Source organism: Phreatobacter sp. (genome assembly GCF_052440005.1).
GTDB lineage: Bacteria > Pseudomonadota > Alphaproteobacteria > Rhizobiales > Phreatobacteraceae > Phreatobacter.
This window is the reverse complement of the sequence record NZ_JBQVQL010000005.1, coordinates 1-57671: the sequence shown is the minus strand read 5'-3', so window position 1 is coordinate 57671 and position 57671 is coordinate 1. Positions and strand designations below refer to the sequence as shown.

The 57671-nt window shown below is 68.0% G+C and carries 29 protein-coding genes and 1 pseudogene (1 of these 30 running past the window's edge); 15 read left to right on the top strand and 15 right to left on the bottom strand.

Annotated features, from left to right (window positions below; translation table 11 throughout):
* Nucleotides 1-1105: the 5' portion of an NAD(P)/FAD-dependent oxidoreductase gene (locus ACT6XY_RS02365; protein WP_444746722.1), read on the bottom strand. Its footprint begins 29 nt before the window's first position; 1105 of the gene's 1134 nt are visible here — the first part of the coding sequence; the start codon lies at nt 1103-1105; its stop codon lies beyond the left edge, outside the window.
* A gap of 739 nt (nt 1106-1844) precedes the next feature.
* Here ACT6XY_RS02365 and ACT6XY_RS02360 point away from each other — a divergent pair.
* Complete coding sequence (locus tag ACT6XY_RS02360; RefSeq protein WP_444746721.1) at nt 1845-2615, top strand: outer membrane protein; 771 nt, start codon at nt 1845-1847, stop codon at nt 2613-2615.
* A gap of 556 nt (nt 2616-3171) precedes the next feature.
* On the opposite strand, the gene ACT6XY_RS02355 is transcribed toward ACT6XY_RS02360, so the two are convergent.
* Complete coding sequence (locus tag ACT6XY_RS02355) at nt 3172-3594, bottom strand: hypothetical protein (protein ID WP_444746720.1); 423 nt, start codon at nt 3592-3594, stop codon at nt 3172-3174.
* Between the two features lie 121 nt (nt 3595-3715).
* Complete coding sequence (locus ACT6XY_RS02350; RefSeq protein WP_444746719.1) at nt 3716-4135, bottom strand: hypothetical protein; 420 nt, start codon at nt 4133-4135, stop codon at nt 3716-3718.
* A 157-nt stretch (nt 4136-4292) separates the two neighbouring features.
* On the opposite strand from ACT6XY_RS02350, the gene ACT6XY_RS02345 reads away from it, so the two are divergent.
* Nucleotides 4293-4739, top strand: coding sequence for a MarR family winged helix-turn-helix transcriptional regulator (locus tag ACT6XY_RS02345; protein WP_444746718.1), 447 nt, complete (start codon nt 4293-4295; stop codon nt 4737-4739).
* Here ACT6XY_RS02345 and ACT6XY_RS02340 read toward each other — a convergent pair.
* From ACT6XY_RS02340 to ACT6XY_RS02325, 4 genes are all read right to left on the bottom strand, one after another.
* Entirely contained in the window at nt 4736-5134 is a 399-nt protein-coding gene (locus ACT6XY_RS02340; RefSeq protein ID WP_444746717.1) for a response regulator, read from the bottom strand. The two genes, ACT6XY_RS02345 and ACT6XY_RS02340, sit on opposite strands and share 4 nt — an antisense overlap.
* Nucleotides 5118-7325 (bottom strand): sensor histidine kinase, encoded by a 2208-nt coding sequence (locus ACT6XY_RS02335; RefSeq protein WP_444746716.1) that lies wholly within the window; start codon nt 7323-7325, stop codon nt 5118-5120. The genes ACT6XY_RS02340 and ACT6XY_RS02335 overlap by 17 nt, the downstream gene beginning before the upstream one ends.
* 269 nt (nt 7326-7594) lie before the next feature.
* Nucleotides 7595-8509 (bottom strand): lipid A biosynthesis lauroyl acyltransferase, encoded by a 915-nt coding sequence (locus ACT6XY_RS02330; protein ID WP_444746715.1) that lies wholly within the window; start codon nt 8507-8509, stop codon nt 7595-7597.
* Nucleotides 8510-8522: 13 nt separating this feature from the next.
* Nucleotides 8523-9545 (bottom strand): zinc-binding dehydrogenase, encoded by a 1023-nt coding sequence (locus ACT6XY_RS02325; RefSeq protein WP_444746714.1) that lies wholly within the window; start codon nt 9543-9545, stop codon nt 8523-8525.
* A 311-nt stretch (nt 9546-9856) separates the two neighbouring features.
* Between ACT6XY_RS02325 and ACT6XY_RS02320 the strand changes: the two genes are divergently transcribed.
* From ACT6XY_RS02320 to ACT6XY_RS02290, 7 genes are all read left to right on the top strand, one after another.
* A complete protein-coding gene (locus tag ACT6XY_RS02320; protein ID WP_106748888.1) occupies nt 9857-10138 on the top strand; it encodes an acyl carrier protein in 282 nt (93 codons plus the stop codon).
* A gap of 115 nt (nt 10139-10253) precedes the next feature.
* Nucleotides 10254-10727 (top strand): 3-hydroxyacyl-ACP dehydratase FabZ family protein, encoded by a 474-nt coding sequence (locus tag ACT6XY_RS02315; protein WP_444746713.1) that lies wholly within the window; start codon nt 10254-10256, stop codon nt 10725-10727.
* A gap of 9 nt (nt 10728-10736) precedes the next feature.
* The gene (locus tag ACT6XY_RS02310; RefSeq protein ID WP_444746712.1) at nt 10737-11942 is read left to right on the top strand and encodes a beta-ketoacyl-ACP synthase; all 1206 of its coding nucleotides are present in this window, start codon (nt 10737-10739) and stop codon (nt 11940-11942) included.
* Nucleotides 11943-11952: 10 nt separating this feature from the next.
* On the top strand, nt 11953-13227 hold the full coding sequence (locus tag ACT6XY_RS02305) for a beta-ketoacyl-ACP synthase (RefSeq protein ID WP_444746711.1): 1275 nt from the start codon (nt 11953-11955) through the stop codon (nt 13225-13227).
* The gene (locus ACT6XY_RS02300; protein ID WP_444746710.1) at nt 13227-13976 is read left to right on the top strand and encodes an SDR family NAD(P)-dependent oxidoreductase; all 750 of its coding nucleotides are present in this window, start codon (nt 13227-13229) and stop codon (nt 13974-13976) included. Before ACT6XY_RS02305 ends, ACT6XY_RS02300 begins: the two co-directional genes overlap by 1 nt.
* Before the next feature lie 61 nt (nt 13977-14037).
* Nucleotides 14038-15348 (top strand): O-antigen ligase family protein, encoded by a 1311-nt coding sequence (locus tag ACT6XY_RS02295; protein WP_444746709.1) that lies wholly within the window; start codon nt 14038-14040, stop codon nt 15346-15348.
* Between the two features lie 88 nt (nt 15349-15436).
* Nucleotides 15437-16876 carry a mannose-1-phosphate guanylyltransferase/mannose-6-phosphate isomerase gene (locus ACT6XY_RS02290; RefSeq protein ID WP_444746708.1) on the top strand — a complete coding sequence of 480 codons (1440 nt, stop codon included), beginning with the start codon at nt 15437-15439 and terminating at the stop codon, nt 16874-16876.
* Here the strand turns inward: ACT6XY_RS02290 and ACT6XY_RS02285 are convergent.
* The 3 genes from ACT6XY_RS02285 to ACT6XY_RS02275 all read right to left on the bottom strand — a co-directional run bounded on the left by ACT6XY_RS02285 (nt 16861) and on the right by ACT6XY_RS02275 (nt 20335).
* Nucleotides 16861-17802 carry an NAD-dependent epimerase/dehydratase family protein gene (locus tag ACT6XY_RS02285; protein WP_444746707.1) on the bottom strand — a complete coding sequence of 314 codons (942 nt, stop codon included), beginning with the start codon at nt 17800-17802 and terminating at the stop codon, nt 16861-16863. The two genes, ACT6XY_RS02290 and ACT6XY_RS02285, sit on opposite strands and share 16 nt — an antisense overlap.
* Entirely contained in the window at nt 17799-18809 is a 1011-nt protein-coding gene (locus ACT6XY_RS02280; protein WP_444746706.1) for a glycosyl transferase, read from the bottom strand. Before ACT6XY_RS02280 ends, ACT6XY_RS02285 begins: the two co-directional genes overlap by 4 nt.
* Before the next feature lie 374 nt (nt 18810-19183).
* On the bottom strand, nt 19184-20335 hold the full coding sequence (locus ACT6XY_RS02275) for a DegT/DnrJ/EryC1/StrS family aminotransferase (protein WP_444746705.1): 1152 nt from the start codon (nt 20333-20335) through the stop codon (nt 19184-19186).
* 370 nt (nt 20336-20705) lie between these two features.
* Here ACT6XY_RS02275 and ACT6XY_RS02270 point away from each other — a divergent pair, with 370 nt between their 5' ends.
* Nucleotides 20706-21950, top strand: a complete 1245-nt coding sequence (locus ACT6XY_RS02270; protein WP_444746704.1) for a glycosyltransferase family 4 protein — start codon at nt 20706-20708, stop codon at nt 21948-21950.
* A 48-nt stretch (nt 21951-21998) separates the two neighbouring features.
* Here the strand turns inward: ACT6XY_RS02270 and ACT6XY_RS02265 are convergent, their stop codons facing one another.
* Together ACT6XY_RS02265 and ACT6XY_RS02260 are read right to left on the bottom strand one after the other, a co-directional pair.
* On the bottom strand, nt 21999-22733 hold the full coding sequence (locus ACT6XY_RS02265) for an ABC transporter ATP-binding protein (RefSeq protein ID WP_444746703.1): 735 nt from the start codon (nt 22731-22733) through the stop codon (nt 21999-22001).
* Nucleotides 22734-22764: 31 nt separating this feature from the next.
* Entirely contained in the window at nt 22765-23565 is an 801-nt protein-coding gene (locus ACT6XY_RS02260; protein ID WP_444746702.1) for an ABC transporter permease, read from the bottom strand.
* A gap of 435 nt (nt 23566-24000) precedes the next feature.
* Here ACT6XY_RS02260 and ACT6XY_RS02255 point away from each other — a divergent pair, with 435 nt between their 5' ends.
* On the top strand, nt 24001-27018 hold the full coding sequence (locus ACT6XY_RS02255; protein ID WP_444746701.1) for a S8 family serine peptidase: 3018 nt from the start codon (nt 24001-24003) through the stop codon (nt 27016-27018).
* Between the two features lie 28 nt (nt 27019-27046).
* Here the strand turns inward: ACT6XY_RS02255 and ACT6XY_RS02250 are convergent, their stop codons facing one another.
* Nucleotides 27047-28579, bottom strand: a complete 1533-nt coding sequence (locus ACT6XY_RS02250) for a methyltransferase domain-containing protein (RefSeq protein WP_444746700.1) — start codon at nt 28577-28579, stop codon at nt 27047-27049.
* A gap of 147 nt (nt 28580-28726) precedes the next feature.
* Here ACT6XY_RS02250 and ACT6XY_RS02245 point away from each other — a divergent pair, with 147 nt between their 5' ends.
* The gene (locus ACT6XY_RS02245) at nt 28727-30835 is read left to right on the top strand and encodes a calcium-binding protein (protein WP_444746699.1); all 2109 of its coding nucleotides are present in this window, start codon (nt 28727-28729) and stop codon (nt 30833-30835) included.
* 842 nt (nt 30836-31677) lie between these two features.
* Nucleotides 31678-52329: a tandem-95 repeat protein gene (locus tag ACT6XY_RS02240; RefSeq protein ID WP_444746698.1), complete on the top strand. Its 20652-nt coding sequence runs from the start codon at nt 31678-31680 to the stop codon at nt 52327-52329.
* Between the two features lie 135 nt (nt 52330-52464).
* Here ACT6XY_RS02240 and ACT6XY_RS02235 read toward each other — a convergent pair whose 3' ends face one another.
* Complete coding sequence (locus ACT6XY_RS02235) at nt 52465-53805, bottom strand: HlyD family type I secretion periplasmic adaptor subunit (RefSeq protein ID WP_444746697.1); 1341 nt, start codon at nt 53803-53805, stop codon at nt 52465-52467.
* Nucleotides 53802-55532, bottom strand: coding sequence for a type I secretion system permease/ATPase (locus tag ACT6XY_RS02230; RefSeq protein WP_444746696.1), 1731 nt, complete (start codon nt 55530-55532; stop codon nt 53802-53804). Before ACT6XY_RS02230 ends, ACT6XY_RS02235 begins: the two co-directional genes overlap by 4 nt.
* A 244-nt stretch (nt 55533-55776) precedes the next feature.
* Between ACT6XY_RS02230 and ACT6XY_RS02225 the strand changes: the two genes are divergently transcribed.
* On the top strand, nt 55777-57171 hold the full coding sequence (locus tag ACT6XY_RS02225) for a glycosyltransferase family 4 protein (RefSeq protein WP_444746695.1): 1395 nt from the start codon (nt 55777-55779) through the stop codon (nt 57169-57171).
* Between the two features lie 169 nt (nt 57172-57340).
* Nucleotides 57341-57671 (top strand): annotated as a pseudogene (locus ACT6XY_RS02220) (phosphomannomutase/phosphoglucomutase); the annotation flags it as partial.

Here is a 57671-nt window from a genome sequence, read left to right as displayed (position 1 = left end):
CGAGGCGGGCCGCCACGATGTCGGCGAGGGCGAGGGAAGCGGTCAGGCCCGGGCTTTCGATGCCCAGCAGGTTGACGAGGCCGGCCACGCCGTGGACCTCCGGACCGTCGATGCGGAAATCGGGCATCGGCATGCCCGGCCCGTGCAGCTTCGGCCGGATGCCGGAATAGTCGGGTTGCAGCGCGCCGTCGGGAAGACCCGGCCAATAGGCGCGGATGGCGGCGTAGAAGCCGTCGGCCCGGCGGGGATCGACGACGAGGTCGGTCTCGCTCTCGACCCATTCCACGTCCGGCCCGAAGCGGCAGCGGCCCTGGAGGTCGACGGTCGCGTGAACGCCGAGGCCGGCCGCGTCAGGCATGGGATAGACGAGGCGGGAGAAGGGCTGGCGTCCGACGAGCGAGAAGTAGTTGCCCTTGGCGTACCACTGCCGCGGTGCGTGCTCCGCAGGGAAACCCGCCAGGCCCGTGAGGAATTTCGGCGCGAAGTGGCCGGCCGCGTTGACGACGATGCGCGCGGCGATCTCGGCGGCCTCTGCGCCGCCCGTGCGCAGCACGATGCCCTCGTCCGTCACGGTCGCCCCGAGGATCGGCGTTTCGAAGGCGACCATGCCGCCGGCGTTCTCGAGGTCGCCCTGGAGCGCCAGCATGAAGCCGTGGCTGTCGACGATGCCGGTGGAGGCCGAGAAGAAGGCGCGGATGCAGGAGACTTCCGGCTCCATGGCGCGCACCTCGTCGGGGGTCTTCCAGGTGAGCCCCTCGACGCCGTTGGCGTGGGCCTGGTCCCAGATCGCCTGAAGCTTCGGCAACTGGTCGTCGGAGGTCGCCACCATCAGCTTGCCGCAGGCCTTGGCCTTCACGCCCCGGTCGGCGCAGTAGCGGTAGAGGAGGTGCTTTCCGCGCAGGCAGGCGGCCGCCTTGATCGAACCGGTGGGATAATACAGCGCGGCGTGGATGACCTCGCTGTTGCGCGAGGACGTACCCGTGCCGATGGCGTCGGCGGCCTCGATGACGAGGGTGTCGAGCCCGGCGAGCGCCAGGCGGCGGGCCGTGGCGAGGCCGACGACGCCGGCGCCGATCACCACGGCATCGATGGACCAGTCTGTCATGGGACGCGGGCAGGGCAGGTGATGCGGGCGGTCATGCCCACCTTCTTAGGGCGCGCCTGCCCGCGGGGAAAGCGCTCCGCCCGCGCGGCTGGTCTTCGACCGTGGCCGGGCGAGCCGCAAGGTCCGGAAGGGGAGGGCGTCAGGGCGACGCAAAAAAGGGCCTGCGGTACGGAATTGGGAGGATGAGAAGACCGTCCAGAGACCTCATGGGAAACGACAGAGGCACAGACAAGAGAATATTTTCGGCAAGCGCAACGACTGGTGCAGCATTGCAACCCGCTACGACCGATGCGCCCACGCCTTCCTCTCCGCCATCTGCATTGCAGGCCGCGGTCGCGTTCTGGCTGTGATCAATGAGTCCTGATCCTGGTGCACCCGAGGTGCCAACATTCCGCGCCAGCGCAGGGTTGAAACGATCTCGACGTCCTTGTGAAGCCCCTTGATGAGAGCCTGAACGGCCAGCCGAAAGCGCATGCGCCGTTGGCGTTCTGCCTGTTCAATCACGTTCCGTTTGGCCATGCCGATGACGGGCCGCCGTCGATTGTCATGAGACCAGTATTCATGGGGGTGCCGGGTTCCGTTCGATTGTATGGGCTCCGCACTGTCTGAAAGATCCGGCGCTTTCCGTGCATGTGGTCGGAATATCACACTTGTTCACTGAGCTATCAGGCGGCGCGGAATTCGATTGCATAACGTAGCGTCAGCCGATCAAGGTCGCGGGAAGATTGGGAGCGGCCGAATGAAAAAAATACTTCTCGCTTGCGTCGCCGCAATTTCTTTTGCGTCGGGCGCCCAGTCGGCCGACCTCGGTGTACCGCGCGGCGGCTTGGACACCGTGGTCGTCGCGCCTTCGTTCAACTGGACCGGCTTTTATGCAGGAGCCCATATCGGTCTGAACTCTCTGTCCGGCCGCTATACCTATCTCACGACGCCTTTGCCGGCTCCCATCGACGCCTTGGCGGGACAGCAATTCAGCCGTTCGGCTGGCGGTGTTCTTGGCGGTGTGCAGATCGGGTACAACTGGCAGGCAGCGCCGAATTTGGTCGTCGGTCTCGAAGGCGCGGTGTCGTTGAGCTCAGCGCGGTCCAATTTCCAAAGGCCACTGACCGTCACGCAGTTTGGCGCGCCTGACAACTTCCGGATAGCCAACACGTTCCTCGGTAACGTGGCCGTGCGGGTCGGTTATGCGGCGGGTCGGGCTCTCATCTTTGGCAAGTTTGGTTTAGCCGTGGGAACATTCTCCTTCCGCGAGGCCGACCCAGCTCTAGCGCCAGAAGCCAACTACAACGTCACCAGGGCCGGTCTCCTGCTCGGTGTCGGCGCGGAGTATGCGATCATGCAGAATGTGACCATCAGCGCCGAATACAACTACAATTACTTCGGCTCTTTCGCGACCCGCACCACCGGCCTGGCCTTCGATATCCGCACCCGGGCGGATGTCCACGTCGGCAAGATTTCGATCAACTATCTGTTCTCCACCGGGCCGGCTGCTGTGGTCGCCCGTTACTGAGCGCTCGTCCCGCTACGCGGGATAATGGAGGCGCTCTCGGGCAGTCCTCCTCGTCTGAGGCCAGAAAGCTCATCTGTGACCGGTGGAGCCAGCGCCGCCGCCGACGCATTTTGCAGACCACCGCGGCGGCCGCTGGCCGACTTCGCGCAGATAAAGCCCGACCGTGGCCGGCGAGCCGCAAGTTCCGGACAAGAGCGCGTCAGGGCCGCGCGAAAAGGGCCTGCGATACGACTCCCGCAGGACCAGGCGTTCCGTAGCAACTGCATCCGCACCTAAACGCCGATCAACCAGGTCCAGACCCGTTGCGTCGGAACGGCATTCCGCTGCCAGCAGGACGCTGCGCCGCGGTGGTTCGTCTGCCAAGGACAGCACCGGGCGCTTTCGGCAGCAGGGCCGACGAAAGAAACGGCCAAGATGGGGCGGTCAATGCCTGCGCGGCGGCCAGCGGCGGCGCGCCGCCTCGGCACCTGCCTCAGAGCCGTCACCTGCCGGGCGTCGAACAACTGACGCTGTTTCGGGCTGACGAGGCGGGTCGCGAAGCCCGCCTGACCCGGCGTCAGCGCCGGAAGCCGCCGCCCTGGTCGGAGAGGATGTTGCCGCCCGGGCGCAAGCTCGTGCCGTCGTTGGCGAGGAGCCCGGGGTTGCGGTTGCCGGATCTGATCAGCCCGGCACCGTTGTCGGTGATCAGGCGGTTCTGGCCGGTGGGGGTGACGACCGGGCGCTGCTGGATGGGGGGCTGCTGGACGCGGCCGACGAGTGCCGGCTGTGTCGTGGGACGCGGCGCCTGATAGCCGGGGGCGCCCGGCATGCGGCGGGGATTGTTGTCCCAGGGCGCGCAGCCCGAGACGAAGACGTTCACATAGCCGCCGCAACCGGCCGCCGTAGCGGGCTGGGTCGACGACACGGACGCGACGGCGATGACGGTCAGCGTCCCGGCGAGAGACGCCAGTGACGACCTCGGGGCGTTGAAGCAAAGCATGGCACTATCCTTCGTGATGATCGGGGGAACAGCGGGGTGCCGCGCAGCGGCAGACACCCGCGCTGTCATTGCTGGCGAGGTCGCCCCGGTGCGATGGCCGGGACTGGTCAGGCCGCCGCCGTCAACGCCGGAAGCTGCTGCCGGTGCGGTTGCCGGGGCTGATCAGGCCAGCGCTGTCATTGCCGATGAGGCTGCTGCCGGTGCGGTTGCCCGGGCTGATGAGGCTGCTGCCGGTGCGGTTGCCCGGGCTGATCAGGCCGGCGCCGCCCGTGCCGGCGACGATTCCAGGGCGGGCGTTCGGGTTCCCGACGATGCCGGCGCGGGCGCCGGCGCTGATGCCGGGCTGCGGGGTCGGCCGCGGGGCCTGGTAGCCGGGAGCGCCCGGCATGCGGCGCGGGTTGTTGTCCCAAGGGGCGCAGCCGGAGACGAAGACGTTGACATAGCCGCCGCAGCCGGCGGCCTGCGAGGGCGTGGACGTGCTGGCGGCGCCTGCGACGAGGATCGCGGCGGCGAGCGAGATGTGGCGGGCAGAAATACGCATGACGGTGTCTCCGAAGTGACGTTGGGGCATGTCTTTCTTATAATAGCTCAGTGAGCTTTTCAAGATACCTGCAGATGACATGCCGTTTGCGGCAAGGCATGTTTTGCGCGGGGGCGGTGGATGAGTCGCGAAGGCGGCAGACAGGAACTCTTCGCCGATGGCGCGAAATTCGATCCGAGCCGATGCGCTGGCGCGGCTGTTCGAACAGTCGACCCGGATGGTTCATTCGGCCGGCCATAGCCAGGGGCTGTTTCCGGCCCAGTGGACGGCGCTTCGCTATTTCGCCGCGGCCGACCAGGGCCAGCGCACCGCGATCAGCCTGGCGCGGTTCCAGGGCATGGCCTTCGGGCCGGTGTCGCGGACGGTTCGCACGCTGATCGCCAAGGGATTGCTGCGCAAGGCGGGATCGGCCGGCAAGGGCAGGGCGGAGCTTCTGGAACTGACCGACCAGGGCCACGCCATCCTCGCGAGTGACCCGCTTCTCGCCGTGGTGACGGCGCTGGAGGGGCTCGACGATCCGCAGCGGCTGGCGCTCGCCCTGGCCCTGGAGCAGATCCTGGTGTCGATGCAGCCGCTGGAGACGGCGGACGCCGTCGAGGACTAGGCCGAACGCGCCTCAGGACGTGCGACGATCGCATCGATGGCCCTGACGAGAAGGTCTTCATCGAAGGGTTTGACGAAGACCCGCTCGGCGCCCCAGACCTCGGCGAGGGCACCGGCCGTTTCGATTGTCAGGCGCGGGCCGCCGCCGGTCATGGCGAGGATCGGCAGATCGCGGTTGCTCTCGCGAATGAGCTTGATGAGTTTCAGCCCGTCGATGCCCGCCATCCAGATGTCCGTGACCGCCACCGCGAAGGGGCGGCTCGACAGTTCGGCCAGCGCCTCCTGGGCGGAGGCGACGCAGACCGGGTTGTAGCCGGCCTCGCAGAGGGCCTCGGCCAGCGAGACGCGTACCGCCTCCACGTCGTCGACGACCAGGACGTCAGGTGATGGCGGCATGGGTCGGCTCCGTCCTGGAGGCTGTCGTCGCGGGAACGGCGATGGTGATGCGCGTTCCCACACCGGGTTGGGATTCGATGTCGATCGTGGCCTTCCAAGCGTGAATGATGCCATAGACGATGGGAAGGCCAAGCCCCGTTCCATGGCCGGGCTGCTTCGTGGTGAAGAAGGGCTCCATTGCGCGCTGGCGCGTCTCGTTGTCCATCCCTTCCCCGTTGTCCTCCACCGACAGGACATAGCCGGCCGCGTCCGACCCCTTGAAGCGGACGTCGACATGACCTTCTCCCCGCGTCGCATAAACCGCGTTGGCCACCAGGTTGGTCAGCACCTGGAACGCCTCGTTGGCATCGACCGACGGGCCTGGATCGCCATAGTTCTCGAAGCTGAGGGCGATCTTGTCGGGCAGCATGCTGCGCAGGCTGCGGACCGCGTCGCCCAGAGCCTGTCCCAGCGGCGCGTGACTGTCGGCGCGCGGCGTCGGACGGACGCTGGTCAGGAGGCCCGCGACGATGGTGGCGGCGCGGGTGCCGGATTCGGCCACGATCTCGAGGAGGCGACGGCGATCATCGCCCGCCTCGATGCCGCGGGCGACGCGCCGCGACAGGTTCACGATCGGGTGCAGCAGGTTGTTGATCTCGTGGGCGACGCCGCCGGTCAACTGGCCGATGGCCGCCATCTTGCGCTGCTGGGCGAGGCGCTCCTCGGCCGCGGCTTCGGCCGTATTGTCGGAGACGATGCCACGCAGGCCGCCCGCCGGTCCGGCCGGGCGCGCCCGGAAGACGATCAGCCGATGCTCGAGCCCGCCTGCCGTCACGGGCAGGCTGACGGTGGCGCGGAACTCGGAGCCGGTCGCCAGACTGCCGGCGAGATCGGCCCGCGGGTCGGTCTCGCCACCCTGCTGGATCCTGCCCAGAAACTCGTCGAGCTTCTGTCCCGGCGCGAGGCCGATGGCCTGCGAGCTGGGGCCCGAGGCGAAGGTGATCGTGCCTTGCCTGTCGCACTCCCAGAAGCTGTCGGAGGCGCTCTCGGCGAAGGCGCGCAGGCGCAGGGCGTTGTCCTCGGCTAAGCGGCGGGCCTCGCGCTCGCGGCTCTGGAGATCGATCGCGTTGGCGAAACCGGAGAGCAGGAGTGACAGGGAGGTGGTCAGGTAGTTGACGTTGACGGCGACGGGGTTGGCGCCGATGGCCGGGACGGCGTCGTGCAGCATGCGCAGGATGCCCCCGGCGAACATCGGCCCCCAGCAGGCGATGAAGACGAGCGCCCGGCGTCGTTCCGATCGCCAGGAGAGCGCGACGAGCATCACGCAGAACAGGATCGTGCCGATCCCGATCGGTGCGACGAACCGTCTGAGCGTCAGGTCGTTCATCAGCACCGATGCGACCGCCACGAGCGTCAGACCCAGCATGGCGAATGCCAGCCCGCGCGCCGCCATCGACACGCGCGGGGAATGGGACGCGATCCGCAGGAAGTGCCGGCTGTAGAACAGCGTCATCGCAAAGATGAGGAAGGTGCCGCCGAAGGACATCACGCGCGAGGCAATGATCATTTGGGGCCCGATGATGCTTTCAATGAACCCCTGGTCACCGAGGACGTAGCCGAGATAGGCCAGAACGAGGCCCGACAGCATGGCCGAGGTGGCGTCGCGCGCGACGAGCGCGGCGGCGGCCAGATACATGAACAGCGCGGCGAGAATGCCGAAGACGATGCCGAAGACCAGGTTCTCCGCGCTGCTCGCGCCGAGGAAGTCGAGGTCGGTGTGCAGCCACAGGGAGGCGCGCATCGAGGACGGCGTCTCGATGCGCAGATAGACCGTGCGGCCGGTGACCTCCGCCGCCGGCACCGTCAGCACAGGATAGCGGGTCGCAAAACCCGCACCCACCTGGGGCCTGCCGATGCGCCAGCGCAACTCCTTCCAGCCGTCCTGGTCGGCCATGAAGAGCGACACGTTGCGGATGCGCGGTTCGCGCAGCGCCAGAACCCTCTCGTCGCCGGCTTGCGCGGTGATGGCGGGGACGACGACCCGCAGCCAAAGCGCCGCCGCGGGGGAGGGGCTAGGGCCGTAGTTGGCGGCCCTTCGACCGTCATGGGGCTGGAAGACCACGGTGGAGCTTGGCGCCGTGATGTCGGCGATCGTCAGGCGGCCCGACCGGTCCAGCAGATGATCGGCGAGCGGCCCGATGAACCGGGCCAAGGTCTCCGCCGTGGCATGGGTTGGTCCCGACAGCGCGAGGACCATGAGGCACAGGAGCAGGCGCGCGCCCGATGACAGGGGTATCCGCCAGGCCTCACAGGCACGGCCTGGCCGGCGGCGACGCGGGAAGCGGGGGGATGCGTTGGTCAAGAACAGTGCCGTACAGCGCCGCAACCCGTCCCATACGAGCGGCTCGTTCCCTAAAGGAACATCAAAGCGTCGGATTGCCAATAGGCTTGGGGCTCACTGAGCCTTTCGGTCCCTCCCGCTCACCGCCAGCGGCGGTGCAGCCAGAGCCATTGCTCGGGATGCTCGCGCACCCAGCCCTCGACGATGGAGGTGAGCAGCTGCATCGTCGCCTTGACGTCGACCCGGCCGTCGGCCTCGCGCGGCAGCACGATCTCCTCCGTCGCCTCCAGGCGGAAGCGGTTGCCGGGGAGGCGGATGACGCGGACGCCGTGGACGGGGCAGTCGAACTCGCGGGCGAGGCGTGCGGCGGTCGGGTTGGCCTTGGCGGGCCGGCCGAAGAAGGTCACGTCGACGCCGCGGTGAAGGTGCTGGTCGATCAGCATGCCGACGTGGTTGTTGGCCTCGAGCTCACGGGCGAGCTGGAGGACCCCGCCGCCACCCGAGGCCACCAGCTTGCCCATGGTCTTGCCGCGGATGCGCTGGATGGCGCGGGCGACGAAGCGGTTGTTGGGCATGCGGTACAGGGCGGTGGTGTCGAGCCCGTGGGCGGCGGCGGCCACCGCCGGCATCTCCCAGTTGGCGAGATGGGCGGCGAAGAAGACGGCCGGCTTGCCGTCGTCGCGCAGGCGCTCGTAGAGGGGCACGTCGTCGGTGACGATCCGGCCCTGGTTCGGGCGGGCGGGATCATAGTCCCAGAGGTCGTCCATGCAGGCATACTCGAACGCGGTGCGTCCGAGGTTCTCCCAGACACCGGTGAGGATCGCCTGGATCTCGTCGTCCGACTTTTCGGGGAAGGCCGCCTTCAGGTTGGCGAGGCCCGTGCGGTTCACCGGCAGGAGGCGCCCGATGCGCGGCAGGATGGCGGCGCCGAGGTTGCTCGCCCGGTCGGGACCGAGCGAGCGGATGGCGGCCATGGCGCCGAGCACCAGCATGCCGACGACCCAGTCGAACGGCACCATGGCGGCGGGGTAGTTGTGGCGGATCCAGCGGACCAAGGACCTGCGGCCTTCAGAGGTTCACGAGGATCTTGCCGAAGACCTTCCGGCCCTCCAGCCGGTCCAGCGCCTGGGCGAAGTCGGCCAGCGGCAGTTCGGTGTCGATCACCGGCGTGACCCCCGCCTCGATGCGCTTCAGGCCGTCGGCGATGGCCCGGATGGGGGCGCCGAAGGAGCCGAAGATCTTGTACTGCTGCTGGAACAGCTGCATCAGGTTGAAGGTGATGGTGGCGCCAGAGGTGGCGCCGCAGGTGGCGAGCCGCCCCCCGCGCCTGAGGCAGAAGAGCGACTGGTTGAAGGTGTCGGCGCCGGTATGCTCGAAGGCGACGTCGACGCCCTTCTTCTTCGTGATCTTGCGCACCACGCCCTCGAACCGCTCGGTGCGGTAGTTGATGGCGTGGTCGGCGCCGATGGCGAGGGCCTTCGCGGCCTTCTCGTCGTCGCCCACCGTGGTGATGACGGTGCAGCCCAGGGCCTTGGCGACCTTGATGGCGATGGTGCCGATGCCCGAGCCGCCGGCCTGGACGAGAACCGTCTCGCCGGGCTGGAGCTTGCAGTTGTCGAAGAGCATGTGCTCGACGGTGGAGAAGGTGATCGGGGCGGTGGCGGCATCGCGCAGCGAGACGGAAGCCGGCACCGGCACGACGTGGCGCGCCTCCATGGTCACGAATTCGCGAGCGAAGCCGTCGATGTGGAAGCCCATGATGCCCTGCACGTCGGTGCACAGGTTGTCCTGGCCGGCGCGGCAGAACTGGCAGGTGCCGCAGGTCTTGGCGCCGAACATGGCGACCTTGTCGCCGGCCCTGAAGGACGTCACGCCGTCGCCGACGCTCTCGATGGTGCCGGAAGCCTCGGCGCCCACCACCAGCGGCATCTGGCGCTTGGCGAAGGCCATGCCGCGAAAGCCCCAGACGTCGATGTGATTGAGGGCGACGGCGGCGACCTTGATGCGGACCTCGCCGGGACCAGGGGCGGGGGCCTCTGCGATCTCCTCGATGCGGAGGTCGCGATCACCGTGAAGGCGCAGGGCGCGCATGGGACAGATCCTCTTGCGGGCGGAATGGCCCGAAACGCGGCGGAACACACGGCCGCACCAGCAAAGACTGCAAGGCGCCGGTGCCTAAAGGCCCGGGGCGGGATCGTCAACCGAGGCGGCGCGGGGCGCGGACCCGGCAAGGCCTGGACGGCCTGGAGCCCGTGCGGGCGGCGCCGGAGACGAAGGGTTGATGCGGCAAGCCGCCTCATCTATAGCAGCACCACCCTGTTCGAGGCGCCCCGTGCGGGTGAATGCCTTGTTTCGTGCCGCTTTGATCACCATCTGACGGCCGCCACGGAGATTGCGCTACCATGTCGTCCACCTTCGAAACCGTCTCGAAGATCATCTCGGAAACCTGTGACATTCCGCTGGAAAAGATCACGCCCGAGAGCCACGCGATCGACGATCTCGGTATCGATTCGCTCGACTTCCTCGACATCGCCTTCGCCATCGACAAGGCTTTCGGCATCAAGCTGCCGCTCGAGAAGTGGACGCAGGAGGTGAACGAGGGCAAGGCGAAGACGGAGGACTACTTCGTCCTCGGCGCGCTCTGCGGCAAGATCGACGAGCTGGTCGCCGCCAAGGGCGCCTGATCTCGCGGCCGTTCCGGCGGCGACAGTCCGTTCTGCATGACCGGCCGGGTCCTCCGGCCGGTTTCGTCATCCAACCCCTGTCGAAAGCCTCCCGGCGCGGGAGAACGATCCTCCCATGCGGCTCGAATATTTCCAGATGATCACGCGCGTCGTCGAGTTCGACGCGCAGGCCAGGACCCTGACGGCAGCGGCGGACGTTCCCGCCGAGAGCCCGGTCTTCGAAGGCCATTTTCCCGGCTATCCGCTGCTGCCCGGAGTCCTGATGATCGAGGCCATGGCACAGACCTCCGGCTGGCTGATTCTCGGCCTCAACGGCCTCACCGCCATGCCCTTCCTGGTTGGCACCAACAGCACCAAGATGCGCGACTTCGTGCAGCCCTCGACGCCGCTGGTGGTTCACGCGGAAATGGTCGGCGACGGGTCGGGCTATGCGGTGACGAAGGCCTTCATCACGCGCGCGGGCAAGAAGGTCGCGGAGGCCGAGATCAAGTTCGCGGTCAAGACCTTCCCCGATCCGAAATTCGCCGAAATGATCCGCGAGTGGGGGGAACGTCTCCAGTTCCCGTTCGAGAAGCTGGAAACGGCCTGAAGGGAGTGCATGATGGCGATTGCTCCGGAACGTGAGGCCTGGATCACCGGGATCGGCCTCGTCTCCGCGCTCGGCGAAGGGCTGGACGCCCATTGGGAGGCGCTCCACGGCGACCGCGAGGCCTGGCTGAAGCTCGATTCGACCACCCACGCGCCCTACCAGGTGCATCCTGCCGTCGCGCTCGACCTCGCCAAGCAGATTCCCGACCGCGGCGATCGCCGGCAGATGGAGGGCTGGCAGCGGCTCGGCACCTATGCCGCCGGCCTCGCTCTGGAGAATGCCGGGGTCAAGGGCCAGGATGATCTCCTCGAGACCATGCACATGATCGTCGCCGCGGGCGGCGGCGAGCGCGACTACGCGGTCGACGGGCAGATCCTGTCCGGGCTCGAGGCTTCCAACGAACCCGGCAAGTTCCTCAACGAGCGGCTGATGAACGACCTGAGGCCGACACTCTTCCTGGCCCAGCTCTCCAACCTCCTCGCCGGCAACATCTCCATCGTCCACGGCGTGGTCGGCTCCTCGCGGACCTTCATGGGCGAGGAGATGGCGGGCGTCGACGCGGTGCGCGTCGCACTCGGCCGCTGCCATGCTGCACAGGGCGACATCTTCCTCGTGGGCGGCGCCTATTCGGCGGAACGCCCGGACACGATCCTGCATTTCGAACTCGGTCACATGAACTGGACCAAGCCCTGGGTCCCGGTCTGGGAGCGGCCGAAGCACGGTGGCGGCACCATTCTCGGCTCGGTCGGCGCCTTCCTGGTGATCGAGGCGCGCGAACACGCGGAGAAGCGCGGCGTCAGGCCCATCGCGAAGCTCTCCAAGGTCTCCTCCGACCGCACCCGCCGCAAGGACGGGGATGCCGAGCACTCCATGGCGGTGCAGTGGAACGAGATCTCGCCGGGCCTCATTCCCGGCGCCACGGTGGTCGTCTCGGGCGCCACCGGCGTCAGCGAGGCGGTCGCCATCGAGCGCGACATTCTTGACCAGCGCCGGGTGCCGACGCGGGCAACCGGTTCGGTCCTCGGCCACAGCGTGGAGGCGACCTTCCCGGCGAACGTCGCGCTCGCCGCCATGATGGTGGCGCGCGGCGAGGCGGTGCCGCCCATCGGCGGCTCCAAGGACGAGGCGCGCATGACCCGCAAGGTCAAACAGGCGGTCGTCACCTCCGTCGGGCACTGGCGCGGCGAGGGCATGGCCCTTGTCGAAGCGATCTGAGGAGGGCGCGATGGCTCTGATGAAGGACAAGCACGGCCGCCCGGTCGTCGTCGTCACCGGCATGGGCGTCGTCACCTCGCTCGGCCAGGGCAAGGACGAGAACTGGGCTAAACTGACCGCGGGCCAGTCGGGCATTCACACGATCACCCGCTTCCCCATCGAGGGCCTGCGCACCACCATCGCCGGCACGGTCGACTTCGTGCCCTTCGACAATGCACCGGACCTGACCACCAAGATGGCGGCGCTGGCCGGCGACGAGGCGGTTTCCGAAGCGAAGATCGGCGGCGAGGGCACCTTCCCCGGACCGCTCTTCCTCGGCATGCCGCCGGTGGAGCTCGAATGGCCGCAGCGGCAGGACCTCGCCCGCGCGTCGGCCAAGAGCGCCGACATCACCTATACGGACATCCTCAAGGGCGCGGCGGCGAAGGACTTCTCCGCGATGCAGACGCGCTTCCTCTTCGGCTCGGTGGGCGATGCGCTCGCCGACCGCTTCGGCACGAAGGGTGCGCCGATCTCCATCTCCACCGCCTGCGCCACCGGCGCCACCGCCATCCAGCTCGCGGTGGAAGCGATCCGCCGCGGCGAGACCGAGGCTGCCCTCGTGATCGGCGCCGACGGGTCGGCCAACCAGGAATCCCTGGTGCGCTTCTCGCTGCTCTCTGCGCTCTCCACCCGGAACGGCGACCCGACCGCCGCCGCCCGGCCCTTCTCCAAGGACCGCGACGGCTTCGTCATGGCCGAGGGGGCAGGGGCCCTGGTGCTCGAATCCTACGAGCATGCCAAGGCGCGCGGCGCCACCATCCTCGGCGTGGTCGAGGGCTGCGGCGAGATGGCCGACAGCTTCCACCGCACCCGTTCGAGCCCGGACGGCGCGCCGATCATCGGCTGCATCAGGAACGCGCTCGACGATGCGGGTGTCACGCCGGCCGACGTGCAGTACGTCAACGCCCACGGCACTTCGACACCCGAGAACGACAAGATGGAATATGTCGGCCTCGCGGCCGTCTTCGGCGACCACCTCGCCAAGGTGGCCGTCTCGTCCAACAAGTCGATGATCGGCCATACCCTGTCGGCGGCCGGTGCCATCGAGGCGGTGTTCACGCTGATGACCATCCGCAACGGGGTCATTCCGCCGACCATCAACCACACGGAAGCCGACCCGGCGATCAAGATGGATCTCGTGCCCAATGTCGCCCGCAAGGCGAGCGTTACCCGCGCCATCTCCAATTCCTTCGGCTTCGGCGGGCAGAACGTCTGCCTCGTCCTCGCGGCGGAGCCGGTTTGATGGGGCGCGTCCTCGTCACCGGCGGCGCCAAGGGCATGGGCGCCGCCATCGTCCGGGCGCTGGTTGCGAGCGGCCACGACGTCACCTTCACCGTGCGCTCCTCGGGTGATGCCGCCGAAGCGCTGGTGGCCGAGCTGAAGGCCTCCCATCCCGACCGCGACGTCGCGATCGCCACCCTCGATCTCGCCGACAAGGCGGCGGTGGAAGCGTTCTGCGCGACCCTCGAGAAGGGCGAGGCGCTCTACGGCCTCGTCCACAATGCCGGCCAGCCCTACGACCAGCTCGCCGCGGTCATGGACCAGGCGAAGGCCGAGGCTGTCATGCAGATCAATTTCTTCGCCTTCACGCGTCTGGTGAACGCCGTGGTGCGCCCGATGATGCGGGCGCGGACCGGCCGCATCGTCGCCATCGGGTCGGTAACGGCGGAGCGCTCCAACCAGGGCAATGCCGCCTACGGCGCCTCGAAGGCGGCGCTCGCCGCCTATTGCCGGACGCTTGCCATCGAGAGCGCCAAGCGCGGCGTCTCGGTCAACGTCGTCGCCCCCGGCTTCGTCGATACCGACATGATGGCCAAGTATGCGGACTATCGCGAGAAGATGGAGAGCCAGATCCCGGCCGGCCGTTTCGCCCGGCCCGAGGAGATCGGTGGGCTCGTCGCCTATCTCCTGTCGCCGCTTGCAAGTTACCTGACAGGCGCTACGATTTCGATCGATGGTGGACTGACAGCTTCCATGGGGCTGCAGAGATAAGACAGCTCCAGCCTTCATGATTTCAGATCATCGCGGACTTGACCAAGGCCAGCCGGGACCCATGCAGCCGCGTGGGATTTTCTCTGCCGCGTGGGCTTGGCTCTGGGCGACCATCGACGATCCCAACCGGATCGCCTGGCTTTACATTCCGGTGCTGGCCTTCCTGCCGCTGACGTTCGGCAGCGTCGCCACCTTCTTCTATTTCGGCGCCTGCATCTATGTCGGGCTCATCTTCCTCGGCCGGCGCATCGGATGGGTCTGGCCGTCGACCATCTCCTTAGGCTGCTTCGTCACGCTCGGCTATTTCGCCGTCACGATGATTTCGCCGCTGGCCTTTCCCAACAAGGTGGCCGGCTGGCTCGACGTCGGGACGGCCATACACTACCTGGCGCTGACGGCGCTGGTGGGCGCACTCGTGCAGACGCCGAAGGTCGACGTCTTCGACCTGTTCCTCAACGGCGTCAGGGCGGCCGCCATCGTCTCCTTCGGCCACGCGCTGGTGCAGGTCTTCCTCTTCGGGCACCACCGGGCCACCGCGGGCATGGCCAACGCCATTCCCTTCGGCGACACCGCCATGCTGGCGGCGGGGTTCGCCATGGTCGGTTTCGTGCGCCTCAGCCGTCCGATGCGCGTCTTCGCCGTTCTCGCACTGATCTGCGGCATCGGCGGCAGCTTCCTGTCGCAGACACGCGGGGCTCTCCTCGCCCTCCCTCTGGTCATGGTGGTCGTGGCGGTTCAGGTCTGGCCGGCCGTCCGGATGCGGCGCTGGCAGGCGGCGCTGATGGCCGCCGGGCTAGTCGCCGCCCTCGCGGTCTTCGCCGTGGCGCTGAAGGTGCCGGAGCGGGTGGACGAGGTGCGACAAGCGCTGCAGAGCGAGACCTTGGACGTGGAGCGCGACCCCTCCACCGCCCACCGGGTGGTGCTGTGGACCTACGGGTTCGAGGCCTTCGTCGACCGCCCGTTCTTCGGCTACGGCAGCCAGAACGCCGTGTCCGAGGTGAGGGCGCGGGCCGCGCGCGCGGGCTTCGAGATTCCGCCGTACCGCCACCTGCACAACGAGTTCATGTCCGTGGCCGTGGGCCGCGGCGTCGTCGGCCTCCTCGCCCTCATCCTGCTGCTGGTCGCACCGCTGCTGATGGTGGCGCGGGCCCCGCGGGACGCTCGCCAGCGCGACCGCTGGGCCTTCGCCGTTCTTTTGTCCGGAAGCTACGCCGTCTTCGGCCTGACCAACCTCCTGTTCAGCCACGACCAGACCAACACGGTCTACGCGGCGGCCTATCTCGTCCTGCTGGTGGCGGCCCACCAGGCGCGGGTCGGAATCCAGGCGTTCACGCGCCCGTTTCTCGGTGTGCCGGACCCCGCGCCGCGTTGACCATGACGCAAGATGCGTGTGGCGGACGCTCCGGCGACTGGTTAGTAAGTCGCAAACGCGCCGGTGAGTATCGAAGGAATACCCTTCCATGTCGAAGCTGAAACGTATCGTTCCCGTGATCCTGTCAGGGGGCGCCGGCACCCGCCTCTGGCCGGCGTCACGCGAAGCCTATCCCAAGCAGTTTCTGCCTCTCCTGGGAGAGCGCTCGACATTCGAACAGACGCTCACCCGCGTGGGTGACGAGACGATCTTCGGTGATCCGATGATCGTCACCGGCGAGGATTTCCGGTTCCTGGTGGCCGACCAGTTGACCCGCGCCGGCAAGGCCGGTCGCATCATCCTCGAGCCCATGCGGCGCGATTCCGGCCCGGCGATCGCGGTGGCGGCCGAGCTCCTCAAACGGTCGGACCCCGATGCGGTCATGCTGGTCCTTGCCGCCGACCATCTCGTGACCGACGCGAGAGCCTTCGCGGCGACCGCCCAGGCCGGTCTCGCCGCGGCCGAGGCCGGCGCGCTGGTCACCTTCGGTGTCAGGCCGACCCACGCTGCCACGGGCTACGGCTACATCAGGCCGGGCGACGTGATGGACGGCTCCGTGCGCATGGTCGCCGCCTTCATCGAGAAGCCTGATCAGGAGAAGGCCGAGACGCTCGTCAAGCAGGGCTATCTCTGGAATTCGGGAAATTTCCTGTTCAAGGCCGACGTCTTCCTCGATGAACTCGCCCGCTTCGAACCCGAGATCGCGAAGGCTGCGAAGCTGGTCGCCGACGGCATGGCCGTCGATCAGACCGGCAACATGACCTTCGAGCGGATGGACCGGGCCGCCTTCGCGGCCTCTCCCGCCAAGTCGGTCGACTACGCGGTCATGGAGCGCACCGATCGCGCGGCCGTCCTGCAAGCCGACTATGCCTGGTCGGACCTGGGGTCCTGGGACGCGCTGTGGGACGCCTCGGCCAAGGACGGAGACGGCAACGCGGTGCGGGGCTCCGTTTCGCTCGTCGACACCCGCAACTGCTACGTGGCGAGCGACGACGTGCACACCGCCGTGGTCGGCCTCGACGACGTCGTCGTCGTCACGACCAAGGACGCCGTCCTCGTGGCGCCGCGATCCGTCGCGGGAGAGCTGAAGAGCCTCGTCGGTGCGCTGCGCGCCGGAGATACCGAAAGGCGGCGCCTCGCCGAAGAGCATCGCCGTGTCCTGCGTCCGTGGGGCTCATACGAGAGCGTCGACCGGGGCGATCGCTTCCAGGTGAAGCGCATCGTGGTCAATCCCGGCGCCCGGCTGTCGCTGCAGAAGCATTTCCACCGCGCCGAGCACTGGATCGTCGTGAAGGGTACGGCGACCGTCGAGGTCGACGAGACGACCAGGATCGTGCGCGAGAACGAGAACGTCTACATCCCGCTGGGGGCCTGGCACCGCCTCGCCAACGAGGGCAAGATTCCGCTGGAGCTCATCGAGGTGCAGTCGGGCAGCTATCTCGGCGAGGACGACATCGTGCGCAGCCAGGACGACTACAAGCGCGTCTGAGGGCTTGCGCCGCGCATCAACCGGCCGAGGCCTTCCGCCGAGCTCTCGGCGGGACGCCATCCGAGGGCGCGGATCGCCGCATCGTCCAGCACGAGGTCGCGGCAGAGCTGGTCGGCCAGGCCCGGAACCAGGCGTGCCACCAGCCACTCCGTCAAAGGCACCGGCAGACCGGCGATCCCTGGTGCGCGGCCGACAGACTGCCGCATGGCGGCGATCAGTTGCGGAAGGCTGAGAGGCGCACCGTCGGAGAGATGGAAGGTGCCTCCGGCCGCGTTGGGCCTCGCCAGAACGAAGGCGACGGCCTCCGCCAGGTTGACGTCGGAGAGAATGGATCGCCGTCCCACCATACCTGCGATCGGCAGGGGAACCGGCAGGCGTGCGAGACGCGCGAGGCGCGCCATATTGCCCTTGGCACCTGCCCCGTGCAGCACCGGCGGCCTGAGGATGATTGCGTCCGGGAGCACGGCGCGCACCGCCGTTTCCGCGGCGAGCTTGGAGCGGCCATAGGCGTCGGTGGGCGCGGGTTGTGCGGTCTCCGTGAGCGGATGGGGCGCAGAAGGGCCGCTGACGGCGCGGGACGACGAGATCAGCACGAACCGGGCGACGCCCCCAGCCATCGCGGCGCGGGCGAGGCTTTCCGAAGCCGCCGTGTTGGTCCTCCGCATCACGGCTTCGTCGATGCCGGCCGGCTGGTGGGCGAGCCCCGCCGCATGGACAACGGCCTCGACGCCGTCGAGGAGACCGGCGAAGGCCCCGGCGAGATCGTCACCGGCGAGATCGGGCATGGCCGCGGGGATCACCCGCCCCGCCAGCCGGTCGGGCAGGGGACCGCGCGAGGCCGCCCGCACCTCGTGGCCGCGTGCCGCCAGGGCCTCGGCGAGGGCTGTGCCGACGAAGCCGCTGGCACCGGTGACGAGGACCCTCATGCGGTCCGTCCCGACCGCCGGAGCCAGGCCGCGATCAGTCCGAAGACGGCGCCGAGGGCAAGGGCGCCGAGACCGGCCGCGATCCACGGGTTGCCCGCGGAAATGGACGCCAGTCCCAGTGCCGCGGCGGCGGCGGAGACGAGGGCGACGGTCCGAGCGACGCGCGGCGCCCTCACGCCGCCGTCGACGGCGCGCTGATAGGCGTGGTCCCGGTGGGGCTCCGTGAGCCTGCGGCCGGCGAGGAACCGCCGAACGAGCGTGATCCCCCCATCGGCGAGCGGGTAGAGCAGCATGAGGAGGGCGGCCACGGGCTGGCCAGCGAGGGCGAGGTTGAGCGCCAGCCAGCCGAGGAGCAGGCCGAGAGGAAGGCTCCCGGAATCCCCGAGGAAGATCGACGCGGGATGGCGGTTCCAGGGCCAGAAGCCGAGCATGGCGCCGAGACCTGCCGCAGCGACGGGGCCCGTCGCGCCACCGGCCGGGACCAGCGAGGCCGCCATCGCCGCCATGGCGAAGGCGGGTGCGGAATGGGCGAGGGTGATCTCGTCGATGCCGTCGATGAAATTGACGATGTTGACGGTTGCAACGAGCGCCAGGGCGGCGACGGCGCGTTCGGGCCAGAACAGTGCGGGGGGCACCAGGGAGGCCTCGGGTGGCAGGCTCGCCACCGCCAGCACCGCGGCGAGGGCCTGGGCCGCGAGTTTGGGCCGCCAGGCGAGGGGGCGGACGTCGTCGACGAAGCCGAGGGCGGTGAGGCCGAGGACGGCCGCAAGCAGGGCGGGGAGCCGCGTTTCGCCGGCGCCTGCGAGCAGGGTCGCGGCGCCTCCCGTGAGGAGAATGGCAAGGACGACGCCGATGCCGGCCCCCTGGGGGGTGATGGTGCGATGGGAGGACCGGGCGTCGGGCTTTGCCGCAGCGACCCGGCCGAGCCATGGCCTGAGGGCGGCGATGGCGAGCCAGGACAGGAGGGACGCGGCGACCACGGTCGCGAGACTGGAGACAGAAAGCATTGACGAGGGACCGCGCCGGGCCGACCAGCCACCGGTCTGGCGGCACGACAGGCTAGCAGATTCGATCCGTGGACCCAGGGAGCGCCACGAAACGCCGCGGCAGCGGGTGGAGAGGCGCGGAAAGGCCGCGGCTACAGCAGATCAGAGGGCGCGCATGCGGTCGCGGACAACCATCCAGGCCGACGCAACACCGAGAACCAGAGCCACCAATTCGAAGGCAATCTCTACATTCACGCTCGTAACCCTCATACGCAACGTCACGATTTGCTGCACTGCCGAAGAACTAAGGGTACTTTCTCGCGGCGGCGCAAAAACGTCAACCCGGAATTTGTAGCAATTCCAGACTGCGTCGCGTTGGCAGGTAGAGGGTGCCTTCAGGCGGCGACAGCCGCCCGGACGCTCTCGATGACGCGGTCCTGGAGGGTCTGGTCGAGATAGGGGTGCATGGGCAGGCTGATCACGTCCCTGGCGAGGCGGTCCGAAACCGGCAGGCCGTTGCCGGCGACGGGATAGCGCCTGTAGGCGGTCTGCTGGTGCAGGGGCCTCGGATAATAGATCGCGGTCGGAATGCCCTGGGCCTTCAGCCTGGCGGCGAAGGCTGCACGGTCGCGGCCGCGCAGCAGGATCGTGTACTGGGCCCAGACGGAGACGAGCCCGTCGGCTACGCGGGGCACGTCCACCAGCTCGGCGAGCGCCTCGTTGTAGCGCGCGGCGACGGCGTTGCGGGCCTCGATCTCGTCGGGGAAGATCTTCAGCTTCTCGATCAGCACCGCAGCCTGCATCGTGTCCATGCGGCCGGTCATGCCGATGCGCTGGTTGTCGTACTTGTCCTCGTTGTTCTGCCCGTGGATGCGCAGGGAGCGGATCACGTCGGCGAGGCCGTCTTCGTCGGTGAAGACCGCGCCCCCGTCGCCGTAGCAGCCGAGCGGCTTGGCCGGAAAGAAGGAGGTGGCGGTCGCCATGCCGATCGTGCCGATCTTGCGCCCCTTGTGGGTGCCGCCGAAGGACTGGGCGGCGTCGTCGAGGAGCCAGAGGCCGTTCTCGGCGCAGAAGGGCTCGATGGCGTCGTAGTCCGCGGCCTGGCCGAAGAGGTCGACGGCGATGACGCCGACCGGCGTCAGCCCGGCCGCCTTGGCCGTGGCGAGGCCCTGGACCAGCGAGGCACGGTCAATGTTGAAGGTTTCCGCGTGAACGTCGACGAAAACGGGGCTGGCGCCGAGCCAGGCAACGACCTCTGCCGTGGCGGCGAAGGTGAAGGCCGGGCACAGGACGGCGTCGCCGGGCTTCACGCCCTTGGCCATGAGGATGAGCGCCAGGGCGTCGGTGCCCGAGGAACAGGAAATCGCATGCTTCGCACCGCAGAAATCGGTCAGCGCCTTTTCCAGAGCGAAGACCTCCGGCCCCATGATGTAGGCGCCATGGTCGACCACCTTCATGATCGCGGTGTCGACGGCGCTGCCGAGCCGGCGGCGCTGGGCGCCGAGGTCGATGAAGGGGATGGGGGCGAAAGCGGCTGCGTCTGTCACGTGTCGACCTTCATAACGATGGGCGGTCCGAATCGGCCGCGGTGGCCGGGTGGGCCGGCGAAAGCCATAGGCAGTGCGCCGCAGCAACCGAAATCACATTGTCTTCCAAACCGTGACGCCAGGGCCCCGGGACCGCTGGCGTCTGCGCCGTGCTCGCCGGCCGCAGGCGAGGCCCCTGTCAGCGCCACCCCTGGGAGCGGCAGCCCGACGAGACTTGACTTCCGCAGTCCATCGCCGCCAATGCGCTCTGGCGTTTCTGGGGTGATACAGCGGAAAGGACGTGGCTGCCGTCGGGTCGGGCAAGACAGCTCGTCATAAGGCGCGCCGCCGTTGGCTCCCTTGAACGCATTCTTACATGCAGTCGTGCGACATGGGTCTCGATTTCAGGCAGCGGGCAGCGTTGTTTCTGCACCGTCAGGTGTGGCAGCGCCTCCCGAAGCGGGCACGGCGTAGCGCGATCGAGGCGGCGGCCGACCTTTTGGCGCCGCGTTCCGAGGTCGATCCCCAGGCGGGGGGTGCCGTGGCCGTCGCCGGCGTGCTTCGGGCCTCGTCCGGGCTGGGTCATTCGGCCCGCCTCTGCGAAAAGGCGCTGCGGGCGGCGGGTCAGCGGACCGCCGCGATCGACCTGACCCATGTGATGATGGCCACGTCCGGCGACCGGCCCGAGGAGTTGGCGGAGTCGGTCCCCGAAGGTCCCGGCAGCATCATCGTCCACGTCAATTCGCCGCTCTTGCCGCTCGCGCTCCTGTCCATCGGCAAGCGCCGCCTCAAGGGGAAGCTGATCGTCGGATACTGGGCCTGGGAGCTGCCGGAGACACCGCCGTCGTGGCGCCGGGGCATTCCCTATGTGCACGAGATCTGGGTTCCCAGCCGGTTCGTTGCCGGTGCTGTTGCCCCTCTGGCCGGTGACGCCCCCGTCCTGGTCGTGCCGCATCCGGTGATGCTCGACCGGCCCGAGGTGCCGCTCCGGTCGGCGCCGACTACGTCGGAGCGGTTTGAGGTGCTGACGGCCTTCGACATGTCGTCCGGATTCACCCGGAAGAATCCCCTGGCCTCCATCGCGGCGTTCAAGCGCGCCTTCGGGCACGACACCCGCGCGAGGCTCGTCGTCAAAGTCATTCGCGGAGAGACCTACCGGAGCGGCCTGGAGCAGATCCGCGCCGCCATTCGAGGACATGGCAACATCGTTCTCGACGAGCGCGCGCGGTCGCACCAGGATTTCATGCGCTTGCTCGGCGAAGCGGACGTCTTCATCTCGCTCCACCGCTCCGAAGGCTTCGGCCTCATCCTGGCCGAGGCCATGGCCGCGGGCACCTGCGTCATCGCCACGGACTGGTCGGGCAACACGGACTTCCTCCACGCGGACAACAGTATGCCCGTGGGGTACCGCCTCGTCGGGGCGGAAGACCCGCAGGGTGAGTACGCCTATCCTCACATGCAGTGGGCCGAACCGGACGTGGATGCGGCGGCGGCGGCGCTGACCCGCCTGCGCGACGACCCGGCCCTGCGGCAGAGACTGGTGGCGCGCGCCCTTCAAGACGCGGAGCGTGGCTTCGGGGTGGAGGCCTACAGGGGCGCTCTCGACCAGCGTTCACGCCTGCGCCTCGCGCCCTAGGCGGGGCAAAGCCGCCAGGAGGGTGCTGCCGCCGGCGGCGACCCCCGGTCACTCCACGCTGGGGTTCATCTTGCTCAGATAGGCCTTCACGATGTCGTCGGCCGGTCCGTCGTCGAGCAGGCGCCCGCCCTCCAGCCAGAGCGCCCTGGAGCAGTTCTCCCGGATCACCGTCATGTCGTGCGAACAGATGAAGACGATGCTGGCCTGCTCGACCAGCCGGAGCAGCCGCGCCTTGGCCTTCGCATGGAAGCTGAGGTCGCCCACGCCCATGACCTCGTCGAAGACGGCGATATCGGGCCGGATCGCCGTGCTGATGGCAAAGCCCAGGCGCAGCAGCATGCCGGAGGAGTAGGCCCGCACCGGCAGGTGCAGAAACTCGCCCAGTTCGCTGAACTCGGCGATCTCGGGCACCAGCGCCCGAATGTCCGCGTCCCGCAATCCGAGCAGCGTCCCCTTGATCATGATGTTCTGGAAGCCGCTCTCCTCCAGTTCCATGCCCATGGTGAGGTCAACCAGACTCGATATCGATCCGCGGATGTCGGCGCGCCCCGACGTCGGTGGGTAGATGCGGCCGAGCACGCGGAGGAGAGTGGATTTGCCCGCGCCGTTGTGACCGACGATGCCGATGCGTTCTCCGGGCGAGGCCTGGAACGAGATGTCCTTCAGGGCTTCGACGGCGGTGATGGAATCGTGTGGGCCGTGCTTGATCCGGCCGCCGACCGCGCGGCGAAGGATCTCGCTCTTCAGGGCGCGCGAGCGCCCGTTGTAGATATTGAATTCCACGGAGACATTGTCGAGCGTTACGGACGCCATATCAGAGCCAGTAGATGACGCGCTTGCCGAAGCGCCCGCAGATCCAGAAGGCGAAGGCCCAGCCGGCGATGCCCACGAGGGTGGCCGCGACGTAGCTGGAGAGCGGCGGGATGGATCCGATCAGCGGCCCCCGCATCAGATCCAGCAGGACGGCGAAGGGATTGAACACCACCAGCGGGTGCGCTTCGCCCAGTTGGCTGGGACGGAACATGACCGGGGTGATGAAGAAGCCGAGCTGCATGACGTTCTGGACGATGAGCGGGACGTCGCGGAAGCGGGTGCTGGTGATGGCCAGGACGTAGCCGAGCCACGTCAGGTTGAGGAGCGCCAGGAGCAGGCCGACAAGAAAGAGCGGAGCTCCCCAGCCCGGGGCGAAGGCGAGAAGCGCCATGGTCACGGGGATGATGATGATGTTGTGTCCGAGGATGATGACGTTGCGGAGCACCACGCGCTGGACCAAGGCGAAGTTGGAGATGTCGATCTGGCGGATGATGTCTTCGCTTTCGGCGAAGGCGCCGCAGCTCTCGATGATCGTCACGGACATGAAGGTCCAGAAGACGAGGCTGCAGGCCAGAAAGGGCAGATAGTCGCCGATGCTCGTCCGGAAGATGGTGGTGTAGACGATGCCGAGGCCCGCCACCATCACGCCCATGCTGATGGTGAACCAGAACGGCCCCAGGCTGGAGCGCCGATACCGCCTGCCGATGTCGTTCCTGGCCAGCATCCACCAGATGCGCCAGGCGGCGAGGGCCCGGGCAACGTCGGAAGCGCCTGCAGCAATGAATGTGCCGGGGGAACTCATCGATTCTCCATGGAATGCCCGCCTTTTGCCTGACGGGGGGGCATAAAGCAATCAGCGGCCGGCCCCGGCGGGCCGCGGTTCGGCCAGCCCGACCAGAGCGAGGCCATTGCGGCCGGAGCGCGTGCCCTGCCGTCGATGCTTAATATTTACCATCGAGATTCGAATTGATTCACAATATCCATTGGGCTCTTTGATTACCTAAAGCGCTTTAACCCACCCTTCAAAGTCTCCGTAAGGAACCGTCAACCTACAAAAATCACCGATTGCAGAGATTTCGGGTCGATAGTCGCCTCAAACAGGGTGGCTAAAACAATGTCGACCTCTTCCGAGACTAACGTCATTATCGAAGCAGCTTCCGTTGACTCTAGTTCGGTCGGCGTGTCTGCAGGTCTTGCTGTTCTTTCTGCGAATACTCTGTCTGCGTCGCAGTGGTATTTGCAGGGCGGGTTCGGCGTCAACGCCGCCGCGGCCTGGGGGATCGCCACGGGCAACGGGGTCGCCGTCGCCGTGATCGACGAAGGCTTCGACTACCGGCACGTGGACCTCTCCGGCCAGTTCAGCCTGGGCCTCAACTACGATCCGCGGGATGCCGCCTCGTCGCAGAGCGTCCTTCCCGACACGACCTCGCAGTCGCACGGCACCTGGGTCAGCGGCGTCCTTGCCGCCGCCAACAACGGCACCGGCATCGTCGGCATCGCGCCGGATGCGGATCTCGCCGGCCTGTTCATGCGGTTCGGCACCTCGGCGAGCTCGCGCACCGAGATCACCACGCTCGTCGACCGCGCGTCCGACTTCGACGTCGCCAACATGAGCTGGGGCTTCACCACCCAGTTCGCCGACGACTTCGCCCTGACCAGCTGGCGCGACCTGCGCGACGCCTTCGCCGACGCCGCCGCCAACGGCCGCAGCGGTCTCGGAACGGTCATGGTGATCGCGGCCGGCAACGACCGGGCCTTCGTCGCCGGCGACAGCAGCCGCGACGGCGACAACACGAACTACCACAACCTGACCAACAACCGCGCCGCGATCGTGGTGGCCGCCACCGACGAGAATGGCGACACCGCCTCCTTCTCGACGCCGGGCGACAGCATCCTCGTCGCGGCTCCGGGCGTCGACATCCTGTCCACGGCCACCACCTCGGGCGGCGCGACCACTGACAGCTACGTCTATGTCAGCGGCACGTCCTTCTCGGCTCCGATCGTGGCCGGTGTGGTGGCGATGATGCTCGAGGCCAACGCGAACCTCGGCTACCGCGACATCCAGAAGATCCTCGCCATTACGGCGCGCCAGACGGGCGAAGACTCCACGACCTGGACGGAGAACGGCTCGCATCAGCTCAACGGCGGCGGGTTCATGACCAGCCCCGACCTCGGCTTCGGCCTGGTGGACGCTGCGGCCGCCGTGCGCCTCGCCCAGTCCTGGACCGACGTCGAGACCGCCGCCAACGAGCTGTCCGCGACCGTCTCCGACACGCGCGCCTCGGGCGTCGCCCTCGTCGACAACCAGACCTTCAGCACGACCTTCACCGTCAGCGGCGCCGCCGCCAACGTCGATCTCGAGTGGATCGAGCTGTCGGTGGACATCGCCCATACCCATGTCGGCGACCTGGTGGTGACGCTGATCTCCCCGAACGGCACCCGCAGCGTGCTGGTCGACCGGCCCGCTGCCGGTACCAACATGCGCGACAACCTGGTGTTCACGCTCTCGTCCAACAAGTTCTGGGGCGAGGAGGCGGCCGGCGTGTGGACCCTCGAGGTGACCGATGCCGGAACCGGCGGTACGGGCTTCTACCGTGGCGCCTCCCTCAAGCTGTACGGCGCCGACGCCACCAGCGGCGCGACCGCCTACTTCACCGAGGCCTTCGCCCACCAGTCGGCCCTGATCCTCGACAACGCCGACGGCATCAACGGCGTGAACACCGCTGCGATCGACGGCAACGTCGACCTGGTGCTGGTCGCCGGCTGGCAGTCGCGGCTCGCGGGCAACGTCTTCACGATCGCGGCCGGCGCTTCGTTCACCACCGCCACGACGGGCCTGGGCGACGACCGGATCGTCGGCGGCATCGAGGACAACGTCATCACCTCGGGCGACGGCAACGACGAGGTCTACGGCGGCGCCGGCAACGACACGATCGACGGCAGCGCCGGCGACGATCGCCTGTTCGGCGAGGACGGCAACGACCTGCTGCGCGGCGGGCTCGGCCGTGACTTCATCTACGGCGGCGCCGGCAACGACGTCATCGAGGGCGGCGAGGGCGACGACTTCCTCGCCGGCCAGGACGGCGACGACGTGATCCGCGGTGGCCTCGGTGGCGACACGCTCACCGGCGAGGGCGGCAACGACCAGCTCTTCGGCGAAGAGGGCGACGATCATCTCTTCGGCTACGCCGGCGACGACATCCTGGTGGGCGGCATCGGCGACGACTGGCTCTTCGGCGGTGACGGCAACGACGACCTCGACGCCGGCGAGGGCCTCGATAACCTCGTCGGCGGCGCTGGCAATGACGTGATGCGCGCCGGCGCCGGCAACGACTGGCTCTTCGGCGGCGACGGCCACGACGCCCTCTACGGCGATGACGGTCACGACAACCTCGTCGGCGAGGACGGCAACGACCAGCTCGACGGCGGCGCCGGTAACGACTGGCTGTTCGGCGGCCTCGGCGACGACGTCATCTACGGCGGCCTCGGTGCCGACAACGTCGACGCCGGCGCGGGCGACGACTGGATCGACGCCGGCGAAGGCGACGACTGGGTGTTCGGCAATCTGGGCAATGACACCATCTCCGGCGGCACCGGCAACGACGTGCTGGTGGGCAATGACGGCCACGACGAGCTGAACGGCAACGACGGCAACGACTGGCTGTGGGGCAGCAGCGGCAACGACCTGCTGCGCGGCGGCGCCGGCAACGACAACCTCATTGGCGAGGACGGCATCGACACGCTGGAAGGCGGCGAGGGCGACGACTGGCTGATCGCGGGTGCGGACAACGACGTCCTGCGCGGCGGCAACGGCATCGACAATCTCGACGGCGGCACCGGCGACGACACGCTCGAGGGCGACGACGGCAACGACTGGCTCTACGGGCGGGACGGCAACGACCAGCTTGCCGGCGGCAACGGCGACGACAACCTGCGCGGCGAGGCCGGCAACGACGTGCTGAACGGCGGCGCGGGCAACGACTGGCTCTACGGCGGCGCCGGCATCGACCTGCTGACCGGCGGCGGCGGAACGGACACCTTCGCCTTCAAGCGCGGCTTCGGCATCGACCGCGTCACCGATTTCGTCCTCGGCGAGGACGTGCTCTTCCTCGAGGGCTTCGGCGACCTGGCCACCGTCACCGCGTCGGCCGCCCAGATCGGCACCGACGTCGTGTTCGGCTTCGGCGGCGACCAGTTCATCATCGAGAACACGGTGCTCTCCGACGCCCTGAACGGCCTCTATCTCATCGCCTGAGGCCTGCGCGCGCCGCCATCGCGGCGCGTCAGGCGACGCCGGCGAGGGACCGGGCAGAGGCCGAGATCATCTCGCCCTGCCGCAGCAGGACCGCACGGATGCGGTCTTCCAGGCGATCCACGACCTGGCGGCTCAGCCCGCTGTCGGCGAGGCGGCCTCCCAGCATGGGCTGAATCTCCTGGCGCGAGGTGCCGCTGAGCATGAGGTCCGCGACAGCCAGGGCGGCCGTCTCCAGGGCGTCCTCGAAGGGGGACCCTGCCGCGGCGCCGGCCACCGCCAGGTCGACGGACAGTTTGACCACGTGTTCGGAGCTGGCGCCCGGTGCCCATATGGCGCGCATCAGCAGGTCGCGAGCTCCCTTCGGATTTCCGGCCTGCCGCCACAGATAGGCGAGGAGGTCCAGCACGTCGGGGTCCTGGACGGGTCCTTCGGGCAGCCAGTCCAGCGCCTTTTCGACCAGCACCTTGATCAGCCGCTGGTTGGCCAGCGGGTCGTTGGCCAGTGAATCGGCCTGATAGCGCAGGGCGTGCATGCGGACCTGCATCGTGTTGCGCGGGTCGCCGGGGTCGAGGTGGTCGGCGAAGATGTCCGGCCGCCGTGCGAGGTGGTCTGCCGCCACGCGCGGGAAGTCGCGCCGCGCACACCGGCTGGTCAAGGCACTGAACCGGCGCCAGTGCGGGTCGACCTGGCAATCCTCCCAGGGGGCGAAGGCGCGCTCCGTCTTCCTCAGCACGAAGCCCACCGGCGTGATGGCGGAAATGCCGACGGGATTGGCGATCTCGCCCTGGCGATAGAGGGCGAGGGGGGTATCGGCGGCGTGTTCCTGAAGGCGCGTCGGCTTGTAACGGCGCGCCTTCACCGTGTTGGCCGGATAGGCCCAGTTGTAGTCGAACGAGACGGGGCCGACGAATTCGAAGCCGCCGTTGCCCAGCGCGATGGCGGGGAGGAGGGAGGCGTCCATCGCGTTGACGCCCGGCAACAGATAGGGCGGCTCGGTCAGGCAGAACTCGGTGGTGAGGACGGCGTAGCCACCCGGCTTGAGGACACGCCAGATCTCGGCATAGACGGCCCAGAGGTCCTCCAGTCCGTCGACATGCTCGATGCTCGACGTCGACCAGACGAGGTCGACCGAGCCGGTGTCCCTCGTCAGTGTTCGCATGTCGCAGTTCATGATCTCGAGGCGGCTGCGGTCGAATGCGAAGGGAGCCGTGTCGTAGAGAGCGTTGATGCTTTCTGTCCTCGCCTCCTGCCAGGCCGTATCGCTCGAGTATAGATCGGTCGCGATGGTGTGGCCGAACTGGTTGGCGAAGTGGAAGATGAGCGGCTCATTGCCGCATCCGAGACCCAGCGCGACCTTGCCCGGGCCGGCGGCGGAGAGCGCGTCGACGCACCCGGAAATGTAGTCCCACTCCCACCATTTGCGCATCATCCGGCGGACTCCATAGGAATCCGGCATGTTCTGCGAGAAGGTGGAGTTGCCGCCGTCCTCGACCTCGGCGCCGTTGGCAAGGACGATTGCCGGACGCACGACGGCACGCGGAATCAGAGACAGAATCGACATCTGGAACGGCTCGGGAGCTTGCTTGCGAAAGCCTCCCGGTTAACCATTGTCATTAAGCTTATCAAATGGTTTCTGTTGGTCATGTGATGCCATTCAATCTACCGGTGTGTGGCCTTCAAGTTCGCGTTTGCGTCCGGAGTACGAGTCATGGTGGCATATTCGTGGTCGAGTGCCAGCGACGGCTACCTGATCATGGTCTCGTCGGCGGACGGCGGTCAGATCGGGAACGGCGCAAGTGTTAACGGCCCGGCCGCGATCTCCGAAGACGGACGCTATGTCGCGTTAACGAGTGCAGCCACCAATCTGGTCTCGGGCGACGGGGAAGGGCGCGTCGACGTCTTCGTCAAAGGCCTCGTCTTCGGGACCGTGATCCGCGCCAGCGAGACGCCCTCCGGCACCGGCGGCGACGCCGACAGTTCCGACGCCCGCATCAGCAACGACGGCCGCTTCATCGACTTCGCCACGTCGGCAACCAACCTCTTCGGCGACGTCCCGGGACAGCCGCCCGGGCGCGTCATGATCGATCTCGACGCCCGCGGCCAGTTCGAGTTCGACGAGCGGCCAGGCTCGCCCTATCCCGCGCCGGGAGCGGGGCTGGCAGCCCTTCCCGCGCCCGGCCGCTTCCAGGTCTTCGCCTCGACACGCGACGATCTCGTGCAGGGGGACACGAACGGCGTCGCCGACGTCTTCGTGCTGGACGGTCTGACCGGCCATGTCGTGCGGATCAGCGCGACCGCCGACGGGCTGCAGGCCAACGGCGCTTCCGCCAATCCGATCCTGTCCGGCAACCAGTTCGTCGCCGTCTACTCCAGCGAGGCGTCCAATCTCCTGCCGGGGGACACGAACGCCGCCGGCGACGTCTTCGCGATCGACCTGGTGAAGGCCGGCATCGTCGATGACGGGACCGTCCTGTGGACGGGCACGGGAAGCCTTGGTGCCGACCGGATGCTCGGCACCTCCGGCCTCGACGCGTTCAAGGGCCTCTCGGGCGCGGATGCGCTCTACGGCTTCGGCGGTGCCGACGAGCTGTTCGGTCAGGGCGGTGACGACATTCTCGACGGCGGAGAGGGGAACGATCGCCTCGACGGCGGCGATGGCGTGGACCTCCTCTACGGCGGGGCGGGCGACGACGTCCTCACAGGCGGGGCTGGCCCCGATCGCATGTATGGCGGCGCCGGAGGCGACACCTACTACGTGGACGACGCCAACGACGTTGTCGACGAGAGCCCGGCCCTGGCGAGCCAGTTTCCCGAACTTGCCGGCGACGGCGCCACGGACACGATCCATTCCACCGCGGCCTGGTTCTTCGACTGGGCGGGTACGGCGGAGATCCTCGTCAGCGATCGCGACGGCACCGGCGGGCCGGCGACGCTCGGCACCCGCTCGCAGGCCGGTGTCGCCATCGTCGGCCACGACGGGATGGACATCCTGTGGGGCTGGACGGGCAACGACGAGCTCTTTGGCGCCAAGGGCCGTGACGTGCTGTTCGGCGACGCCGGTGCCGACATGCTCGATGGCGGGGACGGCAACGACGTCCTGAACGGCGGGGAGGGCGACGATCAGCTCTTCGGCGGCGCCGGCAGCGACGACCTCTATGCCGGGAACGGCGCCGACCTGCTGCGCGGCGGCAGCGGCGCCGATTTCATGTACGGCGGCGACGGCGACGACACCTACTGGGTCGACCACACCTTCGACGCGATCGACGAGGGAACGGTGGCCGCGGCCTTCGGCCTCGGGGGCGGAGGATACGACAAGGTCATCGTCGAGGCGCCCTGGTACTGGGTGCGGGCGACGGGCATGGAAGAAATCGAGATGCGCCGCCCTGCCGCGGGCAGCGAGATCACCACCGTCATCGCGGCCGGCGACAACAACCTCATCCTCGGGGATTCCGGCCGCAACTACATCTTCGCCGGGGCCGGCGCCGACCGGGTGGATGCCGGCGCAGGCATCGACGACATCTTTCTCGACGTCGGTTACGACGCGAACGGCAAGGTGCTGGCCTCAGACGCCGACACCTTCGTGTTCAAGCCGGGCAACGAGATCGACATCGTCCACGATTTCCAGAGCGGCCTCGACAAGGTCGACCTGACGGCCTGGCGTGGCCTGGGCCCGTCCGATTTCGCGACCCTCCTCGACGCGTCCGACGTCGTCGAGGGCGACACCCTGGTCTTCCGCCTCGGCGATACGGGCGCCGACCAGATCTGGCTGCGTGGCACCACCGCGGCCGAGTTGACGGCAGCAGACTTCCTGTTCTGATCGCGCCTGCTGCGCGGTCGCCGGTCGCCTCGCGACAGGGGCCGCCCGCGCTCCGGCGCTCAAGACGAGTCCGTCCGTGCTCTGAGGCCCGCGGCCGCGGGCAGGGCCGCCGTGACGAGGCGTCTTCAATCTTCCCGGGGCCGCCAACTGTCCGCGCCGAGCGCGCTCGAGGGGTCCGCGTGTGCCTTCCGCCGCCCGCCGACCCGGCACCTTCCCCAGGTTGCGGTATCCGGCTGGGCGACAGGAGCTGCCCCTCTGTGGCGGGCCTGGGGCCTAAAGTTCCGCCGCGCCCCTGCCGGTCCCTACAATATTACCTCAGAGCCGTCTGCTACCCAGGGTTTGCGGAGCGGAAGTCGTTCAGGTGCAAAAACCTTACGTCGTGCATCCGGCCCCTGTAACGCAAGGTTTGCCAGCCAAAGGCCCCCGTTTTGCTGCGATTGCCCTAGCGTGGACGTTAACCAGTATCGAACCGCCCGATTAACGTCTCGTCCATATCTATTGACAGAAGCTTAATTTGGCGGAAACAATGAGACATAAAAGGTTGGGGCATTTGCGCCAGCTAACGTCGTGTGGGGGTGTGCGTGATGGAGTCGTCCTGCTCGTTTGGACGTTGCGGAAGCCGCAGGGTCCGCCGATCCCCCCGTCGCCAACATTCCTGACAGACCAACAGATCCGACGAGGCCGAGCCCGATCGTCCTCAGTCTGACTGGTTAGGTTCGTCCGACACCTTCAGTTTCCGCAGCATATCCAGGTCATCACAGCGCAATGCGGCCGCATCGGCCGCCCGTGCCTTGCCGCACCTTGCCTGTCCCACAGTCACTTAGAACCGCGAGTGTTCAACTATGGCGAACATCTTCACTGGCACCGGAAATACCGACACGTTCTCCGGCCTCGACAGCGGTGGGTTCAACTTCTTCTACTTCACGCCGAGCTTCCTGCAGCAGGCTGACCAGGTCACCGGGTCGGTCCAGAGCGCGATCAACGACATTCTTCTCCTCACGGAGGGAGGAAGTGTTTCGGAGCTGCAGCTGAGCGGTGTTCGCCGGATCGAAAAGCTCGAGTTCACCTCGACCCAGGGTAACAACGTCGTCCTGACCAACGCGCTCGCATCGACCGCGCTCAACTCCAACCTCTCGGTCGTCGCGAACGCCGGCAACGACACGATCAACGCCTCCGCCTTGGAAGCGGGCTCGACCGTGTCGATCTTCGCCAACGGCGGTACCGACACCGTCATCACCGGCGCGGGAACCACCAACCACGTCTACTCGAACGTCGCCGACTTCACGGCGGCCGACGTGATCCAGGGTGGCAGCGGCACCGACTGGGTGATCCTCGATGGTGCCGGCACCGTCGAGGCGACCGCCTTCCAGTTCAACAAGAGCGGTCTCGACAAGGTCGTGCTGCGGCAGGCGACGAACGTCACGCTGCACGACGCGGCCTTCGCGCCGTCCCAGATCGAGGTCGTCGCCGAAGGTGCCTTCAACAACGTCGTCGACGGCACGGCGCTCACCAAGGGCCTGCTCGTCATCTCGCGCGCCGCCCCCGGCGGCGGCACCTCGGACGGCACCGACACGTTCATCGGCGGCTCGGGCCAGGACTTCTTCGTCTTCACCACCAGCGACCTGAACGGCGACGTCGTGCGGGGCAATGGCGGCATCGACTTCCTGGTCTTCCAGGCCAACGGCGTCTACAACGCCGACCGCTTCGTCAACACCTTCGGTATCGAGAGCATCAACCTGCAGCTCGACGGTGCGGGCAGCACCATCCAGACGACCAACCAGCTGGTCAGCACGGCCGACCAGCGCACGCTTGGCGTCTGGGGCACCACGTCCGTCGAGACCATCGACGGCTCGCAGGTGACTGTGAACGGCGCCCAGATGCTGGTCGGCGGCGGCGGCGCGGACGTCATCCGCGGCGGCTCCACCAACGACTGGATCCGCATCGGCGACGGCAGCTTCGCCGAGGTCAACGGCAACAGCGGCTTCAACCGCCTCGAGACCTACGGCAACAACATCGAGCTCGACCTGACGACCATGTCGGCCTCGCGCCTGCAGAACATCCAGGCGATCGACATGCGGAACCAGACCGACCCCACGGGCGTGGTGGTCGGGCAGAATTCGCGCCTGACCCTGACCGTGGACGATCTGGCCCGGGTGAGCGGCAACTATTTCGGTCTTTACGTGCTCGGCGACGGCGACGACGTGGTCAATGCCGGTGCCGGCTGGACCCTGGTCGACACCAATCACGCCAATCAGGTCTTCGACGGCATCACTTTCCTTCACTACCGCCAGAACGGCTACAGCCTCTACATCCAGGCCGACATCGGAACGGCCACGGTGCAGACGGGCGTCGTCAACCAGGCGCCGGTCGTCGACCTGAACGGCCTGTCCGGCGCGGGATTCAACGAGACGGTCGCCACCTACACCACCGGCACGGCCGCCGTGAAGATCGCCGCCAATGCGTCGATCACCGACGCCGATGTCGCAGCCGGCGACCAGATCGCCCAGATGACGGTCGCGATCTCCAACGCCACCTCGGCGGGCGAGGCCCTCGGCCTGTCGGCCGCGGGTGCCGCCATCGCCACCAGCGCGGGCATCAGCGTCTCCTTCGCCGCAGGCACGCTCACGCTGAGCGGCGCGGCGTCCGTCGGCCAGTACGAGTCGCTGCTGCGCGAAGTGCAGTACAGCAATCCCGACGTGTCGTCGGGCCTCAACACCGCCAACCGATCGCTGGTGGTGACCGTCGTCGATTCCCGCGGCGACTCGAGCACCGCCCGCACGGTGACCGTGCCGGTCGCCCAGGGTGACGGCGTCGCTCCCGCCGCGCCGGCGATCAGCGGCATTTCGACGGATACCGGCACCGCCGGCGACGGCGTGACCGGCGACAACACGCTGGTGGTCTCCGGAACGGCGGAGCCCGGTTCGACTGTCTCGATCTTCAACGGCTCGGTGCTGGTCGGCACGGCCACCGCCGACGGCGGCGGCGCCTTCGCCGTTACCCTGTCGCAGACCCTGGCGGACGGCGCCTATGGCCTGACCGCGACCGCTGCGGACGCTGCCGGCAACACGTCGGTCGCGAGCGCGGTCTTCGCCGTGTCCATCGATACCAAGGCCCCGAATCCGCCCGTCCTCATCGGCTTCCTCGACGACACCGGCGTCGCCGGCGACGGCCGCACCTCCGACACCACCCCGACGCTGCTGGGCACCGCGGAGGCGGGATCGACCGTTTCCATCTTCGACGGCTCCACCTTGATCGGCACCGTCGTTGCGACGGGCGCGGGCACCTTCGCGTTCACGGTGCCCGGCGCGCTGGGCGACGGCACCTACGCCTTCTCTGCCCAGGCCGCGGACGCTGCCGGCAACCTCTCGGCGCCGAGCGCCAGCCTGTCCTTGACGATCGACGCGACGGCTCCGGCCGCGCCCGCCATCGGCAGCATCACTCCCGACAGCGGCGTCACCGGCGACGGCATCACCAACACGGGGACCGTGGTCGTCTCCGGTACGGCGGAAGCCGGCTCGACCGTGACCATCTTCAGTGGCAGCGCGCCCGTTGGGTCTGCCGTCGCCAATCCCGACGGCACCTATGCCGCGAGCGTCACGCTCGGGAGCGGCAGCAATGCGCTCACGGCCACTGCGACCGATGCGGCGGGCAACACGTCCGCTCCCTCGGCCTCCGTCGCCCTGACGGTCGACACGACGGCTCCCGCGGTTACCAGCCTTGCCCTCGAGAGCATCGAGAACCAGACCCTGGCCGGCGTCCTGACGGCCACGGATGCCAACGGTCCGGTCACCTTCTCCATGGGCAGCGGCGCGGATTCGGCGCTGTTCACCATCGTCAGTGCCAACCAGCTGCGCTTCCTCTCCGCCCCCGACTTCGAGGCCCCGGCGGATGGCAATGGCGACAACGGCTATGTCGCCAACATCGTGGCGACTGATGCTGCGGGCAACCGCACCTTCGTCGCGGTGAACGTCACGGTCGGCAACGTCAACGAGGCGCCCACCGCCACCACGGACCAGGCTACGACCACCGAGGATACGGCGGTCGGCATCAATGTGAGCGCGAACGACACCGATCCCGACGCAGGAACCCTGCTCGGCGTGACGGCGGCGTCCGTGCGTGGCGGCGCCGCGGTCGGGTCCGTGGTCTTCGCGGGCGGGTCGGTGACCTTCACCCCGGCCACCAACTTCAACGGCACGGCGATCATCGACTACACCGTCTCGGACGGCGGCTTCTCGGCCGCCTCCACGGCGACCGTCGCCGTCACTCCGGTGAACGACGCGCCGGTGGCGGTCGGCAACAATCCGACGGTGATCGAGGACACGCCCACCACGCTCAACCTGCTCGCCAACGACACCGATGTCGAAAACCAGGCCCTGTCGATCGGCCAGATCAACGGCAACGCAATCACGGTCGGCCAGACGGTCGCGGTCGCCGGCGGCACGGTGCTGCTCAACGCCAACCAGACCCTGACCTTCACGCCGACGGCGAACAGCACGGCCGCGAGCTCGTTCACCTATACGGCCCGCGACAGCCAGGGGGCGGAATCCGCTCCTGCCACCGTCAACGTGACCATCACGCCCGTGAACGACGCGCCGGTTGCGACGGGCGCGGTGGGCTCGACCACGACCGACGAGGACACCATCCTCAACGGCTCGGTGGCGGCGACGGACGTCGACGGCACCATCGCCAGCTACGCGCTGGTGGGCGCCCCCCCGTTCGGCCTGGTGTTCAATGCGGACGGCACGTATTCCTACGACCCGCGCAACACCACGTCCTGGCTGACGACCGGCCAGACGGCGCAGGTGTCCTTCGCCTACAAGGTGGTTGACGATCAAGGGGCGGAATCCGCCCCGCAGGTGGTGACCCTGCTGATCAACGGCGTCAACGACGCGCCGACCGCCAACACCGACTTCGCCGGTGTCACGGAGAGCAATCCCCCGGCCATTTCGACCGCCAACGGCGGGCTGCTGTTCAACGATTCCGACTCGGACGGCGGTACCCTCGCGGTCGCATCGCTCGCGGGCGGCACCGACAACGGCGCCACCATCACCGTCACCGGCACCTACGGCACGCTGACCGTCACGAAGGCGACCGGCGCCTACCAGTACGTCCTCGACAACACGTCGGCCGCGACCAACGCGCTGAAGGCCGGCCAGTCGGCACCGGATCAGTTCACCTACACCGTGTCGGACGGCCAGGGAGGGACCGCCACCAGCACGCTGACGGTCAACGTCTTCGGCACGAACGACGCTCCGGTGGTCCCGGCCAATGCCGGAACCCCGCAGTTCAACCAGGTCGCCGGCGAGAGCGCCGTCCTGACGGTCGCATCGGCTGACGGCCTGCTGAAGGACGTGACCGACGTCGACGGGACGTCCTTCTCCAACCCCGCGGGCCCCTGGCCGCGGGTGACGCAGGTCGTCGACGTCACCACCAACGTGGTGACCCAGATCCCGAACGGCGGCACGGTCGTCCTCACCCTGCCGGGCGGCGGCAAGCTGACCATCGGCTCTGACGGTGCCTACAGCTTCAACCCGGACGGACAGTACGAGGGGCTCAAGGCGGGCGAGGCGCTCACCGAGACCGTGCGCGTCGTGATCAGCGACGGTGCACCGGGCGGCGACGTCGGCCGGCAGCTCAACATCCGGGTGGACGGCGAAAACGACGCGCCGGTGCTCGGCAGCTTGCTCTCGACCGAGACCGTTGCGGAGGACAATCAGTGGACCTTCACGGTCCCGGCGAATGCCTTCTCCGACATCGACGGCGATGCCCTGACGCTGTCCGCGACGCTTGCCAGCGGCGCCCCCCTGCCGTCGTGGCTGACCTTCACCGGTTCCACCTTCGTCGGCCAGCCGCCGCAGGACTTCAACGGCACCATCGACCTGAAGGTGACGGCGTCCGACGGTTCGGCGAGCGCTTCGCAGACGTTCTCTCTCGATGTGATGAAGGTGAACGACGCGCCGGTGGTGACCGGGCCGGTGGTGCTGGCGCCGCTGCCCGAGGATGCTTCGGTGGCAATCAACGCCGCCCAGCTCCTCGCGAACGCCTCGGACGTTGACGGCGATCCGTTGACGGTGTCGGGCCTGACGGCTTCGGCCGGCACGGTCTTCGACAATGGCGGTGGCAACTGGAGCTACACCCCGGCCGCCGACTTCAACGGCCCGGTGACGTTCTCCTACATGGTGTCGGACGGCACCGCGGCTCCGGTGCCGGCGAGCGCGACGCTCACCGTCACGGCGGCGAACGACGCGCCGGTGGTGTCGGCGCCGGTGGCGTTGGCGGACCTGGCCGAGGACGGCACCATGGTGCTGACGGTGGCCCAGCTGCTGGGCAACGCCTCGGACGTCGATGGCGACACGCTGACGATCGCGGGCCTGACGCCTTCGTCGGGTGCCGTGGTCGACAACGGCAATGGCTCCTGGACCTACACGCCGCCCGCCAACTTCAACGGCGCGGTGACCTTCTTCTACACGGTCTCGGACGGCACCGCCGCCCCGGTTCCGGCGAGCGCGTCGCTCACCGTGACGGCCGTAAACGACGCGCCGGTGGTGACCGGTCCGGTGGTGCTGGCGCCGCTGCCCGAGGATGCTTCGGTGGCAATCAACGCCGCCCAGCTCCTCGCGAACGCCTCGGACGTTGACGGCGATACGCTGACGGTGTCGGGCCTGACGGCTTCGGCCGGCACGGTCTTCGACAATGGCGGTGGCAACTGGAGCTATACCCCGGCCGCCGACTTCAACGGCCCGGTGACCTTCTCCTTCATGGTGTCGGACGGCACCGCGCCTCCGGTGCCGGCGAGCGCGACGCTCACCGTCACGGCAGCGAACGACGCGCCGGTGGTGTCGGCGCCGGTGGCGCTGGCGGACCTGGCCGAGGACGGCACGCGGGTTCTGACGGTGGCCCAGCTGCTGGGCAACGCCTCTGACGTTGACGGCAACGCCCTGACGATCGCGGGCCTGACGCCCTCGTCGGGTGCCGTGGTCGACAACGGCAATGGCTCCTGGACCTACACGCCGGCCGCCGACTTCAACGGCGCGGTGACCTTCTCGTACACGGTCTCGGACGGCACCGCGGCTCCGGTTCCGGCGAGCGCGACGCTCACCGTCACGCCGGTGAACGACGCGCCGGTGGTGGGCACCGTGATCCCCGGCCAGAGCGTCGATGAGGACGCGCCGTGGAGCTTCATTGTCCCGACCGGCGCCTTCACCGATGTGGACGGCGACACGCTGACGCTGTCGGCGACGCTGGGCAACGGCGACCCGCTGCCGTCCTGGCTGACCTTCACCGGCTCGACCTTCTCCGGCCAGCCGCCGCAGGACTTCAACGGCACGCTCTCGCTGAAGGTGACGGCCGCGGACGCTTCCACGAGCGCCTCGCAGACCTTCACGCTCACCGTCTCGCCGCTGAACGACGCGCCGGTGCTCACCCTTTCGCCCACTAGCCTGGCCCCGACGCCGAGCGCGATCATTGGCGTCTTCAACGCCAATCTCCTGGATGCGGGCACGGGCATCGTCGATGTCGATAGCCCCGTCCAGTCGGTCACGCTCACCCTCGCGGTCGCCACGGGCGTGCTTGACGGCAACCTCGACAGCAACGAGGCGATCTACCTCGAACCGGCCTTCGCCGACGCGCTCGAGGCGCTGGGCTACACGGTCGACTTCACGGCGACGTCCACGCTGCAGACCCTGACCATCACCTCGACCACCGGCGGGGTGAGCCCGGCCCAGCTCGAGGGCATTCTGGAGAACGTCAAGTACGCCAACACCGATACGAGCTTCAGCTTCAACCCGGAGGACCGGGTCGTCACGGTGACGGTCACCGACGACGGCGGGCTGACCAGCGCACCGCAGGTCCTGACCCTCGACCTCGCGGCGAACGTCACCGACTGGAACAACGTCAACGCCTTCACCGGCAGCAACCGCGACGACTTCATCCGTGGTCTCGGCGGCAATGACGTGCTGGACGGCGGCGCGGGCAACGACACCCTGGAAGGCGGGGCGAACAACGACACGCTGACCGGCGGCACCGGAAACGACACCCTCCGCGGCGGCACGGGCGTCGACACGGCGGTCTATGACGGCGACCTGGCGGACTACACGGTCGGCTACACGCCAGCGGTCGGCGGCTTCATCACCAGCTTCGGCTCGGTGACGGGCGGCCCCGACGGCGACGACACCCTGTCGAGCGTCGAGCGCCTGCAGTTCGACGACGTGACCCTTGAGCTTTCCGCGCCGGTCCAGCTCTTCAACGGATCGACCCTGGTCGGCACCTTCTCGACCATCGCGGACGCCGTGGCGGCTTCGGCGGAGGGCTACAAGATCCTCGTCAGCGGCGCCGGCGGCCCGGCTGCCGTCGACTATGCGCTGACCAGCGAGACCATCACCATTCCTCACGGTCTGACGCTGATCGCCCTCGGCCCCGTCACCGTCGCCTCGATCACGGTCAACGGCAGCGGCGGCGACGTGGTGATCGACAACGTCGACGTCACGACGACCGGCGACTACGGCGTCTATGTCGATCCGACGGCGACCTACGACTCGATCACCTTCCAGAACGGCAACGTCACCGGCGGCGTCCTCAACGGCTTCGCGGTCAACGTCGCCGACGTCGATGTGGTGACGATCGAAAACGCCATCTTCTCGAACAACGGGACGAATCCGCCTTCAGACGGGCGGCGCGGCGAAGGCGCCATCCTGTTCGAGAAGTTCAACGGTGACGTCACGCTCAGCGGCGTGACCGTCGATGCCCCCGGCGCGGGGGCCGAGAACGGCATCCAGATCCGTGGCGACTATCCGGGTTCGGCGATCGCGGCCGGCGGAACGATCACGCTGACCAACGTCAACGTGACCGGCGCCTTCTCGTCCACCGGCATCGCCATCCGCGACTACCTCAGCCTGGTGGCTCTGGCGGTCAATACGGTCGGTGTGAACGTCACCGGCACGGCCTATGCCGGCCTGCACCTCGACAATGTCGGCGGCAGCTTCGACCTGTCCGACATTGGCGCTCCCGGCCTCAGCGTCTCGAACGGCGGCACGAATCCGACCCGCCGCGACATCCAGATGGACGGCGTCACGGTGGGCGCCTCGCTCACGGGTGATGCCTCCAACGACCTGCTGGTGGGCGCCGCCGGCGGCCATGCCATGAACGGCGGCGACGGTTCGGACACCTACCTGGTCTTCACCACCACCGCGGCCAGCTCGATCAACGATACGGGCACTCCAGGGGTGGACTCCGTCCTGATTTTGGGCGGTGAGAACCCCGCGACGCCGACGCTCGCCGACGGCGGCACCGACGACACGCTCACCGTGGTCTTCAACGGCACGGCCATCACCTCGGTCAACGGCGCGACGGTGTCGGGCATCGAGGCCATCGGCACCGATCTCGGTACCAATGCCGCGGCCGGTGACACGCTGAGCTATGCCGGCTCCTCCGCGGGCGTCACGGTGGACCTGTCCACCGGCACCGCCACGGGCTTCAATCTCGACCTCAACGGCCCTGTGGCCGGGGTTCCCTCCGTCCTCAACGTGGAGAACGTCACCGGCGGCGCCGGCGACGACACCATCACCGGCAATGCCGGCAACAACGTACTGGTGGGCGGCGGCGGCGCCGACACGATCACCGGCGGCGCGGGGAACAACACGATCGTCGGCGGCGCGGACAGCGCCACCGACGATAGCGCGGCCGACACGGCGGTCTACGGCGCCGGCGCCACGATCGGCTGGGACGACACGACCAAGACCTGGACGGTCACCCATTCCGACGGTGTCTCCACGTTCACCGACAAGCTCGATGGCATCGAGAAGGTGGTCATCGACGGCAAGACCACCTGGCTCGTCGATCAGGACGGCAACAGCAGCCTGTCGACCATCGGTAGCGGCGTGAGCCTGGCGCTCACCGGCCACACGGTGCTGGTCGCCGACGGCGACTATGCCGAGAACGTCACGCTGGGCACCTCGGGGGTCACGCTGCTCTCGGCCAACGGCCGCGGCGTCACCACCATCACCGGCCAGCAGGCTGGCGCGGAGCAGGGCGCCGTCTATGTCACCGGCGGGGTCAACGACATCCGCATCGGTGACGTCGGCAAGGGCTTCACCATCATCGGCCTCAACGGCAACGGCGCCAGCGAGAAGGGCGCGGTCTACCTGCAGGGGGCCCACGACGAGATCGACATCGTCGGCAACGACATCCGGGCCAACGGCGACGCCGGCCTGATGTCGGAGTTCGGCAATGCCGTCACCGACGTGCGGATCGACCGCAACATCTTCTCCGGCCAGACCTTCACGGGATCGCAGCCGGGCGGGACCAGCTTCGCGACCCAGTTCGACCTCGGCAACAACGTGCCGCGCCAGCTCGTCGTGATGGGCGACGGCGGCGGGGCAACGGCCAGCACGCCGGCGCAGCGGATCTCCTTCACCAACAACCAGGTGACCGGCACGGCCGGCGGCATCAGCGTCGACGGCGGCCAGCCCTTCGGCAACACGCTGGTGACCATCGACGCCAACGGCTCGGTGATCCAGGGCAACACCTTCACGGGCCTCACCGCCGGCAACGGCTTTGCCCTGAGGGTGCGTGGTCCGGATACGGACGTGATCGACAACACGCTCGACCACACGACGGGCGGCGACAGCCGTGGCATCTTCGTCGACAACAAGGGCATCCCGGGGACCTATTCCGGCAACACGGTGCTGGGTGACGGCGCGACCGACGTCATCCGCTCGATGACGCCGGGTGCCGACCTCATCCAGGGCGGCGCGGGTGACGACTTCCTCGCCGGCGGCGCGGGCGGCGACACCTTCCAGGCGGGCGGCGGCAACGACGTCATCGTCATCGAGAACGCGGCCAACGGGACCGGGGACAGCATCGACGGCGGTGTCGACAGCGACACGATCCGCCTCGTCGGCACTGTCGCCGAGACCTACGTGCTCGGCGCCGGCGTCACCAATGTCGAGCGTGTCGAGATCGCGGCTGCCGACGGCAACGCCACCGGCACCGTCGCCATCGGCATCGACGCCTCGGCGGTCGGCACCGGCCTGACGCTCGTCGGCAATGCGGGCGACAACACCTTCATCGGCACGGCCGAGGCCGACACGATCGAGGGCGGGGCGGGTCTGCGCGACACGGTCGTCTATGCCGGCAACGCCTCGGCCTACACGATCGCGAAGACGGCCGAGGGCACGTTCACCGTGACCGAGACCGTCTCGGGCAAGGTCGACACGCTGCGTGGCATCGAGTTCGTCCAGTTCGCCGACAAGGTGGCCGGGCCGAACGACAACGGCCTCAACGGCATCGAGCTCGACGCCAACAGCCCGAGCTTCTCCGGCGCGACCCTGCGCTTCGACCAGAAGTTCACGGCTGACCTGGACGGCATCACGGCCAGCACGTCGACCGTGACGCTGGACACCACCACGTCCCTCGGCGGCGTGACCGGCTTCGCCCGGATCACGAACCCGGGCGCCTTCACCCGCTTTGACGGCTACCGGAATGCTCTCGACGGCGGCATCGTCACCACTGCCCGCATCTATCTCGACACGGCGGTGGCCAACACCCAGGGCTTCGACCTGTCGGTGGCGGCGAACAACACCTCCAGCGCCCATCTGCGCGACTTCATCTTCCACGTGACGAAGTCGGACGCGGCCGGCGGCTTCCTGATCGCCGCGTCCAACAACACCAACGGTTCGCCGCGGCAGGATCTGGCGACGTTCGACAACGTCGCCAAGGCCTCGGCCAGCGGCTGGTACACGTTCGAGCATCGCCTCTACCCCAACGAGAAGGGCGATCTCGAGGTGGCCCTCAACGTCTATGACGGGCTGGGCAACTGGATCTTCACGGAGGTCCGGACGGCGACCACGGACGACGTCGGCACGGTGGCCGGCGGCAACCGCTATATGTGGTTCACGGCCAACACGATCACCGGCGGCATCGCCGTCGACGAGATCACCCTCAAGACGCTGGACGGCAATCTCATCCAGCTCTACTCGGGCAACACGATCCTCGACAGCTTCACCACGGTCCAGGCGGCGGCCAACGCGGCCGCCCCCGGCAACATCATCGACTTCGGGGCCTATGCGGGCCCGGAATCCGTCACCGTGAACGTGGAAAACCTCACCTTCCGCGGTCCGGACGGGTCGGACGTCAACCTGACCCTCGGCGGGACCGTGCAGACGGTCGCCCTGGCGGGTGCGGCCGACATCGACGTCACCGGCAATGCCAGCGACAACACCATCGTCGCCAATGCGGGTGACAACGTCATCGACGGCGCCGGTGGCACCGACACGGTAAGCTATGCCGGCGCGACCGCACCGGTCGTCGTCGACCTGTCCGACAACGTCGGTTCGAACGTCTCGGGCGGTAGCGGCGCGGATACGCTGGTCAACGTCGAGAACGTCATCGGCACCAGCGGCGCCGACACCTTCACCGGTGACGGCAATGCCAACACCTTCACCACCAACGGCGGGTCTGACACCGTCAGGGGCGGCAGCGGCACCGACACGGTGGTCCTGCCGGGCAGCCTGAACGACTACGTCCTGACCGTCGTCCAGGGCGGCAGCGGCAACTACGTCTTCACCCAGCAGGCGCCGGCCGGCTCGGCCGTCGTCTCGGTCGGGTTCGACGTGGAGTTCGCCGGCAGCACGGACCTGTCGAAGAACGTCTTCGTGCTCAACGCCTCCGGCCGCCTGGTCGGGACCTACGACACGATCAGTGCCGCCGTCGGCGACGCCGTCGACGGCCAGACGCTTCTGATCAAGGGCCTGTCCACGGCCTATTCGGAGAACGTCATTGTCGACAAGGCGCTGACCTTGGTCGGCATCGACGTGGGCAACGGCGCGCCGACGGTCTCGCCGGCCTCCGGCACCGCCTTCACGCTGACTGCGACGGGCCTCGCCGACATCACCATCGACAACGTCGACATCGCGGGCGGTGCCACCGGCATCGCCGTGGCCGGCTCGGCCGCGATCGACACGCTGACGGTGACCAACGGCTCGATCTCGGGCGCCTCCACCTACGGTCTCTTCGTCGACGGTCCGGGTCCGAACCCGGGGTCTGTGGCGGAAGTGGTCGTCAAGGACATGGTGTTCGGCCTCAACGGCGCCGGCGGCGCCGCGAACACCGCCCAGATCAAGCTCTGGGGCTTCGACGGCAAGGCAACGATCGAGAACGTCACCATCGCGGGTGCCGCGGCGGGGGCCCTTGACCCCGCCCGTCCCGACAATGCCATCGAGATCACCGGCCAGCAGAACCCGGTCGGCGCCGATGCGCCGAACCTCGGAACGGTCGCCATCACCAACGTCACGGTGACCGGCAGCTTCCACAAGAATCCGGTGGCGGTGTTCAACATCTCCGAGATCGACGGCCTGTCGATCGCCGGTCTCGACCTGACCGGTGCCACCAGCTCCTGGGGGCCGCTGGTCAACATCGACGGTGTCGAGGACGACGCCATCGACGTCTCGGGCTACGGCATCACGTTCCCCGGCAGCTACGGCATCGTCACGGAGATCCAGGGCGAGAAGTTCGGCCAGGACGCCGGCGAGACCACGATCACCGGCACCAGCCTTGCCGATCGCCTGATCGGCAAGACCGGCAACGACATCCTCCTCGGCGGCGCTGGCGACGACCAGCTCTACGGGGCGGACAAGCCTGGTCAGCCGCTTGCGGGTGAGGCCGGCAACGACCGCCTCGAGGGCGGCGCGGGTGACGACTACCTGAACGGCGGTGCCGAGACGGTGGACGGCCTGGCCATCCCGAGCCAGGGCGACGTCGCGGTCTATCGCGGCGCCACCCAGGTCACCACGGCCAATCTGTCGCTGATCACCAGCACCGATCCGGTGAACGGTGCGAGCTTCGACGGCTGGCAGGTCAACGCCACGGGTCTGACCCCGAACCAGGGCACCGACAGGCTCAACAACGTCGAGATCATCGAGAACGTCGATGCCGGCGGGGCCTTCGTCTCGCGCATCCTGCTGGTCGGCAATGGCGGATTCGACTCGATCCAGGCGGCCATCGACGAGGCGGTGAGCGGTGACACGGTCCTCGTCGCCTCCGGCACCTGGACCGGCGACGTCACCGTCGCCGGCAAGGCGATCACCATCGCCGGCTTCGGCGACGATGGCCTGGCCCCGACCATCATCAAGGGGCAGATCACCGTCTCGGATCAGCTCAACGGCGCCTTCACGCTGAAGGATGTGGCGGTGGATGCGGTGGGCGAGTCCTACGGCGTCTTCGTCTCGTCCCACAGCACCGGCAACGGCTCGGTCACCCTCGACGGGGTCTCGATCTCCGGCGCGCAGCAGAACGGCTTCGCCTACATCCGCGCCGGCAACGGCTCGACGCCGGTCCTGTCCGACACGATCGAGGCCGTGTCGTTCCTGAACAGCAAGTTCTCCAACAACGCCACGCTGAACACCGGATCCGGCGGCCGCGGCGACATCATGCTGTTCGGCTACAACGGCGACGTCACGGTCGTAAACACGACCATCTCGAACCCGGGTAGCCAAGCGCAGAAGGCCTTCCAGATGCGCGGCGTGCAGGCGCCGACGGACGTGGTCGGCGTGGGGCCCTATGCCCCGGCTGGCGATGTGGACCTTCGCGGCCTCACGGTGAACGGCACCTATGCGCAGGACATGGTCGCCTTCTACCGCATCGCCGACTTCGACAGCCTCCTCCTCACGGGGACGTCGCTGAACGGCACGGCGCCCTGGGGCCTGTTCAACGCCGACAGCGTCGGCGGCGTCATCGACGCCTCGGGCATCGTCTCGACCAACACCGGCGGCCTGTTCGCCAGCCTGCAGGCGCTCACCGGCGTCGACACGCTGACCGGCACCGTGGGTAGCGACCTGCTCAACGGCCGCATCGGCGCCGACGTCATGGCCGGCGGTCTCGGCGGCGACACCTACCGTGTCGACAACGCGCTTGACGTCGTGACGGAAGCGACGGGCGGAGGCTCCGACACCGTGCTCGCCTCGGTGAACTATGCCCTGGCGACCGGAACGGAGGTCGAGTTCCTCACCTCCGCCGGTACGGGCCTGACCCTGACGGGCAACGAACTCGCCCAGACGATCACCGGCGACGCCGGGGTGAACCTCCTCAACGGCGGCGGCGGGAACGACATCCTGATCGGTCTCGGCGGCGGCGACACGTTCGACGGGGGTGCCGGCAACGACACCTTCTACGGCGGCACGGCTCTGGTCGATGACGACAACACGGTGATCGACACGGTGACCTACGGCGCCGGCGCGACCATCGCCTGGGACGACACGCTCGGCGCCTGGAAGGTGACCGAGGGTGGCGACACCGACACGCTCTACGGCATCGAGAAGGTGTTGGTCGGCGGCGCGGTCCACTGGCTGGTGGACGGTGCGGCGAACGGCGGCCTGTCCACGATCGGTGAAGCGCTCGACCAGGCGGGCGAGGGGCATGTGGTGCATCTCGCCAACGGCACCTACGCCGGCAACGTGACGATCAATGAGAGCGTCACGATCCTCGGCCCGAACGGCACGGTGCTCGGCAGGGACCAGGTGCAGGACACCGGCGCGCGGATCACCGGCACCATCACGGTGGCCGCCGCGGCGGGCAAGGAGGTCTCCCTCCAGGGCCTCGAGTTCCGCAACCTCTCGGACAATGCGACGTCGGCTCACGCCATCGTCGTGACGGGTGCGGCCGACCTGACCGTCCGGAACAACCTGTTCTGGTCGACCGGTCCGAACGGCAACCACCTGCCCAATGCCGACTTCGGCGTCTTCCTGCAGACGGGGGCCGGCGGTGACATCACCATCACCGGCAACGCCTTCACCGGCGCCTCGCAGGCGGGCTTCAGCACGGCGTCGTGGCGGGCAGGCGTGTGGTCGGACGGCGCGGAGTCGTCGCTGACGATCACCTCCAACCTGTTCCAGTACACCCGCTCCGGGCTCAACCTGGACTTCTACAACGACACCACGTCGACCGTGTCCGGGAACAGCTTCGTCTCCTCGGGCTCCGGCATCTCCATGGGCGCCGCTCAGGACGTCGCGACGATTACGAACATCATCAACAACACGTTCGAGAACGTCGGCTCCGACTTCAACCTCGGCGGCGTGACGACTGCGGTCACCTTCGATGCGACGGCGACCGCCAACGGGGCTCCCGCCAGCGGCGTCGCAGCTCCGGTCATCGACCCGACCGGTGTGCTGAGCATCATCGGCGGCGGTCAGGGCGACACGATCACCGGCTCCGCCGGCGTCGACATGATCGAGGGCCGCAACGGCTTCGACACGCTCAAGGGCGGCGCCGGCAACGACCTCCTGCTCGGTGGCGAGAACGGCGAGACCTATACCGGCGCGACCGGCGAGGGCGACGTGGCGGTCTATGACGCAACCACGCTGACCTTCGCCACGAACGCCGCCGACACCGATCCGGTGACGACCGGCATCCAGCCGGGCTGGACCGTGACGGCCGGCGGCGGGCAGGGCACCGACACCCTGTCCGGCATCGAGATCGTCCAGAACGGCGCGGCGCGCACCCTGCTGGTCGGCAATGGCGCCTTCGACTCGATCCAGGCGGCCATCAAGGAGGCGCAGGATGGCGACACCATCGCCATCGCCGCGGGAACCTATGTCGAGCAGATCATCGTCGATGGCCTCGACAACATCACTTTCGTCGCCATCGGCGGCGAGGTGATCATCAAGGCTCCGATCGACGTGGTCGAGACGGCCCGCTCGTCGAGCGACCGCGAGATGCACAGCGTCGTCACGGTGCTGAACGGCACGAACATCGTCTTCAACGACATCACGGTTGACGGCGACGGTCGTGCGAACACGATCGATGAAGGCGGTGGCACGGGTCCGGCACAGTACACCGGCGTCTTCTACCGCAACGCCTCCGGCTCGCTCATCGACGTCGACATCAAGGGCGTGCGTGATCCCTATCCGGGTGGCGCGACGCTCGGCGGTGAACCGGTCGTCAGCGGCAATCAGCGCGGCGTGGCCCTCCAGGTCGACAACAACACCCAGCTCGCCTTCACGATGACCGGCGGTTCGATCTCGGACTTCCAGAAGAACGCGACGGTGTTCAACAACACCAATCTCACCGTGACCGGTGTCACCATCACCGGCGGCGGGGCCCAGACGATCAATGCCCAGAACGGCATTCAGGTGCTGAACTCGACGGGCACGATCTCCGGCAACACGATCACCAAGATCGGCTATGCCGGGCCGGCAGCTGCCTATTCCGCGGGCATCCTCGCCTACGGCAATACCAATCTCGCCATCACCGGAAACACCGTGACCGGCAGCAACGGCGTGACGACGGACGCCAAGGTCGTCGGCATCTACGTGCTCGACTTCGGCACGGCGAATTCCGGGGGATCCGTGACCGGAAACACCATCTCGCAGGTGGATACCGGCGTGGTGGTGACTGGCAATGTCTCGCCCACTCAGGTCGCCGTGTCCGGCAACATCATCTCGGACATCGACGTTACCGACCCCTATGCGGCCGGTGTCTCGCACGACCCGAATCCCGGGCTGGCGACCGTGTTCGACGTCAGCGGTTCGGGCCTCGCGGACGAGCTCTTCGGCGCGGCTGGCAACGACACGCTGACCGGCCTCGGCGGCAACGACTTGCTCGATGGCCGCGCCGGGATCGACATCATGATCGGCGGCCTCGGCGACGACACCTACCGCGTCGACAACGCCCTTGATGTCGTGACGGAAGCGACGGGCGGAGGCTCGGACACCGTGCTCGCCTCGGTGAACTACGCCCTGGCCGCGGGTACGGAGGTCGAGTTCCTCACCTCCGCCGGCAGCGGCCTGACCCTGACGGGCAACGAGCTCGCCCAGACCATCACCGGCGACGCGGGGGTGAACATCCTCAACGGCGGCGGCGGGAACGACATCCTCATCGGTCTCGGCGGCGGCGACACGTTCGACGTGGGTGCCGGCAACGACACCTACTACGGCGGCACGGCTCTGGCCGACGACGCCAACACGGTGATCGACACGGCGAGCTACGGGGCGACGGCGACGATCGCCTGGGACGACACGCTCGGCGCCTGGAAGGTGACCGAGGGTGGCGACACCGACACGCTCTACGGCGTCGAGAAGGTGACGATCGGCGGCGCGGTCCACTGGCTGGTGGACGGTACGGCGAACGGCGGCCTGTCGACGATCGCCTCCGCCCTGGCTCTCGCCGGAGCGAGCGACACGGTCCACCTGGCCAGCGGCAACTTCGCCGAGAACCTCACCATCTCGACCGGCGTCACCATCCTGGGTACGCGCAACGGTGTGGCAACCTCGGCAGTGAGCCGCGATGCGAGCACCGGCGTGGGTGAATCGACCATCAGCGGCCAGTGGACCATCGCGACCACGGCCGGGGTCGTGATCGATGGCCTGCGCTTCGAAAACGTGTCGCCCGAGGGCGTCGGCAGCGATGCGTCGCTCACCTTCAACCTGGGCGGTGCCGGAGCCGGCCATGCCGTGCGCAACACCATCTTCTGGAGCGCGCTCGACGGCGGCGATACTGCGGCTGTCGGGGTTGACGGGGATGCGGTGCGCGACGACCGCGCCATCCATATCGGCGTGGGCGCGACCACCGGCACGATCACGGTCGAGGACAACCTCGTCACGGGTTCGCTGACCGGCAAGTTCGGCACCGCCTCCTGGGGCCGTGCCATCTGGGCCGACTACAACGGTGCCGCCATCGTCATCGACGGCAACACGTTCGAGTACGTGCGGTCCGCGCTCAACATGGACCGGACCTCGGCACTCGCCGCCGAACCGACCATTACCGGCAACACGTTCAAGGACGCGGGCACCGCGATCACCTTCGGTGGTGGTGTGCCCACGGCATCGGCAGGCCTCGCCACGGTCGGCACGAACTCCTTCGTCAACGTCGACACCGAGTTCAACCTGCGCAACCTGACCTCGGCCCTCGACATCGATCTGCAGACCAAGATCGGGTCCTATTCCGATGCGGTCGACGACCACCCTGCTACCGGCGACTTCTTCTACGCCGTCGGCAACGCGTCCGCGGATACGATCAAGGGCTCGGCGGAAATCGACTGGCTCGAGGGACGTGCCGGCAACGACGTGCTGGAGGGACGTGGCGGTAACGACGTCCTCGACGGCGGCGACGGCTTCGACCAGCTCAAGGGCGGAGCGGGCGACGACCTCCTGGTCGGCGGCGAGACGGCCGAGGTCCTGACCGGAGCCCCTGGCGAAGGTGACGTGGCGGTCTATGACGCCACCATCACCAAGGCGATGGTGACCTCCGGCACGGTCGACGCCGATCCGGGCCCGGGTGTCACCAATGTCGCCGGCTGGACCGTCACCACCGGCGGCACGGAAGGCACCGACACCCTCGTCGGCGTCGAGATCGTCCAGAACGCCGGGGCGCGCATCCTGCTGGTCGGCAATGGCGGGTTCTCCACCATCCAGGCGGCCATCGACGAGGCGCAGAACGGTGACACGATCCTCATCGCCAACAGCGGCACGAGCTATGCCGGTGCGGTGGTGAACAAGTCCGGCATCACCATCATGGGTGAGAGCGAGGCGGGCGTCGTCATCGAGGGCAACGACACGGGTATCGGCCTCAAGATCGTCGCCGACAACGTCGAGATCGCCAGCCTGACCGTGAAGAACTTCATGCACGGCATCCAGATCGGCGACACCTATGCGAGCCAGCCGGTCGGCGGCAACGAGACCCGCACGGGGATCAAGATCACCGACGTGAGCTCGATCGACAACGGTGCGCCCGCGCCGATCAACACGGACGTCTTCTCGACCGGTCTGAACGTCGGCGAATTCGTCAACGTCTCGAACGTGACCATCACCAACAGCTCCTTCGACGGGAACTGGTTCGGCATGTATCTCGCCAACGGTGCCGCCACCAATACGGCGCCCGGCGACGATGCCCGGGCCTCGACCTTCTCCGGGCTGACCGTGACGAACACCACGTTCAACGAGAACTGGCAGAAGGGCATCTATGCCGAGAAGCTGTCCAACGCGGTGTTCGACGACATCGAGGTGGTCAATTCCGGAAAGCTGACGGCGACGGACGCACCGGCCTTCTCGGTGTCCCGCAACTCCGGCATCGACATCAACCTGAAGTATCTCGACTTCGCCAACATCACGATCAAGGACTCGCTGATCCGCGACTCGGGCCGCTATGTGATGAACCTGAACAACAATCCGGCGCTGCCGGATGCCTCGGGTGCCATCACGATCAAGGCCCGCGACGACGCCAGCAGCTACAACAACAACCCGGCGACGCTGAACGGTCTGACGCTCACCGGAAACACGATCGAGAACACCATCACGACCGGTCCGCGCACCGAGGTGGGCATCCGCCTAGGTGAAGCGGGCAAGGTCAACACCACGCCGACCGGCGTGGCGATCACGGGCAACACGATCTCCGGCATCGACATCGCATTCACCCATGCGACGACGCAGCCGATCGATCTGGTCGCCCTCCTGGCCGCCAACACGGTCATCGGCACGCCGAACGACGTGTCGAGCGCGGGAACCCGCGAGCACGGCAACGACCTCATCGTCGGCGCCGATCCGTCGGGCAATGCCATCACCGGCGGCAAGGGCAACGACCACCTGGTGGGTGCGGGCGGCAACGACCTCTTCACCTGGAACAGCGGCGACGGCACCGACACGGTGGTGGGCGCGGCGGGAACGGCCGACACGCTCGCCATCAACGGCGGCGCGACCGCCGAGACTTTCACGGTCGACAACACGTCCGTGACGTCCTCGGCGGGCGGCGGCGTCACCCACAGCGGGATCGAGATCGTCACCGTCGACGGCGGTGCCGGCAACGACACGGTGGCCTTCACCGCGCTCGCCGGTGGCCCGCAGTTCCAGGTCAACGGCGGGGCCGATACCGACACGCTGGACTTCAGCGCGGTGGGTAGCGGGGTCACCGCGTCGCTGTCGACCGGCACGTTCCGCCTCACCGGCAACGCGCTGGTCCATACCGAGGTCGGGGTCGAGAACCTCGTCGGTACGGCATCCGTCGACGAACTGACCGGCGACAACGGTGCGAACCGTCTGGTCGGCGGCGGCGGGGCGGACACGATCGTGGGTCTCGACGGCGCCGACGTGCTGGTCGGTGGCGATGGTGCCGATGGCCTGGAAGGCGGAACCGGTGCGGACCAGTTCCACTACCTGGCGGCCAGCCATGCGGGGGACACGCTGTTCGGCTACTCCGACGCGGAGAACGACAGCCTGCACTTCGATGCAGCGTTCTTCGGCGGGAACGCGCCGGTCTTCGACCTGGACGGAACGCTGTCCGCCAGTGCCTATCGCGCGACGGACGTCAACGACGGGACTGGTGCCTATAGCGGCTCCAACGGCGCGCCGACCTTCGTGCTCGACACGGTCTCGGCCGGCATCGCCGGCAGGCTGTACTTCGACCGCACCGGCAACGGGTCGGTCACCGATGCCGACGACCTGCTGGTGCTGACCTTCGACCTCTCGTCGAACCTGGCCGGCTTCAACCGTTCGGACATCAACCTGATCTCGTAATCGACACGGCATCGCCAACGACGAGAGCCGGCCTTCGGGCCGGCTCTTTCGTTTTCAGCGTCGGATCAGGCGGACAGGCGGCGTTTGCGGCGGGGCCGTTCCGCGGCCCCGTTGAGACCTGCGTCGTCCGGCCAGTCAGCGCTCGCGGAAGGCGCGGTTGATCTGGTCGACGATCGGCTTCGACAGATAGGCGAGGGCGGTGCGGTCGCCGGTCCTGACGAAGACCTCGGCGGGCATGCCGGGCACGATCTTGTTGTCGCCCAGCTTGGCGAGCTCGCCCTCGGCGACCGCGATGCGGGCGTTGAAGTAGAGGGCGCCCGTCTGGGGGTCCTTCACCACGTCGGCCGAGACCCGCAGGACCGAGCCGGTCACCTCGGGGGTCGTGCCGTGCGGGAACGAGGTGAAGCGGATGAAGGCTGCCTGGCCCGGGGCCACCTTGTCGATGTCCTGGGGTGCGATCCGGACCTCGATGACGAGGGCATCGTTGTCCGGCACGATCTGCATGATGGGCGGGCCGCCGGCGGGGATGACGCCGCCCACCGTGTGGAACGTGAGCTGGTGGACGAGCCCGGTGGCGGGCGCCTTGATCTCGATCCGCTTCAGCACGTCCTCGGCCGCCACGCGGCGCTCGCCCAGCTCGCCGATGCGGACCTGCACGTCGCGCAGTTCGGTCGTCACCTCGCGCTGGAGCTCCACGTCGATCTGCAGGATCTGCAGCTCGCTTTCGCTGATGCGGCCCTCGGCGCGGCCCCGCTCGGCCACGAACTGGCCGACGTCGCCGGCGAGCCGGGCGGCCTCGCGCTCCAGTTCGACGAGGCGGGTGCGCGGCACGAGGTTACGGGAGAACAGGTCGCGGATGTCCTGCAACTCACGCTCGATCAGCTGAACCTGGCGGCGCCGGGCATCTTCCTGAGCGGTGATGCCGACGATCTCGCCCCTGATCTGCTCGATACGCTCGCGCAACTGGCGCCGCTGGCCCTCGCGGGAGGCGCGGCGGGCCGCGAAGAGCTTCCGTTCGCCCTCGAGGGCGCGCATCACGTCGGGCTCGGCGAGCCGGCTGCGCAGGAGGGCGGGAACGGCCACGGCGTCGGCGCCGTCGCGCTCCGCCTCGAGCCGTGCCTGGCGGGCGGTGAACTCGTCGAGCTGCTTGGTGATCACCTGGAGATTGGCCCGGGTGACGGTGTCGTCGAGGCGGATGAGGAGGTCGCCCTCGCTGACGCGCATGCCGTCGCGGATGTGCAGGCGCTCGATGACGCCGCCGGTGGGATGCTGGACCGCCTTCACGTTGCTGTCGACCACCACCAGGCCGCTGGCCACCACCGCGCCCGAGAGCGGGACCGTGGCGCCCCAGACGCCGAGGCCGCCGACGAAGACGATGGAGACGCCCAGCCCCACCGCGATGAGGCGGCGCAGCGACGTGGTGTTCTCCGCGATGTCGCGGGACATGGCGTTGGGGGGTGTCGGAGCGCGGTTCATAGCTGGGCAACTCCCTTCTGAGGCGCGAGGACGCGCTTCAGGACTTCATCCTTGGGGCCGAAGGCCTGCATGCGGCCGTCCTTCATGACGCCGATCATGTCGACCGCCGATATGGCGCTGGGACGATGGGCCACGACCATCACGATGCCGCCGCGGTCGCGGACGTGGCGGATCGCCTGGGTGACCGCGGCCTCGCCCTCGGCGTCGAGATTGGCATTGGGTTCGTCGAGGATGACAAGGAACGGATTGCCGAACAGGGCCCGGGCGAGGGCAACCCGCTGCTTCTGGCCGCCGGACAGGATGACTCCGCCCTCGCCGATGCGCGTCTGGTAGCCGTCCGGCAGGCCGCGGATCATCTCGTCGGCGCCGGCGGCGCGGGCCGCCTCGACGATGTCGGCGGCCTGGGCCGAGACGTCGAACCGCGCGATGTTTTCAGCGACCGTCCCGTCGAAGAGGCCGATCTCCTGGGGCAGATAGCCGACGATGGAGCCGCGCGCCTCCTCTCCCCATTGGGACAGTTCGGCGCCGTCCAGGCGGACCGAGCCGCGGAGCGGCAGCCAGGCGCCGCTGAGCGTGCGCGCGAGGGTCGACTTCCCCGACGCCGACGGGCCGATTACGCCGAGAGCCTGCCCGGCGAGAAGCGAGAACGACACGCCATGGACGATCGGCGAGGTCGAGCCGGGGGCACCGGTGAAGACCTGGTCGACGGTGAGGGTCGTGGTCGGGCGGGGCAGGGCGAGCGACTCGGCCGGTGGGGGCAGGAGCCTGGTGCTCTGGCGCAGGCGCTTCCAGGCCTGCCGGGCGGCGACGAAGCTCTTCCAGTGGGCGACGGCGGTCTCGATGGGCGCGAGTGCCCGTCCCATGAGGATCGAGCCCGCGATCATGACGCCGGGCGTCGCCTGTTCCATCAAGACGAGGTAGGCGCCAAGGCCCAGCACGGCCGACTGCAGGGCCATGCGCAGGATGCGGGAGATGGTGCCGAAGGTGCCGACGGCGTCGGTCGCCGCCTCGTTCGCCCGGAGGAAGCGCGAGGTGAGCTCGCCATAGCGCGAGGCCAGGGCCGGGCCCATGCCCATGGCGGCGATGGCTTCCGCGTTGCGGCGCGAGGTCTCGGTGATGGCGGCGCGCCCTCCGGCCTCGCGGGCGACGGCGACCATGGGGTTGCGCGTCGCCCTCTCGGTCATCAGCGTCACAGCCAGGAGCAGCAGGGCGCCGCAGAGCACCATGATGCCCATCCAGGGGTGGAGGGCGAAGCAGAGCCCGATGAACAGCGGCATCCACGGCAGGTCGAAAAAGGCGGTCGGCCCGAGGCCGGACATGAAGCCGCGCACCGCGTCCACGTCGCGGCTCGGCTGCATGGCGTCGGCCTGGCTGCCCATCCTGACGGGGGCCAGGGTCACGAGGCGATAGACCTGGAGGGCGAGGCGGCGATCGATCGTCGCGCCGACGCGCGTCAGAACCCGCTGGCGGACGATGTCGACAATGCCCTGGACGAGGAAGACCAGGGCCAGCAGCACCGTCAACCCGACCAGCGTCTGGACCGAGCGGCTCGTCAGCACCCGGTCATAGACCTGCAGCATGTAGATCGCGCCGGCCAGCATCAGGATGTTGAGGACGCCCGAGAACAGGCCTGCCGCCATCAACGCTCCGCGGCAGGACGCGAGGGCCTCCGCCACCGGATCGGAGCGCTGGCCGGGCGCCAGGGAATGAGAGGATTTCGCGGACATGGACGCCACTCTGGTCGCAAAGATGCGGGTCTGCGCGGATTTTTTCTGCCGCGGCCGGAGCCCGTTTTTTTGTATCAGGAAATAGTTATGGAGAGACAAACGGTCTCGCTAGCGGGGTGACGTAGCGCCTTCCGTTCGTTGCGCTGCCACGAGCTATGTGGAAGAAGACGGGCTGTTTCATTGCGCCGCAAAATGTTCTGGTAACCATCGCCCTGCCGATGGAGCGCAGAAGGAAGAGTCGATCGTGAAGAAGTCTAGGGTCCTCACCGACGGCAACCATTTCCTCAGTCGGTTCGGGACCGGAATCGCGAGCTACAGCCGCACCCTGATTCACAACATTCGCGATCTCGGCGGCACGGTCGGCGTCCTCTTCGGAGCGAAGGTCTCCTACGGGCGTAACGACAGCGACCTCGTCCTGGCCACCCAGATCCTGGGTCACGAGCCGCCCCCCAACATCCTGGTGAAGGCGCTGCGGACGGGAGGACAACTCGGGCGAGCACTGCTGTTTCCCGGTCGGAGCATCACCGCCCGGATGGTCAACATGAAGGGCCTCGAGGTCGACGCGTTCGAGCCGCCGCTGCCGGCCTTCGACCAGGTCGTGAGCGCATCAGGCGTGTTCGTGAATGCCGATCGCGTCTTCACGCTGACGGGGAAGATGACGAGCATTCGCCTGCCCGACACGTTCGACGTCGCCCACTGGTCGTCTCCCATGCCGGTGCGCGCGGAGGGCGTGCCGAACATCTACACGATCCACGACCTCATTCCCCTCCAGTATCCCTACATGGTCCTCGACCGGGGCGGCCGGTCGGCCCGGCTCCACCAATCGATCGCCCAGTCGGCGGATCTGATCGTCACCGTCTCGGAGGCTTCCAAGAGGCAGATCGTGGACCTGCTCCGGGTGCCCGAGGAGCGGGTCGCCGTCACGTTCCAGCCCGTGCCCCCGCTGCCGTTCCTGACGCGCGAGGAGGCCGAGCGCCTGGTCCGCACCGTCTATGGCGCCAAGCCCGGCGAATACGCACTCTTCCTCGGCGCCATCGAACCGAAGAAGAATCTCCGGCGCCTCGTCGATGCCTATCTGCTGGCGGGTCTCGACATCCCCCTGCTGATCGCAGGGCCGCTCGGGTGGCTCTATGAGGAGGAACTGGCGCTCGTCGACAGCGTTACGCGCAATGCGCTGCCGATGCGGCTGCCGCCGCAGGAGGGACTGGCGAATGCCATTGCGGGTGCTTTCGACATGGTCGCTCCGCAGCCGCGGCCCAACCGGCTTCCCATCCAGCGGCTGGGCCTTCTCCCGCGCCGTCACGTGTCGGCGCTGATGATGTGCGCGAAGTTCTTCGTGTTCCCCTCCATTCACGAAGGGTTCGGACTGCCGGTCCTGGAAGCCCTGCAACTGGGAACTCCCGTGCTCACGTCCAATACGAGCTCCTTGCCCGAGGTGGCCGGGGAGGCCGCCGTGCTCGTCGATCCGCTCGACGTTTCCGCCATGGCCCGGCGGTTGCGGGAACTCGACGGCGACGCGGATCTGCGGGCCGAGCTGTCGGTGCGTGGACCTCAACAGGCCAAGACGTTTTCGCCGGAGACCTACAAGATCAAACTGGCGGACGCCTATGCGAAGGTTGGTATCACCCTCAGCGGATGAGCCTCCGACGATGTGACAGGACCATGGATGCGACTCGCCCAACTCTTCTCGATATAGACCTTCGTCACCCGTCCGGGCCGCCATGGCCCGCCATCCTGCCAGCCCCTTGGATGGTCGGCTTCCCCCAAATCGCCGGCGAGATGACTGAGGACCGATAGTGGAGACCATCATGCCTTCCCCTTCTTTCCCCAGGCCGCTCGCCAGCTTGAAGCCCAACACGGCCGCCTACGAATCCCTGCCGATGGTGAAGCCGACGGGCTTCCGCGAATACGACGCCCGCTGGTTCTTCGGCGAGGAGCTGAACCTGATGGGCGTGCAGGCGGTGGGCATGGGCCTCGGCACGCTGATCGGCCGGATGGGCGTTGCGCGCGAGATCGTCGTCGGCCACGATTTCCGCGGCTATTCGGCCTCCATCAAGATGGCGCTGGTCACCGGGCTGATGGCGGCGGGCTGCCGGGTGCACGACATCGGCCTCGCCATGTCGCCCATGGCCTATTTCG

What these genes read in the sequence shown, in the direction of transcription:
- ACT6XY_RS02360 (WP_444746721.1), top strand. Translation starts at nt 1,845, where the DNA reads ATGAAAAAAATACTTCTCGCTTGCGTCGCCGCAATTTCTTTTGCGTCG.
- ACT6XY_RS02270 (WP_444746704.1), top strand. Translation starts at nt 20,706, where the DNA reads ATGGGTCTCGATTTCAGGCAGCGGGCAGCGTTGTTTCTGCACCGTCAG.
- ACT6XY_RS02285 (WP_444746707.1), bottom strand. Translation starts at nt 17,802, where the DNA reads ATGAGGGTCCTCGTCACCGGTGCCAGCGGCTTCGTCGGCACAGCCCTC.
- ACT6XY_RS02235 (WP_444746697.1), bottom strand. Translation starts at nt 53,805, where the DNA reads ATGAACCGCGCTCCGACACCCCCCAACGCCATGTCCCGCGACATCGCG.
- ACT6XY_RS02260 (WP_444746702.1), bottom strand. Translation starts at nt 23,565, where the DNA reads ATGAGTTCCCCCGGCACATTCATTGCTGCAGGCGCTTCCGACGTTGCC.
- ACT6XY_RS02290 (WP_444746708.1), top strand. Translation starts at nt 15,437, where the DNA reads ATGTCGAAGCTGAAACGTATCGTTCCCGTGATCCTGTCAGGGGGCGCC.
- ACT6XY_RS02320 (WP_106748888.1), top strand. Translation starts at nt 9,857, where the DNA reads ATGTCGTCCACCTTCGAAACCGTCTCGAAGATCATCTCGGAAACCTGT.
- ACT6XY_RS02350 (WP_444746719.1), bottom strand. Translation starts at nt 4,135, where the DNA reads ATGCGTATTTCTGCCCGCCACATCTCGCTCGCCGCCGCGATCCTCGTC.
- ACT6XY_RS02355 (WP_444746720.1), bottom strand. Translation starts at nt 3,594, where the DNA reads ATGCTTTGCTTCAACGCCCCGAGGTCGTCACTGGCGTCTCTCGCCGGG.
- ACT6XY_RS02245 (WP_444746699.1), top strand. Translation starts at nt 28,727, where the DNA reads ATGGTGGCATATTCGTGGTCGAGTGCCAGCGACGGCTACCTGATCATG.
- ACT6XY_RS02300 (WP_444746710.1), top strand. Translation starts at nt 13,227, where the DNA reads ATGGGGCGCGTCCTCGTCACCGGCGGCGCCAAGGGCATGGGCGCCGCC.
- ACT6XY_RS02250 (WP_444746700.1), bottom strand. Translation starts at nt 28,579, where the DNA reads ATGTCGATTCTGTCTCTGATTCCGCGTGCCGTCGTGCGTCCGGCAATC.
- ACT6XY_RS02325 (WP_444746714.1), bottom strand. Translation starts at nt 9,545, where the DNA reads ATGCGCGCCCTGCGCCTTCACGGTGATCGCGACCTCCGCATCGAGGAG.
- ACT6XY_RS02240 (WP_444746698.1), top strand. Translation starts at nt 31,678, where the DNA reads ATGGCGAACATCTTCACTGGCACCGGAAATACCGACACGTTCTCCGGC.
- ACT6XY_RS02310 (WP_444746712.1), top strand. Translation starts at nt 10,737, where the DNA reads ATGATGGCGATTGCTCCGGAACGTGAGGCCTGGATCACCGGGATCGGC.
- ACT6XY_RS02295 (WP_444746709.1), top strand. Translation starts at nt 14,038, where the DNA reads ATGCAGCCGCGTGGGATTTTCTCTGCCGCGTGGGCTTGGCTCTGGGCG.
- ACT6XY_RS02305 (WP_444746711.1), top strand. Translation starts at nt 11,953, where the DNA reads ATGGCTCTGATGAAGGACAAGCACGGCCGCCCGGTCGTCGTCGTCACC.
- ACT6XY_RS02230 (WP_444746696.1), bottom strand. Translation starts at nt 55,532, where the DNA reads ATGTCCGCGAAATCCTCTCATTCCCTGGCGCCCGGCCAGCGCTCCGAT.
- ACT6XY_RS02315 (WP_444746713.1), top strand. Translation starts at nt 10,254, where the DNA reads ATGCGGCTCGAATATTTCCAGATGATCACGCGCGTCGTCGAGTTCGAC.
- ACT6XY_RS02345 (WP_444746718.1), top strand. Translation starts at nt 4,293, where the DNA reads ATGGCGCGAAATTCGATCCGAGCCGATGCGCTGGCGCGGCTGTTCGAA.
- ACT6XY_RS02340 (WP_444746717.1), bottom strand. Translation starts at nt 5,134, where the DNA reads ATGCCGCCATCACCTGACGTCCTGGTCGTCGACGACGTGGAGGCGGTA.
- ACT6XY_RS02280 (WP_444746706.1), bottom strand. Translation starts at nt 18,809, where the DNA reads ATGCTTTCTGTCTCCAGTCTCGCGACCGTGGTCGCCGCGTCCCTCCTG.